Source organism: Bacillus cereus group sp. MYBK222-1 (assembly GCF_051916425.1).
Lineage (GTDB): Bacteria > Bacillota > Bacilli > Bacillales > Bacillaceae_G > Bacillus_A > Bacillus_A paranthracis.
This window is the reverse complement of record NZ_JBQAGP010000010.1, coordinates 1-57,671: the sequence shown is the minus strand read 5'-3', so window position 1 is coordinate 57,671 and position 57,671 is coordinate 1. Positions and strand designations below refer to the sequence as shown.

The following is a 57,671-nucleotide window of genomic DNA, read 5'->3' as shown; positions in this document are numbered from 1 at the left end:
AATAAAAATGAGTATTAATTGTTAAATTTCAATTCTTACAAAAGTGTAATTTTCTTGTAAGCTAATTCGATAGTTACTTCTTGCGATATTTCATACAATTAAGTCAGAAACAGGGCAACCATTATTCGAAAAGGAGCGGATCAATATGATGAACAAGCTGAAAACGAACAATATTTTAAATACAATGGGCATGGTATTTTCCGCTCTTATCGATGCAAAAGCTGTTGCTTCTACATTAAATAAGTAAGGAGAATGCATCATGAATAACATTACTTTTAACAAATTAGATTTTTTAGGATTAGCTAGCGGCTCTCTTCTTCTTACTGCTTTTATTTACGCTGCTACGCTTGTATAACTTTGTGTCCCCTTTCCCCTTTATATAGAAAAAGACGACCGTCTATGCCCGGTCGTCTTTTTAAATGTTTCTTTCTTTTAACTCTTTTAAAAGCTCTATCATTTCAGCTTGTTGTTTTATCTTCTTACGACCATTTCGATTAATTGCTGCAAGCTCACAAGCAACTCCGACGGCAAAGAAAAACAATAAACTTTCTAACATGTAAAATCCTCCAATTGCCTATTAAACAGCTTGACGTAATTGCTCTTCTTCTAAAATTCTCTTGTTGATATTTTCTTCTTTCCTCTGACAAACATTATTACGAATAAGTGCAGCAATAACAAGTAAAGTCCCTACAATATCAAACATTGTTATTTGATATCCTTGCATCATCATAATAACTAAGGTTGTAATTGGTACAAAATTAATAAATAAAATCCCATTAATGGACGATAAAATTTTCACACCGTAATTCCAAGCTAGTAACGCTACTATCCCTGGTAATGTCATCATAAATAATAAATCGTATTTCACAATAAAAATCGTTCCCATACTCGGAACTGAAACATATCCAAACGCCGTTATAATTATCGTTATAATTCCTGTAACAGTCGTACCGAATACACACGTCAACGTAGAATAACGTAATGTTGACCAATCGCTACACGTTTGACCACCCATCGTATAAATAACCCAGCCCACAACTCCAACAAATATACATGCTAGCGAAAACATGTTATCTTTCAATGTTAAAAAGAAACTCATATCACCTTTTGTAATAACAAATACAGCCCCTATAAAAGCGATAATCATGCTCGTTATCATATATTTTTTCGGTTTTACATGCTTATATCCCCATAAAATACAAATAGAAATCATCGGCATAAGTGCTTCCATAATGGAAGCTACCATCACACCTGATTTTCCCATTAACATTTGACCTAAAAATACAAGTACATTATATACAGTAAACGCCATCGTTCCAAAAAAGACGAGTAACTTTCCTCTTCCCTCTAAACGAAATGCCCGTTTTCCTTCTTTCATTAACAACAATACAATCAGCATTATCGCCACCGCTCCATAGCGAATAAGCGAAAAATAAAATGGATCTATGTATTCTAACGCATGATCAGCAACTGGAAACATTGCTCCCCATGACATACTTGCAATTAAACACGCTAAAGCGCCTATTATCATTTGACCTTTTCTCACCGCAATCCCCCACTTCTTTCTATTTGCACAAAGAGAATTGTAAAAGAAAAAATATATCACGTAAAATGATTCGAAATGATGTTAACTATCATTTATAATGATAGTTAACATCAAGGAGGATCGTATTATGGAATTAAGAGATTTACAAATCTTCCAAAGCGTTGCTGACCAAGGTAGTGTAAGTAGCGCAGCAAAGGAATTAAATTACGTACAATCAAATGTAACAACGCGTATTAAACAACTGGAGAACGAGCTGAAAACACCGCTCTTTTATCGTCATAAACGAGGCATGACTTTAACAGCTGAAGGAAGAAAAATGCTCGTTTATGTTAATAAAATTTTGCAAGATGTTGAGGAGCTAAAACAAGTATTTTTAGATAGTGAAACACCCTCTGGCATATTAAAAATCGGTACTGTCGAAACAGTAAGTACATTACCTACCATTTTATCTTCTTACTATAAAAGCTATCCGAACGTCGATTTATCATTACAAGCAGGTTTAACAGAAGAATTAATTAGAGAAGTACTCGATCATCAATTAGACGGTGCTTTTATATCAGGGCCAATAAAACATCCCCTTATTGAACAATACGATGTTAGTACAGAGAAATTAATGCTTGTAACACAAAATAAAGCTTTTCATATAGAAGAATTTACAACAACGCCTTTACTCGTTTTTAACCAAGGATGTGGATACCGTTCCAAACTAGAACGATGGCTGAAAGATGAAGGTTTGCTACCAAAAAGAATTATGGAATTCAATATATTAGAGACAATATTAAACAGTGTTGCACTCGGCCTTGGAATTACACTCGTACCACAGTCTGCTGTCCATCATCTTTCTAAAGCAGGTAAAGTGCATTGCCATGCAATCCCTGAAAAATACGGTAGTATTTCAACGGTTTTCATACGCCGTAAAGATAGCTATATGACAAATTCAATGCGTAGCTTTTTAAAAACAATCGAAGAGCACCACCACATTAATATGCTTTGAAAGACATTCTTACACGAATGTCTTTTTTTCTTACAAAAGTGTAAGTCTTCCGTAAGCTAATTCGATAGTTGCCGGCGATCATATTTCCTATAATTAAGACATACAGCAGGGCAACAACAATTCGAAAAGGAGCGGATACGCATGATGAACAAAATGAAATCAAACAAATTTTTAAATATAATGGGCATGGTGCTATCCGCACTTGTCGATGCAAAAGCTGTTGCAACTACATTAAACAAATAAGGAGAGATTATAATGAACAACATTACATTTAACAAATCAGACTTTATCGGACTTGCAAGTGGAGCGACTCTTCTTACAGCTTTCATTTACACACTTGCTAAAGGTCTTGTTTAACACTTTGTTTCCCCAAACCCCTTTATATATAGAAAAAGCTGCTCGTCTTATAGACAAGCAGCTTTTTAGTTTGTTTCATATATAGTTTGACCTGTTTTCGTCATATCATATCCGCCAATCGCTTTTAGTTCATTATGAAATTCTTCCGATTGCAGAATGTCTTTTACAACTTCGATCAGCTTTTCATTTTCTTTATTCTTCAAAATCACTAAATCATACTGCTCTTTCATAATTGGAATAAAGTCTACATTTACAATTTGCGAAAACTTTTCTGATCCTACTCCCACATCAGCTTTCCCATTCGCGACTTGCGTCGCAACACCAAGATGGTTCGATTCTTCCCATTCATATCCACTAATACGTTCTTTATTTAAATTTTGAATGCGCAATTGTTCATCAACTAACACCCTAATACCAGAACCCTTTTCTCGATTTATAAATCGTATAGATGATTGAGATAAATCAGCCCATGTTTTTATATTTTTAGGATTCCCCTTTTGCACATAAAACCCAACGTTCCTTGCTAATAAATTAATCATCGTACATGGTTGTCCTACTAAAATACGTTTTACGTAAGGAACATTATATGTACCCGTTTCGCCATCAAACAAATGCAAGCTAACGATACTTCCTTCTCCTTGATACATTTTTACTAGGCTCGTTAAACTACCTTGATATGCCCTTAATATATTTGAACTTGGCAGGCGATTTTCTATACGTTTTGCCAACATGTCTAACGTTAGTTCTTGTCCACTAATAATACATGTATTCGAGATACTATTACTGTCATTCTTTACAGAAGTAACTTGTACGTTACCTGTTTTCATTTGCTTAATATATTGTTCTAAATCTGCTGCATCAATGCGCATCTGTCTACCAATTCTATAAGAAGGCAGTTCTCCTTTTTTAATTAAATCGTATACAGTTAATTTTGATACTTTTAATCGCTTCGCTACTTCTTCCGTTGTGTAGGAATGATGATCCATAGACGATTCCTCACTTTCTTTCTTCATTGTAACAAAGAAAAGAATATTTCTCCTATATTTTAAAAATAACTACATCGTTCAAATTATATTCAATTATAACTAGTTATATTTAGTTATATTTAGTTATAATTAATTATGTCAAAACGAAAGGGGATTTTTTATGAATAAGTTTACATTACAATCCATCGGGGCACTTATCCTTTCTTTTCTTCTTATATTTAGTGTTGCATGTACAAGCGGAGAGAAGAAAGAGAAATCAACCGCTAAAGAAGGAAAAACAGTTGAACTTACTATATCAGCAGCTGCAAGCTTACAAGATGCGCTAAAAGAAATTGAAACAAAATATAAAGAAAAAGAACCTAATATTAAACTTTCTTTTAACTTCGGCGCTTCTGGTGCACTTCAACAACAAATCGAACAAGGTGCACCTGCTGATTTATTCTTCTCAGCAGCCGAAGATAAATTCCAAACTCTCGTTAAAAAAGGATTCATTAATGAACAAGAGGGGAAAAATCTCCTTGGAAACGAACTCGTTCTAGTCGTCCCAAAAGATAGTTCTCTTACAAAAATTCAAGATTTAAAAGATGAAAAAATAAAAAAAATCGCACTTGGTACACCTGAATCTGTACCTGCGGGAAAATACGCAAAAGCTTCTCTCACACATGAAAATCTTTGGAATGACATTCAAAATAAAGTCGTATTTACAAAAGATGTTCGCCAAGTGTTAACATATGTAGAAACAGGTAATGTTGATGCTGGTATTGTATACAAAACAGATGCTCTTATTTCAAACAAAGTAAAAATTGGTGAGACAGCAGCGGCTACTTCTCATGAGCCAATTCACTATCCTTTAGGTGTTATAAAAGAATCTAAACACAAGAAAGAGGCGACTTCATTTTATGAGTATTTGCAGTCAAAAGATGCACAATCTATCTTTAAAAAATACGGATTTACAGTCCTATCATAATTGCCATGAGCTTTGATACTATTTTATCACCAATCTTTCTATCTTTACGAGTAGCTGCATGTGCCACCATTATCGTTACCATTTTAGGAACGATAATCGGACGAGCGCTAGCACGCTCCTCATGGAGATATAAAGTAATATTAGAAACTATTTTCTTACTACCAATGGTACTTCCGCCAACTGTAATCGGCTTTTTTCTCATTATCATTTTTGGAAATAACAGTCCTATTGGAACGTGGATAGAATCAATATTTCAGCAATCTATTATGTTCACATCTACTGCTGCTATCATTGCTTCTACAGTTGTTGCATTTCCGCTTATGTACCAATCAGCAAAAACAGGATTTTCTATCGCGAATGTACAAATTGAAGAAAGTGCTCGTGACCTTGGTGCAAGTGAATATCAAGTTTTTCTACACGTCACACTTCCGCTTGCATTTCCTGCCTTACTAAGTGGAATGATTTTGAGCTTTGTTCGTGCGCTTGGTGAGTTTGGTGCTACGCTCATGTTTGCCGGAAACATTCCTGGTAAAACACAAACTATCCCAACTGCCATTTACATGGCGATTGATGCAAGTAATATGCAGCTCGCCTGGACACTAGTAGTTATCACTATTAGTATGTCCCTCCTATTTTTGCTATGTATTCAGCTTATTAATAAAAGAATTACTAACTCTTAAGGCAGCTCTTTTTGAAGCTGCTTTTTTATTTCTTAGGAAATAAAAATATACCACCGGGAAATAACTGAATTTTAAATTTTATTTAAATATACATTCTATTTGAATTTACTTTCTAAAATAGGCAATTTCCTGTTATTATATGGAGGTGTTTGAAAAAATGAAGAAATGAAAACGCATTTATATCTTGAATTCTTCATCCTGTTTTAGCGATCGGTAATCTTCTACTCTAGTAGTGGGGCATTACCGATCGTTAGAACGATATGTAATTATATTGGTATAGCAAAACGAAGGGAGTCTTGTAATGGACATTTTATTAGCGCTTCTTCCTGCAATTGCATGGGGAAACATCTTATTAGTAAGCGTAAAAATGGGCGGTGGTGCATATAGCCAAACGGTAGGTATGACAATCGGTGCTCTATTCTTCGCAACAATTATGTATGTATTTACTCAACCAGCTTTAACAATGACAATCTTGATTGTTGGTTTTATTTCAGGTTTATTCTGGGCTTTAGGACAAGTAAACCAATTAAAAACAGTTGAAAAACTAGGCGTTTCAACTACTGTAACAATTTCTACTGGTATGCAACTTGTTGCAACTTCTATCTTTGGGGTTATCGCTTTCCGTGAGTGGACTACTACTACAACGATCATTCTGGGAACGATTGCAATCCTATTAATCGTAGTTGGTGTTGTATTCACATCATTAGATGATAAAGAAAATGCTCAGCCACCAGGACAATTGAAAAAGGGACTTCTTACTTTAATTGTTTCTACTTTTGGCTATCTTGTATATGTAATTATTATTCGTTGGTATAACATCGATGGTTGGTCTGCTATTTTACCACAAGCAGTTGGTATGTTTGTTGGTGCGGTTGTACTGACATCTAAACATAAACCATTTAACAAATATGCAATCCGTAACGCTTTATCTGGTTTACTATGGGGAACTGGAAACTTATTCTTACTTCTTTCATTACCACGTGTCGGAGTAGCAACAAGCTTCCCATTATCTCAAACTGGAATCGTTATCTCAACATTTGGTGCGATTGTCTTCTTAGGCGAAAAGAAAACGAAACGTCAATTGATCTTTATTGCACTAGGTAGTGTTTTAATTATCGGCGGCGCTGTATTACTTGGTATGACAAAAGCATAAACTTATAAATTATTAATCTCTGAAGCAGTTATGCTTCAGAGATTTTTTATTACAACTGTTTTTTAAGTATAATAATTTTTATAACCTTATTTGTATTAAACCTCTTCCCTCCATTTTCATCCTTCTCACAATAAGCCTTTTCTTTTTACAAAATTCTCTTAAAAATGGTATCGTTTTTTATAACATATCTCCACTAGAAAGGAATAGAGGATATGCTAACTAAACATCGAATTCTATTTATTGGTGCTGGTCGTATGGCAGAAGCTATATTTTCCGGATTACTTAAAACAAGCAAAGAATACATCGAAGAGATTATCGTTTCTAACCGAAGTAACGTAGAAAAGCTAGATCAATTACGAGCGCGATATAATGTGTCTACTACAACAGATTGGAAGCAACATGTTACATCTGTTGATACGATTGTTTTAGCAATGCCGCCTTCTGCACATGAAGAATTATTAGCAGAGTTATCTCCGTTACTATCGAATCAACTTGTCGTAACGGTAGCTGCCGGCATCGGCCCATCTTATTTAGAAGAAAGACTTCCTAAAGGAACGCCTGTTGCTTGGATTATGCCAAATACAGCTGCTGAAATTGGTAAGTCTATCTCCTTATACACGATGGGACAATTCGTAAACGAGACTGATCAAGAAACCCTGCAATTGCTTTTAGGGGGCATTGGTACTTCGCAACTTTGTACCGAGGAAGAAGTTCATCAACTTACTGCAGTTACTGGAAGTGCACCAGCCTTCCTTTATTACTTTGCTGAAAGTTTAATTGAAGCAACAAAAAGTTATGGAGTCGATGAAGCAACCGCAAAACACCTTGTCATTCAAATGATTTCTGGCTCTGCTTCTATGCTTGAACAAACACAAGATCCAGCTAACCTCCGTGAACAAGTAACAACGCCAGGTGGTTCCACAGCTGAAGGTCTCAAAGCTTTATATGAATATAATTTTTCAGAGGCAATTCAAAAAGCAGTAGAAGCAACAAACAAAAAAGCTAGGGGGAAATAATATGAATTTAACAAGTTTAAAAGACTATACAACATTACATAACGGTGTAAAAATGCCTTGGTTCGGTTTAGGTGTTTTTAAAGTAGAAGATGGTTCAGAAGTAATTGAATCTGTAAAATCAGCAATTAAAAATGGTTACCGCAGTATTGATACTGCAGCAATCTATCAAAACGAAGAAGGCGTTGGACAAGCAATCCGTGAATCAGGTGTTGCACGTGAAGAATTATTTATTACATCAAAAGTATGGAATAGCGATCAAGGATATGAAACAACACTTCAAGCATTTGAAACTACATTAGAAAAATTAGGTCTAGAATATTTAGATTTATATTTAGTACATTGGCCTGTAAAAGGAAAATATACTGAATCATGGAAAGCGTTAGAAAAGCTTTATAAAGATGGCCGTGTTCGCGCTATCGGTGTGAGTAATTTCCATATTCACCACTTACAAGACGTATTTGAAATTGCTGAAATTAAGCCAATGGTCAATCAAGTGGAATACCACCTACGTTTAGCACAAGAAGAATTACACGATTTCTGTAAAGAACATAATATCCAGCTTGAAGCTTGGTCACCGTTAATGCAAGGACAACTACTAGATAATCCAACGTTGCAAGAAATTGCGAAAAAATATAATAAATCAACTGCGCAAATTATTTTACGCTGGGATTTACAAAACGAAGTTGTAACAATTCCCAAATCAATTAAAGAACATCGTATTATTGAAAATGCAAACATCTTCGACTTTGAATTAAGTGCTGATGATATAAAAGCAATTCAAGCTTTAAATGAAGATCGTCGCGTTGGTCCAGATCCAGATAACTTTAACTTCTAGTAGAAAAACCACTGCCATATGCAGTGGTTTTTCGTTAAAGAAAACTGAAAATTTAAACTATATTTCATTCAGTTGACACTTCATCATCCAAGGTGTAAGATTTTGAATTATCAAAGAAACACAAAAATTAATAAAGTTTATTCGTTTACTCATTGTATCAAGAGAGGTGGAGGGACTGGCCCTTTGAAACCTCGGCAGCAGGTTCATTTTTGAATACTGTGCCACTTCCTGCAAGCTTTATAGCTTGAAAGATAGAATGAGGGACTTCGTTTATATACGGGTGCATAACTTGTACGTAAAAATCCCTCTTTCTCAATATGAAAAGAGGGATTTTTTATTTTTCATTTCCCTCATCATCATCCAAACTTAATTATTTAGGAGGAAAATCAAATGAAAAAGAAGTTTGTACCCGGTATTGCATCAGTTGTAGGAGTAAGTATTTTATTAACTGGTTGCGGTAGTTATAAAAACGAAGCAAGCGGAGCAAATGCAAAAGACGAGGCGCCTAGTAAACAGGTTTTAAACTTATCTTCACCTACTGAAATACGAACAATGGATACAGCTCGTGCTACAGATACTGATTCTGGTCAAGTAATGAGAAACGTATTTGAAGGTTTGTATAACCTTGGTGAAGGTAATAAACCTGTCCCTGGTGTTGCAAAATCTCATGAAGTAAGTGGCGATAAAACGAAATACACATTCCACCTGCGAGATTCAAAATGGTCAAACGGTACTCCTGTTACAGCGAAAGATTTTGTCTTCGCTTGGCAAAGAGCTGTCGATCCAGCAACAGCCTCTGAATATGCATTTCTATTCTTTGATATTAAAAATGCAACAAAAATTAACAACAAAGAACTTCCAGCCGACCAACTTGGTGTAAAAGCAGTTGATGACCATACGTTTGAGGTAGAATTAGAGCGTCCTGTTCCTTATTTTATTAGCTTAACAGCGTTCCCAACATTTCTACCAATTAACGAGGAATTCTTTAAAAAACAAGGTGATAAGTACGCTTTAGAAGACAATACAATCTTGTACAACGGCGCTTTTACACTAAGCGATTGGAAGCATGAACAAAGCTTTAAATTCAAGAAAAACCCTACCTATTGGGATAAAGATACTGTCAAACTAGAGGAAATCAATTTTAACGTCGTAAAAGAAAAATCAACAGAAGTAAACTTATTCGAATCAAAACAATTAGACCGTATAAAATTAACATCTGATTTCGTTGATAAATATAAAAAGGATGCAAACTTTAAAGAACGCCCGAACGTAGGCGTACAATTTTTACGTATGAATCAACAAAACAAAGTACTGCAAAACGTTTCTGCACGCCAAGCAATTGATCAAACAATTGATCGAAAATCCTTTGTAAATACGTTATTAAATGATGGCTCTACACCAACCTTTGGTCTCGTTCCAAAAAACTTTGCAAAAGGGCCTGATGGAAAGGACTTCCGTACTATAAATGGAGATTTAACTAAAGTTGATACAAAATCTGCACAAGAGTTATGGAAAAAGGCAAAACAAGAGCTTGGTTCTGAAAAGATTACATTAGAATTATTAACGAGTGATGCTGACCTTGATAAGAAAACAGGTGAGTTCTTAAAAGGACAACTAGAAAAGAATTTAGATGGATTAACAGTAAATGTGAAACCACAACCACGTAAACAACAAGTTTCACTTTTATTAAAAGGTGACTATGAAATCGGTATTGATGGCTGGAGCCCTGACTTTGCTGACCCAATTACATTCCTTGAATTGTTTACAACGAATAACCCTTACAACTTAGATCATTACTCTAATAAGGAATTCGATGAAACAATTGAAAAAGTGAAAACGACTTTAGCTGGTGATGAAAAAGCTCGCTGGGAAGCATTACTAGCATCTGAAAAAATATTATTTAAAGACTCTGTTATCGCTCCCCTTTACCAAAAAGGCGAATCTTATTTAGAACGTTCTTATGTGAAAGGAATTGTGCAAGTAGACTTTGCAGGTCAATTAAACTTCAAATGGGCACAAATTGAAAAATAAAAGGCAAGCTGAATCGATATTTTTCTATCTACAGTAATTATTTTATTAAAAAAATGTATTAAAAGCGGATTCTCAATAAGAGGAAATCCGCTTTTTTAATATATTATTTTAAAAAATTAATGCTCAACTTTTTATTATTGACATATAGTTCTCTCCAGTGTTAATATTCTAAACAATCAAAGAAACGAAATATTTCACCATCATAATATAACGTCTACTACGTCGAAGCATATAATGATAAATTATAGTTCAACATGTATATACATATAGAACACCTGATTACCTACATGTACATATTTATAATAGGTTTTCTCTTCTTCTATAGATACACTTCAAAACATGGACATTATGACGTTACGAAACAACACATTTAGGGAGGAACGAACAATGAAGAAAAAAGTTGTACCTGTTGTTGCATCTGTTTTAGGGGCAAGTCTATTACTAACTGCTTGCGGGGGAAATAAAGATAACGCAAGCGGAGCGAAAGCAAATGATAAAGCACCTGATAAACAAGCAATTAACTTATCATTTGCTTCAGAAATTCCAACAATGGATGTTGCAAAAGCAACGGATGGGGAATCCATGAACGTAATGCGTAATGTTTTTGAAGGGTTATATGCAATGGGAGAAGATAATAAACCGATTCCTGGTGTCGCTGAGTCGGTTGACGTTAGTCCCGATAAAACGAAATATACATTCCATCTGCGTGATTCAAAATGGTCAAACGGTACTCCTGTTACAGCAAAAGACTTTGTCTTCGCTTGGCAACGTGCCGTAAACCCTGATACAGCAGCTGAATATGCATTCTTATTCTTCGATATAAAGAATGCGAAACAAATAAACCAAAAACAATTGCCGATTGATCAACTAGGGGTCAAAGCTATTGATGACAAAACATTAGAAGTACAACTAGATCGTCCTGTTCCCTACTTCTTAAGTTTAACGACATTCTCAACATTCTTACCAATTAATGAAGAGTATTTAAAGTCTCAAGGCGATAAATACGGTTTAGAAACAAATCATTTAATTTACAACGGTGCCTTCACATTAGATAACTGGAAACACGAGCAAAGCTTCCAACTGAAGAAGAATCCTAACTATTGGGATGCTAAAACGGTGAAATTAGAAGAAATCAACTTCAATGTCGTTAAAGATAAGTCTACAGAAGTTAATTTATATGATTCAGGACAAATTGATCGCGTTGCTTTAACTGCGGAGTTTGTTGATAAATATAAGGGCGATCCAAACTTCAAAGAACGCGCTGAAGTTGGCATTCAATTTTTACGACTCAATCAAAAAAATGAAACATTAAAAAATCAACATGCACGCCTTGCTATTAACGGAGCAATGAATAAGAAAGCATACGTAGAAACAATTTTAAATAACGGCGCTGTTGCAGCTGAAGGAATGGTTCCTGCGAAATTTGCAAAAAGTCCTGATGGCAACGACTTCCGTAAAGAAAATGGAAATCTAGTGAAAGATGATGTGAAAACAGCGAAAGAAAACTGGAAAAAAGCGAAGCAAGAACTGGGTACTGACAAAGTAACAATTGAACTCTTAACAAGTGATAATGCTTTAGCTAAAAAGACTGGTGAATATTTAAAAGGTGAACTAGAAAAGAACTTAGATGGATTAACAGTAAATTTAAAACCACAACCACGTAAACAACAGTTAAAACTACTGTTAAGTGGTGACTATGAAATCGGTATTGATGGCTGGGGCCCTGACTTCGCTGATCCAATTACATTCTTAGATTTATTTACAACAGATAGTGCTTACAACTTCGATAAATACTCTAACAAAGAGTACGATGAGCTAATTCATAAAGTAAAAACAGATTTAGCTGGTGATGAAAAAGCTCGCTGGGAAGCAATGAAGCAAGCTGAAAAAATTCTATTACAAGACGGTGCTGTCGCTCCTTTATACCAACAAGGTCGTTCTTACTTACAACGCTCTTTCATTAAAGGACTTGTAACAACTGACTTCGGTGGTGAGTTTAACTACAAGTGGACAGAAGTTGCAAAATAATAAGTGCTAATAAAAAGGTATCCCACCGAGGATACCTTTTTATTTTATGCTTCTTTAACTACAGAGCTTCTTCTTCCCTTTACCATTCCTTTTATGGCTAAAGTCATCACTGCTACTGATTGTGTAACCAATACAATAACTAATAATGAAATAATATTTCTCTCTAAACTAACTCCTCCAAATATTATTGTATAATAGCCATTCGCTGCATATGTTGCAGGAAATAATCCGCCGATTGTTTGATATGTTTTAGAAAGCATCTCATGTGGGACAATTACACCGGAACTTACAAGTTGTAACGATAGTGAGATAATATTAAAAATCATACCTGCGTTTCCAAACACAGTTAGAAACATTTGTGTTAATGAAAGAAATGCGAAGAAGACTATTGCTTGAAACACCCATATACTCCATACCGTTTCGTGCATCTCAATTTGGAAGCCTTTCATCAAACCAATTGTAATACATGCAAGTAAAATCGATACTGTACCGTTTATAATTTGTCTTGATAAGAAATTACTCCAACTGCCCTTTACTTCTTTTGCAACTTTTGATAATTCCATACTCATTATCATTGCTCCTACAAATGAAGCTAATACGATCATTAGCGGTACCATATTCACTGAAAATCCTTTTGCATCATTTACTTTATGAACTGTAAAACCAATTGAATCTTCAGTTAACCCTTTTATCACTTCTACATTCTCATGTCCTACAGCTTGTAGCTTTCCGACAATCACTTGTTTCTTATAACTTGCTACCTCTTTATTTACATTATCTCGAATTTGTTTTGCAGCTCCTTCCATCATTTGCTTTGCCATCATGGCATTCGCTTGATTAATGTGGAAGTTTAAATTTGATTTTCCTGTTTCATTTATATCTTTTGAAAAAGAAGCAGGAATTTCAATAATCATATTGTACACATGGTCATTCATTTCTTTGTTTGCTTTTTCCACAGAATGTTCTGCCCTCACTTGAAATGGTAAATTTCTCTGTAAGCCTTCTGCTATTTTACTCCCTATATTTGCATCCTCATTCACAATAGCAATACGCATTTGATCTGCTCGTTCATTCACTCCATCATATGCCGTTAACCACACGCAAAAGAAAATAAGTTGGAATGATAGCGCTACGATCATTCCTACATACGTACCTGGTCTTTTCAAAAACTGTTTTAATGTATCCATCTTCCCGCTCTCCCACTCAGCAAGCAAGTACATGCTTGCATTTTATTTTAAATAAATACTAGGGTCTTAATGCCCTAGCATATAAAACAATATTATTTTCAATAAATTTCTCATCATCAACTTCTGTCAGGCGATCGGCAAAACGTAATTTAGATAAGAAATATCCAAAATTAATCCAGATAAAGTTCATTACTTGCGCTTCAATATTTGTATCAATAATGTTTCCTTTTTCCTGCATTTTTGCAAAATAGATACTTAATTCTTCTTTTAGTCCTTGTGGTATTTTAGCAATTTCCCCGTCTAATTCAGGAAATTCTCCAGCCTCACGTATACCAATAGCAATAATATCTTTTACCCCATCTAAAAAATTATGATAATGCCTTGCTAAGTTCTTTAAATCCGTTTCTAATTCCCACACAATTTCTGTTTGTAAAAACTGCTTTAAATGCGGTACATATGAAAATTCAGCAACCGCAGCTTCAATAACACCCTTCTTACTTTTAAAATTGCGGAATATCGTTACTTCATTAACACCAGCACGCATTGCAATTTCTTTCGTTGTCGCTGCTGTATATCCTTTTTCTTTCACTAATTCAATCGCTGCTTGAATAATTTTTTCTGCTGTCTTTGAACGCGCCATAAAACCCTCTCTTCCTCATGCAAGTGATCACTTACATTTAGATTATATAACTTTTCTAATAATTGTCAATAATCCTTTCTCCCTTCTTTTTGCACGGAACCAAAACTCATCATAAATATAAACACAAACATCAAATATGTTCTCCACGTCAAAGAAGGTATATGCCCTGACCAAAGATAGCTAACTAAATAATTAATTCCCATAATACAAGACGATATTACTAAACTAATACTTATTAGTTTTACATATTTGAGCATATCTTTTCTCCTTTTTTTATTTTTCTAATTCTTCAAATTGTAGATTCACTGGTTCTTCTAAGAGTGTTTCATAAAAGTTCTCTGCCAAATCTGTTGTAGGAATTTTTTCATCTACTTCATCAAATCGAATACTATCTAGCCACACATAACCTTCTCCTGATAATAAAACACCAAATGCAATACCAAGCGCTCCTTCTTTTATATCTAATACAACTGAGTACGATTGCCAATTATTCGTATTTTTAATGGGACGATTTTGCATATTATCCATAGCAAGCGGTTCTGTCTCTTTTCCATCTACTCGCATCCACAATCCTGCCCAATCTCTTACATTTTCACTCTTAACAAATGCTGTAAAACGTAATCTCTTCCCTACATATTTATCTGCTCTGAACATTTGCATTAATGTTGAAAATCCTCCGTGCGTAACATTCTCTTTTGCTTTTATGTATGCAGATACTTTCCCTTGATGGACAACTTCATAATCTAAACCCATCTCATATTCAGCAGGATGACTTCCACTTAAGATCCATCCTTTCGGTATACCTTTTTGCATTGAAACACCCTCTCTTTCTATATAAAATGACTGGAAGTACTTTCGATATTTCTTTGGTGGCAATTGAAACATTCTTTTAAAAGCTCTCGTAAATGCCTCTTGTGAGGAAAAACCATATTGCATTGCAATATCAATAACTGCTCTTTCAGTCGATACTAAAGTCTGCGCAGCATGAGTTAACCTTCTCTTTCGAATATAATCCGTTACACTCATCCCAACATATCTTTGAAAGATACGATGAAAATGGTACATCGATACTGCACTGTAAGATGCCACTCTTTCTGTTGTAAGCTCCTCATGTAAGTGATTCTCTATATATTCAATTGATTTTTTTATTATCTCTTTATACTCTTCATGCATTTTAGTCCCTCCCTCACAACTTCAATTTACCATATACATACAAATCGTTTTTGATTTAAATTGCGGATTAGCCCTTATGACTACAGAATAATAATTTATTTTCAACACATACATAATTACATGTTTTTGGGAAAAACTTGTATAGAACGAATTTACATAAGGAGGAATTTATAATGAGAACTCTACTATCAGTTTTATTAGCTCTTATGCTAGTACCTGCATTAACAGGATGTAAAGCTCCTGCAAAAGAAGATACAACTTCTAATAAAAAGACGACTGAAGAAGCAAAAAACGAGGCTCCTGCAGATTTAAAACTAAACTTCAATGAATTCGATTTAAAGGCAGACTACCAAGATACAAAGAAAGACTACGAAGCAGACTATAAAAATGTAGCAGCTGATAAGAAAATGGAAGCAAAAATTGAAGATCATAAAGCAGATGTAAAATTAACAGGAGACGAGGCTATCACAAAATTAAGCCCACTTCTACAAGAATTAAAATTTGATAAAGATACTGCTGACCAAGAAGTAATCGATCAAGTAGTGAACGTGTTCAAACTTGATAAAGACTATCAAAAATTTGATTTAGAAGTTGTCTTCTCTGATGGAACGAAAAAAGAATATAAAAGAGAAATAAAATAAAGAAGTAGGCAGTTGCCTACTTCTTTATTTTATTTTTTAGCATATCGTAAACTTGGTTGAGATCCTACGTAGTATTCTAATCCAGATACAGATGACTTTTGTAAATAAGAGTCTGTTGGGAATACAAGTGGGATTAAAGGATATTCTGTAAACATAATATCTTCTGCTTGATGTAATAAGTCAAAGCGTTTATTTTCATCTTGTTCTAATTTTGCTTGATTAATTAAATTATCAAAGTCTTTATTAAACCATTTCGCATAGTTATTTGGTCCATCACCTGCATAAATTTCTAATTGAGCAGCTGGATCTAATGTAGATCCTCCCCATCCCATATATGCGATTTGGAAGTCACTTTGTTTGTACATATCAATATAACTTTTCCACTCTTTACCTTCTATCTTTACGTCTACACCAAGATTTTTCTTAAACATTTCTTGAAGTGTTTCAGCTATTTTTTTCTTATCTGAATATTTCACCGTTACTTCTGGAAGTGTAGTCCATCCTTCTTCCTTCATTCCTTCTTCTAATAGATTCTTAGCTACCGCAGGATCATATTTAAAATAATCACCCTTCTCTTTACGGAAGTCACGACCACCTTCTGTTTTTGCTCCTTCTGGAACAAATCCATATGCTTCTTTTGCATTATTCTTTAATATTTTCTCTACGATAAACTTACGATCTACAGCTAATGCAAAGGCTTTACGAATTTTAGCATTTGTAAATGGTGGTTTCTCTGAATTAAATGAGTAAATATGAGTTGAGTAGTCTTGCATTTTTTTAAACTCTTTATTGTTTTGTTCTTTTTCAACTAAATCCGTTGGTATGTTAGATAATAAATCTAATTCTCCAGATTTATATAATTGATACGCTGTTTTACCTTCAGGAATAATACGGAATTCGATTTCTTTTGATGCTACTTTTTTATCATGGAATTCTTTATTTTTTTCTAAAATAATCGCTTGATTATGCTTCCATTCTTTCAATGTGAAAGGACCATTTGTAATTAATTCTTTTGGATCTACTTTTAGTTTACCTTTTTCGTCAATAGATTTTTTATTAAGTGGAATATATAACGACTGGGCTAATGTTCGCTTAATAGATGTTACCGGATGTTCAAATTGTAGCTTTAAAGTTACATCATCTACTGCTTGAATTCCTACTGCATCTTCTGCACCTTTCCCTGTATTAAATGCTTCTCCACCTTTAATGAAATAGAGTTCAGTTGCATTCATAGAACCCGTTTTAGGATTTAATATTCTCTTCCAAGCAAATTCAAAATCTTTTGCTGTTAATGGAGAACCATCAGACCATTTCAATCCTTTTTTCAAATAGAATGTATACTCTTTTCCATCTGCCCCAGCTTCCTCTTTCTCTACTAAATCCTTTTCAAACTTCCCATCCGTTGTCTGTCTATACAAAGTTGCAAATAAGTGCTCAATTACATAATTAGAGTTATTATCTGTTGAAATCGCTGAATCTAACGTGTAAGGATCACTACCGAGATTCGTTACAAAACGGTCTCCTTTACTAGCACTTGCTTTTGAAGTATCTTTCTTACCGCAAGCGACAGAAGTAATTGCTAATACGGTCATAATGACAAATAATAAAAACTTCTTCATCTTCCATTCCCCTTTAACCTGAAATTTTTGGTGTAGATGCTAATAATGTTTTTGTATAAGAATGTTGTGGATTACGGAATACTTCATCCGTATTTCCAAATTCAACAAGTTCTCCTTTATATAAGACAGCCACTTTTTCACATAAATAGTGAACCATTGGCAAATCATGCGCGATAAATAAATATGTATAGCCTTGTTCCTTTTGAATTTTTTGCAACAGATGTACAACTTGAATTTGAAGTGAAACATCTAACGCTGAAATTGGTTCATCAAGAATCAATACTTCTGGCTCACATAATAAAGCTCTTGCAATAGCAATACGTTGACGTTGCCCTCCGCTAAATTCGTGCGGATAGCGATCGATATATCGTCTATCTAATCCCACACGTTCTAGCGCATCACCTGCTACTTTATCCTTTAATCCTTTATCACCTAAACCGAATGAAATATAACCTTCCGTTACGCTATCGCGTACTTTCCAGCGCGGATTTAATGCAGCTGTTGAATCTTGAAAAATAAACTGTACTTTCTGTAAGAAATCACGTTTATGAGCTGCCTTCAGCTTGTGAACGACTTGACCGTTATAATCAATTTCACCAGACGTTGGGCTCTCAATCCCAGCTATGAGCTTACCAAGTGTTGTTTTTCCTGAACCACTTTCTCCAATAATGCCAAGCGTTGTGCCTTTCGGGATCGCAAGCGATATGTCTTTTAACGCTGCGATTTCTTTATTTTTACTTCCATACGTTTTCGTTACTTGCTTTACAGTAATTAAATCTGTCGTCATGAGGCATTCACCTTCTCTTTTGATTTCGCTTTATTATGCTCCAGAACATGTTGCCAGCAATGTGAACTATGCTCCCCAGAATATGTTGTTCTCTCTGGGAAACGATGAATACATTCTTTTATCGCTACTGGACAACGATTTACAAAAGGACAACCAAAGCTATTTAACGTCTCAATGGAAGGTGTCGTCCCTTCTATTGCACGTAATACTTTTTCGGAATCATCCATATTGGGAATTGCTTGTAATAAGCTTTTTGTGTATGGATGTTTAGGAGAACCTATCACTTCCTCTATCGTTCCTTTTTCAACAACACGTCCTCCATACATCACAACTACTCGATCCGCTACTTCACGTACAAGTGCCAAGTCATGTGTAATTAATAAAATACTTGTGTTTTGTTTTTCTTTCCGCTCTTTTAATAACCCCATAATTTGTTTCTGAATTGTTACATCTAATGCCGTTGTAGGTTCATCTGCAATAACGAGTTTTGGGTGGCAGGCAAATGCAATTGCTAAACAAATACGTTGTCTCATACCTCCGCTTAATTGATGTGGGTACTGTTCAAAGCGTTTCTCTGCTTCATGTATTCCTAAATCATTTAATAAGTTAATTGCAATTTCTTTTGCCTCTTTTTTCGATTTCTTTTCGTGCTGCAAAATCACTTCTGTAATTTGCCTTCCCACCTTCATCGTTGGATTCAAAGATGAAAGCGGATCTTGAAAGATAAAAGAAATATCTTTCCCACGAATTTGATTCCATTCTGATTCTTGTAACTTAGTTAATGCCTTTGATTCGAAAGATATATTTCCATCATCAATTTGAATTGATTCTTGATTTAAGCCGATAATAGCTTGTGCTGTAACACTTTTCCCTGAACCACTCTCTCCTACAAGTGCAACAATTTCACCTTCGTTAATAGAAAAGGAAACATGTTTCACAATTGCTTGCTTACTATTCTCTTTTTCAACGGCTAACGTTACGTTTTCTAAAGATAAAAGCTGTCCCATGTCGTTTCTCCTTTCGATTCCGTTTTACGATTTTCGGATCAATTGCATCTTGCAAACCATCACCAATTGCATTAAATGCGAACATAATAAGCGCAATCATTAGTGATGGGAAGAAAAGTTGCCACCATTCTCCGCTTAATAATGTCCCAAGCGCATCATTCGTCATTGTCCCCCAGCTTGCTGCTGGTGATTGTACCCCGAGTCCAATGAAGCTTAAAAATGATTCTGAAAAAATAGCTGCTGGAATTGTAAATGATAAATTTACGATAATAATACCTGTTAAGTTCGGAATGATATGTCCGTATATAATTTTCATATGTGATGTACCTAATCGCTCCGCTGCAATAACAAATTCTCTTTGCTTTAAAGATAAGACTTGTGCCCTAACGAGACGTGCCATACCAATCCAACCTGTTAATGCAAGGGCGATAATAATTGTAAAAAGTCCTGGTTTCATAATGATTAGTAATAAAATTACAATTAATAAATATGGAATACCGTATAATATTTCAATCCCTCGTACAATCCACTCATCTATTAACGTTCCAAGGCGATTACGCCCTCTCACATATCCACTAAATCCTCCAATTAGCACACCAAGTCCTATATCAAGAACAGCTGCTACTAATCCAACTACTAACGAAATCTTCCCACCAGCCCAAGTACGCGCCCAAATATCTCTTCCCAAATCATCTGTTCCGAACCAATGCTCACTACTAGGTGGTAAATTTGTCGCCTCTTTTACTTGTTCACTCGCAGTGAAAGTGGTTAAACTTTCACCGATAAGAGAAAAAATAATAATGAGTAACAATGTCACCGTTCCTAGAACTGCGATTGGATTTGATACAAACTTACGGAACACTTCTTTTTTTCTGCTAATTGCTTGCTGATCTTTATTTATCGTTAATTCTTTTTTCTCTTCATTTGTCAATAACTGTTTATTAATTTCATAAGCACCCATTTAAATATCCTCCCTCCTTACGTAATAGAACGAATACGCGGATCAACAATACGATGAATAATGTCTGTAATGAAAATACAAAAAATTAATAATGCACTATAGAAAATCGTTGTCCCCATAATGACTGGATAATCTCGGTTAAAAATACTATCTACAAAATATTTTCCGAGACCAGGAATTGCAAAGATTTTTTCAATAATAAAAGTCCCCGTTAACAACCCAGCCATTAACGGCCCAACAAATGTAAGCACTGGAACAATTGCATTTCGAAGAGCATGTCTTATAATAATTTTCTTAATCGGTATACCTTTCGCTCTCGCTAACTTAATATAATCACTCTGCAGTACTTCGATCATATTAGAGCGAACAAATCTTGTAATCACTGCGATTGGTCCTAACGCTAATGCAAAGGATGGCAATACTGTATGTTCAAATGTACCCCAAGAGGCTACTGGTAAGAGCTCGAATTGAATAGCAAATATTTGTATAAATAGTGGTGCTAAAATAAAACTCGGAATAGAAATACCGAGGATGGCAAGTAAACTTACACCATAATCAATTACCTTCCCATGATAGAGAGCAGCAAATGTACCTGCAGCAATTCCGACTAGCAATGAAATAATAAGTGCTTGTAAACCAATAATTGCTGATGGACCAAAGCCAGTTGTTATGATTTCTGATACACCTTGCCCGGTTGATTGAACAGATTCACCAAAATCAAAATGAACTACGCCGTCTAAATAAGCAACATATTGATTCCATAACGGTTCATCAAGGTGATACTTCGCTCTCATATTTTGCACAACTTCCTCCGGAAAGATCTTTGCATCTGATGAAAATGGATCTCCCGGAATAATATGCATAATTAGAAATGTCACTGTCGTAATAACCCATAGTGTGAACAAAATAACCGATAATTTTTTAATTACATACATTCCAATAACCCCCTAAACACATATATTTACTTAGTTTTATGAACGTGCTTTTTCCATTACTCCCTTTCTCTTTTTAGAATACAAAAAGCCTTGATCTTAAAAAATAAGATCAAGGCTTAATAAACAAAGGCCTATCACTTATCTTTCAAGACTTGCTTGCTGGAATTAGCACGGTGTTCCTATTACAGAACCCGCTGCTGAGGTGTCATAGGGCCAGTCCCTCTACCTCTCTGGATAAGTAAATTGCTATTTTATTATTTGGTTCAAATTGTATATTTCGAATTATAATTCTGAAAAAATGAAAAGTCAATCAAATTGGATATATTTAGAAAAATCAGTTTTTAATAGTGTGTTTATCTAAATTACAGTTTTTCGCCTATAATAAAAAAAAACGATATGAAAGGAGTTATATGATGGATCCCTTACTTCTAGCAACTATAGGATTACCATTAACAATCGTTATACTTGTTATCATTGGATTTTATAAACTTTTCATTAAAAAGAAAAGCATTACCTCTTTTTACACCCCCTTTGATAATATTACCGGGCAAACTATTTCCGAATTTCACGAAGAACAGAAGGTATTAGTATCCGAGGATGAAGACGGCGATCGTAAGAAGAAAAAATAACCTTGCACAGGCAAGGTTATTTTTTCGTTTCTGCTTGAAAACGTTTATAGTATGTCGATGCTGTTGCAAAATTAATTTCTATATCACGAATCAACGATGAATCTTCTTCTTTAGCTAACTTCTGTAATTTTTTCATTGCTTGTTCCGATTCATTCAAGAAACCGACATATACCTCATGTTCTTGCTCTTTCGACTTCGGAACACGAATTTCTTTTCGTATATGATCAATATCTTCTAACATGCTCGTTGTTACCTTTTGCACATCTTTTTTATATGTAACAGTCGTTATTTCCTTACCGCCCTTTTCTTTTGCCACTTCAAATAACTGCAGTGCGTTATTAATTTCTTTATTCATTTTCAAATCGTATTTTTCATGTACTGCACGGTATTCTTTCATTTCTTCTGTTTGTTCTGTAGATTGCTCTACCTTTTCTTTCGGTTCTTTCGTATCCTTATTTCCATTACATCCTGCTAGAAGGATCATACCTCCCATTACAGCAATACCCAAAACCTTCTTCATCTCTTCTTCTCCTTTTATCTACAGCTACTACTCATTATAGTTTCTTTTATCTCCACTTGTTATTATACCGAGAACATCCTACTTTTTACACTTAAGACGACATCGTAATATATATACCAACATGTTTGTCACAGTATCGTCACTTTATACAAATAACTTTTGCACTGCTTTACTACAGCACCTTACAAAACTGTAAGCACACATAAAGAACAAACCATGCTAGACTTACATATGCATAACGCAAACATATGTAAGTTTTTAAGGAGAATCATCTATGTACAATACAATGCCTTTTATGGGAGAAGATATTCGTGTACTTATTCGCGAAAAATCACTTCATATCGAAAATACAGAGAGCCTTCGCCGCGTATTAAAAAAGAAGCATGCTCCATTTAAGTTAGTCCAATATTTAAAACAACAACATACAAATCAATTTCATACAGTGCTAAATATATCAGATAAATCATTAACAATCGAAATCATCGGTCATGTCTACATTGGAAACTTCGCAGATATCTTAAAAGAAATCCCACGTATACCGAAAATTGCTCCTATTATCGTTAAAAAAGCGTATAAAATTACCGACCATACCGATATTATCGACTGCGGGGAAAAAGAAGTTGATAGTAATCGCTGGGTGTGGGATAAACTTGCTATTTTATATGATACGATCATGAATAATATGTATGAGGTATTTGAAAGAAATGAAAAAAAGAACTGATTCAAATATTCCCTTTGAATCAGTTCTTTTTTGTTAAGCCTCTAAATTTTGTCTTGCTTGCAGTTCAAACTGCTTTTCACTTCTTCTAGCCATAAATAAATAGCATAGTACCGCACCAATTTCACAAAGAGCTATTACAACACCCATCGGTAATGCGGTATTACTTCCACCAATACCTACTAGCGGTGCAACAAGCGCTCCTGAAATGAACTGTAATAAGCCTAATAAAGCTGATGCTGTTCCTGCAGCTTGTTTTTGATTTCTCATCGCTAATGAGAACCCAGTTGTTGAGACAACCCCAACACTTGATACGACAAGGAATAACGAGCATAAAACACCAATTAACCCTATTCCTAATAAGATTGTTAGTAGTAAAGATAAACCACCAACAGCTGCAATAACAATACCAGAGACAAATAATGTCTTCTCATTCACTTTCCCTGCTAAACGACCCGTAACCTGACTCGCAATAATAATACCGATACCGTTGATTGCAAAGAATAAACTAAATTGCTGTGGTGATGCTCCGTATATGTTCTGCAACACAAATGGTGATCCCGAAATGTATGCAAACATTGCCGCCGTTACTAATCCTTGTGACAATGCATATCCCATAAACAAACGGTCCTTTAACAATTTTCCGTACGTCGCTAACGTCCCTGACAAACCGCCTGTTTCTCTTTCTTCAGGAGGTAATGTTTCACGTAATACGAAAGTAGCTGATATTAACATAAATACACTTATTGCTCCGAGAACGATAAAGACACCGCGCCACGTTGTAAACTGTAATAATTGTCCCCCAATAATCGGTGCCAAAATAGGTGCTGCTCCGTTTACTAACATAAGCAGTGAGAAGAATTTCGTCATTTCAGAACCTGAATACATGTCACGTACCATTGCACGTGATATAACAATACCGGCTGACCCTGAAGCTCCTTGTAGAAAGCGTAATAACACTAAAGTCCAAATAGATGGCGCAACAGCACAAAGTAAAGAAGAAGCAACATAAATAATAAGAGCAATAATAAGAGGTTTGCGTCTTCCGTAAATATCACTAATTGAGCCAACAAATAATTGTCCTACTGAAAGCCCAAGCAAACAAGCTGTTAATGTAAGCTGTGCTAGAGATGCACCTGTTTGCAAGTCATCCGTTAATTTCGGTAACGAAGGCAAATACATATCAATAGATAATGGTCCAATCGCCGTAAGTGTTCCTAATACAAGAATCATCCATAACCTGTTCATCTTTACAGGCTTATATATTTCCTGATTAACTTCATTCACTTTTTTCGTTCACCCTTTCCTATACATACTAAATCGTAACAATTATAGTTACAACATAAACATACGTCAAGTATAGCGCATTTTCCTGTTTAATTTTGTAAAAAAAGCGATAGAATCTCTATCGCTTTACTTGTTCAAATTACTATTTGTAAATTTAGATACGGAAGACATCGCCTCTCCTGTATCTAAATATGTGATTTGAATTGGATCTCCCACTTCTGTAAACATAGCATATGGGAACTTTTTCGCAGGTATCATAAACACTTTTTGTTCGTTCTCCAACAGTACATAAACAATTGTATTTTCACCTGATTTTTCTTTATATACACGTTGTACAACGCCTTCTTTTTGCGCCTCTTTTCCATTTGAAGTCGGTCTAAATGAATCTCCGCTTCCACTCAGCGCATTTTTATAATTCTCAAGCGCTTCTTTTTGCGTCGAACCTGTTGCAAATATTTTCGCATTAGAAGCATAGATAACCGTATGGGCACGCACTAACCCTCCATCATCAATAACAGGTACAATCCAAGAAGGTTTACCGTACACGTTATAAATAACCGGCATCGTTCCATGCCATTTCTCTCTCTTAAAGGAATTATCCACGACTTCCGAAGCAGCCGAACCATCCATAATTCCCTTTACTTCTTTTCCGTTATAGTAATACAACTTACCTGTACGCGCATCGATAAGTGAATAACCTAGTGCAGAATCTACTCCCTCTTTCGGAGAGGTGAAATCAGTAAAGTAATATAACGTTCCATCCTTACCGAAGATTGGTGTAACTCCTTCTTTCGTTCCCCACTCAGTCGGAATCTTCATGTCCGTTTGCGAGAATTTTGTATTCCAAAATCCGTGAATGTACTTACCGAAATACGTATTTAATGTAGATGCGGTCTCGTGATTTAATACGCCATCAACAAATTTAGGTGCCTTTCCTTTATCGTATCTTTTCACTTCACCTGTTTGTGCGTCTACTACTACAACGCCCTCTACCTCAAATCCAGATCTTCCTGAAATAAATTCACCGTACGTCATTGTATAATACGGTTTCCCTTTATCATCCACTTCAAATTTAGGTTTTCCTTTAAAGATTAAATTTGGTTCTGCTTTCCTTACCACACGCTCTAAATTATTTCCGAAAAACATGCTTGGCACGTATTTCATTTTATAACCAAGGTGCAGCTTTGCTTCTGCATCAGGATTCGTACCTGACATCGTGACGTACCCTGGAATTGTCTCAGCTTTACGTGCTTTAAAAAATCCTGAAACTTCAATCGGTGCTACATATAAAGCCTCGCCATTTACCATTTGTGGCGTTAATTCTCCTAGCTCAAAATAAGCTACTTTCGGAATATCCCCAAATACTTTTTTCATCTTATTCTCCGCTGTCTTTGGCGGCACTGTAAATGGCTGATCATTTTCAGTAAATGGCTCTGAAATATCTTTCTCTACCTTTACAACAGAATCATATTTCTTTTGCGAGATTACTATATCGTGCAAATAACCAAAGTAGCCGTAACTTGCAAGTAAAACAAACATTAGAAGTCCTTTTAACGTGCCTTCTAATTTACCTATTTGATCTTGGGAAAATAAAACAAGCCCAATTAAAATCGCTACTGCAACAGAATAATGAGTAAGAATTGAATCTGCTCGATCATCAATTAGCCAAAAATATTCATAGATTGCAATACCTATCCAAAATAAAACTGGAATAACTAAAATAGATGATTTCTTACCCTTTACAACCTTCTCATCCCCTTTCTTATCCACTGCTCGAAGTTTACTACCGCTTCTTCTTGTCCATGGAATCAAAAACAAAGTGAGAATAGCTAAAATTAAAAATTTCATCAAAGGCAATGTCCCCTTTTCTTTTGTCTTCCCCTTTAGTATAACAAATAAAGGTTATTCAGGTAAAAATGGGAATTGTTATATTTTTTTACTACTTAGTACAACTCCGCTCACTACATATAAGATAGATGCAATATAAAAAATCGTGCCGATCGTAAAGAAATCTACTAAATATCCTGTTGCAATAATTGCTACTGCTCCTCCAATCGATGTCCACACATGATATTTTCCAATCTCATAACCAGCATTTTCTTGTACAACTTTTCGTGCTAACGAAGTCTTCTCCGTATTACGCTGCACAGCCCCTAAAATACCCATTAAAATTTGAAGAATGTATACATGCCATACTTCTGTTGCAATAGGAAAACAAAGCATTAATATTGCCATAGACCAGGCGTATATAATTAGTAACTTTCTATCACCTACTCTATCAGATATTCTTCCAACTAACGGATATACTAGAGCTGAAGTTAAGGCAAATAAGCCATATGCCCAGCCAAACTGTGAGAAGCTATTTCCAACATTCCGAAGCAATAGAATGTAAAAAGGAAATACCATACTTCCTGCCATCATAATGATGCTTTGTGAAGCTACAAATCTTCTATATGTCATTTCGTATACTCCCTATAAAATAAATTCACAAATCTCTCTTTTGGATCCGCTTCTTTTTTCTTCTGAAGAAACTCTTCTATACGAGGATATGCTCTCTTTAACTGCTCTTTCGTTGGATAAGAATAATACGGTAAATAATAACTACCGTTATGCTTTAACGTAACATCAATCATCTTCTGAATAACATCCTCTGTTTTCTTTATCTCATTTTCAGAACGCCCTTGATTAATTAAAAGAACCAGTGCAAACATATCACCTTTCGCATAGGATAAAACTGCATTTTCATTCTTTTCCACGTAACGAATCGTAATATTGAGCAAATTAAACTCTTCTTCATTTAATACGTTACGTAAATCATCTATGTATTCCGTGAAAGAATCTATAGGCACAAAATATTCTTGTAACACCTCTGTCCTATTCGGATTTTCATATTCCATAAAGGCACTATCTGACCTCATAACATTATTTCGCGTCTCATACTTTCCATCTGTACGTTCGAAATAACTTCTTTGTATATCCCAAAACGTATTCTTTCCCCAATCACTATAGCGTGATAATCCAAGTAAAAATTTCGGCGCTGCTATAATAGTTTCTTCTTTTAGTTCACTATACTCTTCCCTCATATTTTGATTTTGTGCCAATGTATAATCTGTCACATACATTTCTCTTAAGAATGAATTTGGAGCAACAGAAATACGAGCTAAGTGCATACGAACATTAGCATCTTTTTTCACTTTTTCTTTGAAATAAGACGTGTATTCTTTATAATCTAGCATTTTCGTATGCGTTTCATATAATTCATCATTTGTTAACTTTAAAGTCACATCTAAAATGACACCAAATAACCCATAACCGCCAATGACGTAAGGAAATAAATCCGCATTCTCTTCTCTACTTACATTACGTACAGTGCCATCTGCCATTAGTAATCGAAATGATTCGACTGTATCAATCAATGCCTCATGACGAATATCACGACCATGTACATTTACACTTAATGAACCACCAACCGTAAAAATATTTTGAGATTGCATCACCTGAACAGCAAGACCATATGGATTTATTTTCTTCTGAATATCATTCCACGTGACACCACTTTGAACTGTAATGCGCTTCTTCTCTGGATCAAATTCTAATATTTTATTATACCCTTTCATATCAAGCATCGTACCATGTGGATAATACGTCTGCCCGCCCTGACTATGTTGCATACCAGCAATAGAAATCTTCTCTCCAGAAACATTCGCATCTTGCACTAATTTTATTAACGATTGCTCATCAGTAGCACTTTCAACACGTTTTATTTTTGTCGGAAGCAATTTACCTACATCACTCATAATAGGATGATCGAGTTGTTTTTTATATGTATGTACAGACGTTGCAAGCAACACTGTATATGCTACAATGACCACCGCTATCTTTCCTTTTTTCAAATGACACTCTCCTCTTCTACATCTTTTCCTCTTTATATTGTACCTATTTTCCTATGAAGAAAGAATACAAAAAAGAGGGACCTTATTTTAGGTCCCTCCTTATCAAAACTGTTACTTTGCTGCTGGCAATTGTATTGGGTCAAACTTTTCATACGACGTATATTTTGCGTTCGTAATAATGTGTGCTTTATCCTTGCCATTACTACTCATAATCATGTCTATCTTTGCTGATTCATATTTAAAATCTTTTGTAATGATATATTCTGCATCCACTCCTTCTATCTTCGCATTTTGTGCTTGTAACATTTTCTTCTGCGTTTCATCCATGCTAGTTAACATACTTTCTGTTTCTTGCCCTTTTAATGTAAATTTCAGTTTATATTTATCTCCGCTTTTCTCCAGCTTCATTTTATCTAAAACTACTTCCGGTACTTCTAATTTATCTATAATATCTTGAGTCGCTTTCATTCCACCAGCGTTTAATTGCTCCTCTGGTACGGTTATAACTTCTCCTGTATTAGGGTTTTTTACCTCACCAGCAACTTTACCATCCACAGTATACACTACAACATCTGTACCGGAAATATTCATTTCAGAACGAGAATTCTTTGTCTTTGGCTCTAATTGCATCTTAGCCTTTAATATATCCATCTCTGTTCCCTCAGCTTTTACCCCTACACCATATGTCATCGTTACATGTTCTTCATTTTTAAAAGCTTCATTCGTTTTCTTGAAAACATCTTTCGCCGTTAATTCCTTTTCTTTTTGAACGGATTCTTTTTTCGGCTCATCCGTCTTTGCTGTTTTCTCATTACTACATCCTACCCCTAGACTGATTGCAAGCACTAAACTTGAAATAAAAATAATTTTTTTCATAATTCCGCCCCCCTTTCCCAAAATAATATCATCTCTTTTCCTATGAAATCTATATAAATTTCAATCTATATTCGCTATATAGCGACATGTTTAATGAAGAGTTTAAATATGATGTAAATAACGACAACTCATTTCAGGAGGTCATTATGAAGGCGATCATTTGCACACAGTATGGACCACCTAACGTTCTTCAGCTTCAAAATATAGAGAAACCTATACCTAAAAAGAACGAAGTATTAGTCAAGATTCACGCAACGAGTGTAACGACTGGAGATTGTAGAATACGTGGGTTTAATAGCCCTCTCTTATTTTGGATTCCTATGCGAATCATATTAGGTTTTAGAAAACCGAGAAAGCCTATACTCGGTGTAGAGTTATCCGGCGAAATCGAAGAAATAGGAACAGATGTAACTCAATTTAAAAAAGGAGATCAAATTTTTGCATTAACAGAGCTTAATGTCGGTGGTTATGCAGAATATACATGTGTACATGAAAGTGGATTAGTAGCATTAAAACCTACCAATGTAACGTATGAGGAAGCAGCAGTTATTCCCTTTGGCGCAACTTCGGCACTACACTTCCTAAGAAAGGCCCGTATAAAAAGGGGGCAACAAGTACTAATATATGGCGCATCTGGATCAGTAGGAACAGCTGCCGTACAACTTGCTAAATATTTCGGCGCAACCGTTACAGCTGTTTGTAGTCATTCAAATTTTGAACTCGTGCAATCTTTAGGGGCCGACAAAGTAATCGATTATACGAAAGAAGATTTTACTAAGCAGGGGGAATACTATGATGTTATATTTGATGCAGTTGGAAAATATAAAAAATCCCTTTGTAAACAAGTATTAACACCTAATGGAATATATGTATCTGTTAATGGAATGATGGCAAAGGTAAGTAAAGAAGATATGTTTCTACTAAAAAAACTAACTGAAACAGAAAATTTAAAGCCTGTTATTGATAGAACTTACCGATTAGAAGAAATTGCTGAAGCTCATATATATGTAGAAAAAGGGCATAAAAAGGGGAACGTTTCGATTACCTTAAAATAAAATATATTCAGAAAATAACATTGACAATTCTTTTTGTAAGATTTACTATTAATACCATATTAAAAAAACTACATACACATACTCTTATCAAGAGTGGCGGAGGGACTGGCCCGATGATGCCCGGCAACCGAGCTTATAACGTATAAGCTAAGGTGCTAATTCCTGCAAAACGAGTTCTCGTTTTGGAAGATAAGAGAGGAATCTATTTTGTCTATTCGGCACCTCTCTTATTTTTGAGAGGTGCTTTTTATTTTGGAACGTATATTTAAGGGGGAATTATAGATGAAGAAAGTATTATTAAGCATTGTAAGTGGGGCTGTATTATTATTAAGCGCATGTAGCGGGAGTTCAGATAAAGAAGTAAAAGCGTTAGATGAGAAAAAGATTACTGTCGGTGTAACAGGAGGGCCACATGAACAAATTTTTGAAAAGGTAAAAGAAGTAGCAGCGAAAGACGGTCTCGAAATTGATATAAAAGTATTTAATGATTATGTAGCACCGAACGTATCCCTCGATGAAAAAAGCCTTGATGTAAATAGCTATCAAACAAAATCATATTTAGACGTATTTAAAGCTGAACGTAATATGAAATTAACTGAAGTATTTTCAACAGTAACATTCCCTATGGGCGTATATTCAAAAAGCTTAAAGGATGTAAAAGAATTAAAAGAGGGCGATGCAATTGCTGTACCAAATGATCCAACGAATGAACTTCGAGCTTTAAAACTATTTGAAAAAGCAGGGGTTTTAAAAGTGGATCCAAAAGCGACAGAAAAAGCGACTGCAAAAGATGTAATTGAAAATCCAAAAAATTTAAAGATCGTTGAATTAGAGGCATCTCAATTACCAACACAACTAAGTGAAGTGAAAGCAGCTGCCATTAATACAAACTTTGCATTAGGTGCAAAATTAAGCCCTGCGAAAGATTCTATCTTCCGCGAAGGAAAAGATTCACCATATGTAAACTGGGTCGTTGTTCGTACTGAAAATAAAGATGATGCTGTTGTAAATAAATTAAAGAAAGCTTATCAATCTAAAGAAGTAAAAGAATTTATCGATAAAAAATTTGATGGTTCTGTTTTACCGTCTTGGTAGGAGCTGACAATAATGATTGAATTAAAAAATGTATCCAAAGTATTTACAACAAAAAAGGGGAATGTGGAAGCTCTTAAGTCTACTTCCCTCCAAGTAAAAAAGGGCGAAGTATTTGGAATCATTGGATATAGCGGCGCTGGCAAAAGTACATTAATTCGCTGTGTAAATTTATTAGAAAAACCAACAACAGGAAATATTATTGTAAACGAGCAAGATTTAACAACACTGTCTACAAAAGAACTAGCAAAAGCGAGACAAAAAATCGGGATGATTTTTCAAGGGTTCAATTTACTTAAAACCGTTACCGTCTATGAAAATATCGCACTACCTTTACGCCTTGCTGGCATTCCAAAAGTAGAAATTGAAAAAAGGGTAGAAAAGTATTTACGTATTGTCGATCTCTTTAATCGAAAAGACGCCTATCCAAGTGAACTTTCTGGTGGCCAGAAACAACGTGTAGCCATCGCGCGTGCACTATCACATGAACCGGAAGTGTTATTAAGTGATGAAGCAACGAGCGCTTTAGATCCAGAAACAACTGATTCTATTCTTGACCTATTATTAAAGATTAATGAGGAAATCGGGATTACAATTTTATTAATTACACATGAAATGAATGTCATCCAGCGTATATGCGACCGAGTTGCTGTTATGGAACATGGAGCAGTAGTTGAAAGCGGGACTGTGAAAGATATTTTTACAAACCCACAACATGTAACAACGAAGAAATTTGTAAATAGCGCATTTGCAGCGAAAATTCCAGAAGAGGTACAAAAAGAACTTCAAACTACTGGTGAAATTGTAACTCTTTCTTTTATAGGAAATTCTTCAGGAGAACCAGCATTAGCTGTCGCTACAAAACGATTCCAAGTATATCCGAATATTTTATCCGGTAATATTACTCAATTAAAACATGAAGCATACGGGAAACTTATCATCCATATGCAAGGGGAACAAAATGAAATCAACCGTGCTTTATCATTTTTACAAGAACAGGGAATCATCGTAGAAGGAGGTAGAACAGACCATGGAAAACAAGTCCTTTTTGGATGAATGGGGTAAAGTTATATGGGAGGCGACCATACAAACTTTTCAAATGACATCTATTTCATTACTCATCTCGATCCTTATTGCACTGCCACTTGGTGTCACACTTGTTTTAACGAGACCTGGTGGACAGCGAGAAAACAAAATCATTTATCCAATTCTTAATACAATTATTAATATCATTCGCTCTCTTCCATTTATCATCCTATTATTCTTCATTCTACCTTTTACAAAATTTCTAATGGGAACATCCATTGGTGTACAAGGTGTTATCGTACCGCTTGTCGTCTTCACTGCTCCCTATATCGCAAGATTGATGGAGACCGCATTATTAGAAGTCGATCGTGGTGTGATTGAAGCTTACCAAGCGATGGGCGTTTCTACTATAAAAATTATTTGGCACGTCATGGTGAAAGAAGCTCGTCCCTCCCTTGTACTTGGATTAACAATTGCAACGATTGGCTTAATCGGCGCAACAGCAATGGCTGGTCTTGTAGGCGCTGGTGGGCTAGGGGATTTAGCATATCGATTCGGACATTTACGCTATGAACCTGAAGTAATGTATGCAACTGTCTTTATTTTAATTATCCTCGTTCAAGGATTACAGTCTTTAGGGAATGGTATTGCGCGAAGATTGAAGAAAGATTAAAAAAGAAGGTATCTCACCAGGGTGAGATACCTTCTTTTTACCTTTTGAATCCACCTTCTGAATGAATAACTTGTCCAGTAATCCATTCCGCTTCTTCACTTACTAAAAACTTAATAAGTCTTGCTGCATCCTTTGGTTCACCAATTCTACCAAATGGAAACATCGGTTTTAATCCTTGCTTTATCTCTTCAGTCATCCAGCCTGTATCAGTTGGACCTGGGTTAATTGCATTCACTGTTATTCCTAAATGAGCTACCTCGGCTGACAACGAACTAGTAAGAGCATCAATAGCCCCCTTCGTTGTTGCATACGCTAGTTCTCCAACCATAGGCCCTTGAAATTGTCCCGAAGTCATATTCACAATTCTACCACCAGATTTCTTATCAAACCCTCGGGCAAATTGACTACTTAATAATGTAGTCGCACGAATATTGACCATGTAGTGCTTATCTAATTCTTCAGCAGTCAAATTAGAGAAATCATTATTCGTAGAATACGCTGCATTATTAATTAATATATGAGGGTAGCCTAGTTGTTCAGTAACTTTATTTATAAGCTCTTTCGGTGCATCATTCTGAGTTAAATCTAACTCCATACTCGATACTTTCACACCGTTTTTTAGTAACTCTTCTTGTAATTGTATTTGTTCACTTTGATCAACGCCCCAAGGCATCTCTTTATCATACTCTGTCCAATACGTAAAAAATATATCGTATCCTGCTTCAGCTAATTCTTTACAAATTGCTGCGCCTATACCATCTAAACGACTTACGCCTGTAACAACTGCTACTTTATGTTTTAATTGATTCATCATATACTCCTCCAATTTTAAAGGACGCATATTTTATATAAGAGATATGAATTTCCCCACATAGGTATCTATCCTTATAAAGGGGATGCACAAGCCAAATATGCAGTCCTTGCATGATTTACAGATAGCTAAATAACCCCTCACTTATGAGAGAAAAATTCATCTATCTAATTTCGAATCATTACAAGTTCATCCACATATTGAGTCCTTGTCTCCTTTCCATATACCTCTATTTCTATCTTAACAATATGATGTAATATTTTAAATGATAAAAAATAAAAACCAATATTCCATTCCAAACTTCTATCAAATTTATTATATTATAATATTGAAATAATGGAAATAATCAGAAAAAACACTGGTAAATATTGACTAGCCTTCTTATAATAAAATGTGGGGCTAATGTGAGAGTTTAGTTTTAAACAAATAGGGGGAAGAAACATGTCCAAAAAATTACTTTCTTTATTTTCTGCAGTAATCGTAGCAGCTTTTGTAATAACCGGCTGTGGTCAAAGCGATACGACAAATAAAGAACAAAAAGAAAATGCAACAAAAGAAAGCAAAACGGAAAAAACGGATACGACGAAAGAAAATAAACCTGAAGATAAAAAATCCGAAAACAAGAAAACTGAAGATAAAAAGACGGAAAATACCGCTACTAGCTCCAGCGATTATTCTAAACTTATTTCCTACATGGAAAAAGAAACAGGTGGTAAAACAAAAGTTCTTTTTGAAAATAAGGAACCACAAGTTTATAAAGCTGAAGATGTTTCAGTATCGATGAACAGCTATACATTAGTTGAATTAAATGGATTCCATACGGACTTTAACATTCCATTTAACCGTCAAACAGAGGGCGGAGTTATTCTTGTGAACTATAGCGTAAAAAATAGTTCAGCTAAAGATATTTATTATATGCCAGCATTGGACATGTCATTTACTGGTGCGCAGAAAGTATATAGTAACTATAAAGACTTAATTCCAAAAGAAGATCAGCTGCCAACTAAGCTTGCTCCAACGAATGATTACTTAGTAAAAGCAGGAGAAACCATTTCTGGTTATATCGCGTATCCATTCGGAAAAGATGATCTAGAAAAAATTTCAAGTCTCTCAACAGTCTCAGTCACAGTCCCAACTGCACAAGCTAATAAAGGAAAATTCGATGCTCCAATCGGAAGCCCTGGAAGCTTTTCATTAAGTTTAAATAAACAAGGTGCTGAAAAGGTTGCAACAGATAAAACTTTCTACCAAGATAAAGCTACAGCTAATAACATGGGCGATAAAAAAATGTTAAAAGAGAAATCAAGTATTAATAACAGCCAAGAATTAGGTGCTGTTCATGTTACATTAGACGGATACCAATTTACTCAATTCACACCAAATTCCGTCGAAGCACCACGCTTTGCAAATTTCAAAAATGGTATTGTTCTATTAACAGTGAAATTCAAGCTTGATAACAAAGATACTCAAGACGTTTCATTATCTCCTATAAGCTCTACATTAAGAGTGAATGATGGTACACAATATACAATTAATGAAGGTATGCTACTAAATTACGACTATAACGCTGCAGTCAAAACAGGAACATCTGGAGAGTTACTGCAAGTATTTATTTTAGATCAAGAGCAGTATGAAAAGATTTGGAAAGATAAAAGCTTTGAGATTGAGTTAGGACCTATGAGAAATAAAGAAGCTAAAGATATTTCACAAGGTAAAAAAGCTAAATTTACATTATCTAAATAAATTACTAAATATATAATAGAAAAGGCATATAACATATGATTGTTATATGCCTTTTCTATTTGTATCAAGAACAAAACTTTCATTTAAGTGTATACATTTATGATTACCTATCCGTTGTATAAGTGTAGGGAGGAAAAGTGATGGGAAAAGAAAATATATTAACCTCCTATCTTATTCATTTAGGGGAGGAAGTGTTCAAACTATTACTAGCGAAAGGAGCTATCAAAGAAGATGCAGAAGACATCATCCAAAATACTTTCTATAAAGTATACACATTGCTAGATAGCTTAACCGAGGATAACATACGTCCATGGTTTTTCAGAGTTGCATTAAATGAATACATTGACTTGAAAAGGAAAAAGGAGCAACAGAACATCTATTTAACTGAAGAGATTTATTCAAAATTACAATATACAGACCGGGAATTGGATACTGTTTTAAATAAAGATGAGATTTTCTATCTATTAAAAGATATAAAACTAGAATACAAAGAAGCCTTCTTTTTAAAGTATTATTACGATTTTACATACGAAGAAATCGCACTAATACTAGATATTCGAGTAAACAGCGTCAAACAAAAGTTACATCGCGCACGTAAAACAATTCATTCTACAGTAGGAGGAAAACCTTAATGGATACTTCTTTAAAAGATGCATTAAAAAAAGCTAAAAGGAAACAGTTACTTAAAATCATCATTACTTCTATTATCGTTGTCATCATACTTATCCCTATCATTTATAAGGTGGGCAATTACTTCGCAGCCAAAAGTTCTACGAAACTTCACGAACAACTATTTTTACATAATGCAATTGCAGAACCAAATGTACAAATTGATTCTCAAGTAACGAGTAATTCATCTATGTTTGGCGGCAATATTATATCAAATCGTTCCAAAAATATTAATGGTTATATCGTCCCATGGAACACATTAACAAGCTCCTATGGTTGGATCCGTATCAATATTGATTCCAATGAATTAACGCCTGGTTTTTATTGGTCTAGGTCCAATACAGAGTTTTATGAGTATGATAAACAAACAAAGAATAAATTTGCAACATTTTATAATCCTGCTATTAAGGACTATTTTGATGATGTCCAAAATGAATTAGGAGAAGTTTCACAAATGAACAACTATGTTGCCGAAGTTGCTATCTCTTTCAATCAGCCCTACACACTACAAGAAATTAAAGAAAAAATTCCAGACAACTTAAACATTGTATGGTTATATATGACCTCACCAATTGGAGATGAAAGCAAAGGACCTGCTGGTATGCCCGTTTACGGATTCAATCCAGACAATTCTCCTAAAGAAGCGTACAAAGAGTTCGTTGATTCACTTAAACAATACGATGAAGATGGATATCACGAAGATATCCAAAAGTTTTTAAAATCAAACAAGGGCAAACCATTCGATCAAGTGAAAATTTTAGGTGTTATGCTAACAGGAAAAACGGAAAACTTTAAGGCATTAGAAAACCAAGAATTTATTCGTGGTGCTTCTGTAGGGGTTACTGCACCAATTGTTCCTTATATAAAACCAGAGAAATAATAAGGAACCCCCAGATGAACTTAAAGAACATACATGAACCTGTTTACTACGGGAGCTATCCGCTACAATAGATAGCTCCCATCTCTCATTTATTGCTTAATTTTCAAAAATAAACTTCATAATATTTTAGGTGCAATTTTATAAATAAAAAATCATATATTTGTTCACATTATATCCATTGTGAATTTTTTCACAATGGATATATAATAAACTTGTAAATACAATATTGGAGGGATTTCAATGGTTATCAATTTTTTAAGAACTGATAAACGTGCTACTTTCATATTATTATTTTTACGACTTTACATAGGATATACATGGCTCGCTGCTGGAATCGGCAAAGTCTTTGGACAATCTTTTGACGCAAGTGGTTTTCTAAAGGGCGCTATTGCTCAAGCATCAGGTGACCACCCTGCCGTACAAAGTTGGTGGGCAGATTTCCTTCAATACTTTGTTCTTCCAAACGCAGACCTATTTAGCTTTTTAGTTCAATGGGGAGAAATTTTAGTAGGTCTAGGTTTAATTTTAGGCGGATTAACAAAAACAGCTGCATTTTTCGGAATCATAATGAATCTTTCATTTTTATTAAGCGGAACTGTTAGTGTAAATCCAAACCTACTCATTTTGACTATGTTCATTTTAGTTGCAGGACAGAATGCTGGACGCATTGGATTAGATGGCTATGTTTTCCCAAAACTTTTCCGTAAAAACAACCACGGAACATATAAATTAAGTAAAACTGCGTAGTAACGGTTTACTCTTAAAATATAAATAAGAAAAAGAGCCTACGTATAGGCTCTTTTTTATTTACTCCAAATTTAAACTCTTAACGAGCCACGAAAACCTCTGGCAGCATAATAAGAGTCTGCTCCATTGTGGTACACGAAAACATGTCCGAAGCGATAATCGCAAAATAGCGCACCACCGAGTTCTCTAATATCTGAAGGTGTTTGTACCCAGCTTGATGATTTCATATCAAAATCTCCAAGTTGTTGTAACTCTCGATATTGTTCTTCAGTTAATAGTTCAATACCCATAGCGGCTGCCACATCAATAGCGTTATTTTCTGGTTTATGCTTCTTTCTTGATTCTAACGCTTCAAGATCATAACAAAGGCTTCTACGACCTTTAGGACTCTCCTTTGAACAATCATAGAAAGTATACTCGTCCTTCTCTTTGTCATATCCAACAACATCCGGCTCACCGCCTGTTACTTCCATTTCATTAAGTGACCATAATTTTTCAGCATTAGCTTCTATCTTCGCTTCAACTTTAGCCCATTCAAGACCTTCATGGCGGTTCATGTTTTTCTCAAAACGAGCTTGTAATACTTTTATTAGTTCTTCACGTTGTTCTACAGATAACTCATTTTTATTCGCTGTCATATTCGTCCTCCGAATTACGTTTCTTTATACTCACTTAAATCTCTTCAATAATAGTTTAGTTTACAACAAATTATATAATTTGTTGAATCTCTTTTTCAACAATCTGACCCGATTACCCAACGGAAAATCCCTGCGCGGATATCTATTATATAGTTCTAAAATCTTTCATACTTTCCCCAAGTATATAGTGTGAAAACCACATCAAGTTCTGCTTCATAATAGCTACATGAATTCCTGGCTGATCAGAACTATATGCCATTTCTTTAAATATAATTAGTTCTGTATCAACTTCCATATCTCTTAATCCTTCATATAACTCATATGCATTTGTAACTGGAATTCTTGCATCCTTTTCGCCATGTTGGATTAAGGTAGGTGTACAAGCTAATTTAATATACGTCATTGGTGATGTTTTCGTATATATATCTGGATCATTCCATGGAGTATTTCCTAAATGCATCCTAATGAAGTAAGGGATATCTGTATTTACGTAATGAGTACTCCAGTTCGTAATTCCGCCCCCAACTGAAATTGCCTTAAATCTGCTACTAAATGTAGCACAGAAAGCTGATATATATCCTCCGTTACTCCATCCCATAACTCCTACTCTATCTTTATCTACAATCCCTTTTTCAACTAGTTCATCCACTCCAGATATAACATCATCGCAATCAGCAAGTCCTTGTTTTCTGTAGTTCGCTTTTAAAAATTCATTGCCATAACCAGAACTTCCTCTATAGTTTGGCTCTAAAACGATAAAGCCTTTTTCAACAAACTGTTCAATCGGATATTTCTCATTGAAGCAGTCTGAAAATATCGGAAAAGATGCCCAAGCCGGACCTCCGTGAATTACTACTAATAAAGGATATTTTTTATTTGAGTCAAACTCTACTGGTCTTGATAAAACACCCTCTATTTTAAGACCATCACTACTTTGCCATGAGATGATTTCCCTGTTGCTTTTAAGCTTCCCTTCGAAAAAGCTATTTTCATTCGTTATTTTTTTATCGTCCAAATAGATTTCAAAGGTCTCATTTGTTATAGCTTTACTATAGGTTATATGATTTCCATCCTTTGTTATAGAAGCATCCATTATAAAACCATCTACGTTGTCACTTAATACTTCCATAGTGCCATCTTCAGCTAGTAATCCAATACGATAATTCGTTTTATCCTGCCATCTAATTAAAATCCCTTTAGCTGTCCACTGTAATGGCATAACCGTACTATCAAAGTTTGTTAAGGGCTGAAGTACCTCTCCAGTATTCATATCATATATCTCTAATGTACTCTCTTGTATATGGCTTCTATAATACTCCTTCTCTCTTATGCTTGCTGAGTAACATATTTTGTTGCCCTCAGGAGAAAAGCAAACGCTCCCGCCCAACAACCTATCTACATTCATCTTTTGTAGTTCCTCAGCTTCAACATCTAATATGTATAGATCACCATTCATATAATCGTTTAGGCTTGGTGTAGCCATACATACAACTTTTTTCCCATCATTTGAAATATCAAAGTCATGGATATAAAAATCCTTACCATCAGTTAATTGATAAACACCGTTAATCTCTCGTTCCTCTTTATCATTTTGTATCACTTTTTCTATTTCAACGTAGCATAAACAATTATTTTGATGTTCCTTACCTACATGTTGAAAATCTCCATATAGCTCCTTACGTTTCTTTATTTCCTCACATTCTTTTGACTGTGTAATATAATAAAAACCTTTACCGGTAGGATTCCATTTGAATATACTGATTCCTTCTTCCTCATTAGTAATTTGCACCCCACCATAACCATCTAATGACTTAACAAAGATTTGATTTTTCCCATTACCAACAGGGCTAAGGTATGCAATATCCCTAGAATTTGGAGACCATAACGGGCATGTACTATCTATATCCCCATTTGTTAATGGATAACTCTGCCCTTTACCTTTTTCATATATCCATGCATGATTTCTATATGTATTGTCTTTCCAGTTAGCTGTCCTCTTAACAAATGCTACATTTTTGCCATCATCGCTTATATTGGTACTTGATAAGGTTGGTAATGAAATAATCTCTTCTATACTTAAATATGTTTTTTCACTCACTTTCATCAATATGCCCCCTTGTAATGTCCATAAATCTCTCGTCTTTTTTTGTCGTAATAAAGGAAATTGTTCACGAATACTTAAAATAGTAACGGAAAATTCAGATAAATAAAAGTGAATCCGATAAAGTAAAACTTTAATCTATAGAGTTCTATCCACTCAAATTAAAGATTATGTGGTATTCATCTAAATGGGAAAAATAAACGCATTTTGATTCATACATTCGTTTAAAGTGAACTTCCATCAGTGAGAGTCTTATAGCCTACGAATTGTGGAATAAAAAATGGACTAAGAATTTAATCTTAGTCCATTTTTTATTTTATATCCATTTTGTATGGAATGTACCTTCTTTATCTACTCGTTTATACGTATGCGCTCCAAAATAATCGCGCTGCGCTTGCAACAAGTTTGCAGGTAGTTTGGCAGTACGATAGCTGTCATAATAAGAAATTGCTGCTGAAAATGCAGGTATCGGAATGCCCTGTTGTACCGCCATTGAGATAATTTGGCGTAATCCACCTTGATATGACTCTACAATTTCTTTAAAGTATGGATCAAGTAAAAGGTTCGGTAGGTCAGTGTTAGTCTCATAAGCCTCTTTAATGTTCTGTAAAAAGGCAGCACGGATAATACATCCGCCTCTCCAAAGCATAGAAATGCTGCCAAAATCAAGGTTCCAATCATATTCCTCAGAAGCTGCCTTCAATTGCGTGAATCCTTGTGCATAAGAACAAATTTTACTCATATATAAAGCTTGGCGCACCGCTTCAATTAATTCGGCTTTTTCAACTCCAATTGCCGTTTTATCTTTAGGTCCAGATAAAACTTTGCTTGCGTTCACACGCTCTTCTTTTAAAGCAGAAATGCAACGTGCAAATACAGATTCCGTGATAATAGGCAGAGAGATACCTAAATCAAGTGCGCTTTGACTTGTCCATTTCCCTGTACCCTTTTGTCCTGCAGTATCAAGAATAACATCCACCAATGGCTTACCAGTTTCTTCATCTTTCTTCTTGAAAATATCGGCTGTAATCTCAATTAGATAGCTGTTCAGTTCACCTTTATTCCATTCAGCAAATATTTCATGGAACTCTTCTGCAGTCAAATCTAGTGTTTGTTTCAAGAAGAAATATGCTTCACAAATTAATTGCATATCTCCATACTCAATACCATTATGAACCATCTTTACATAGTGTCCTGCCCCATTAGGTCCGATATAAGAACAGCAAGGCTCGTTATTCACTTTTGCAGAGATGTTTTCAAGCATATCCTTTACTTTTTCGTATGCATCCTTCTGTCCGCCTGGCATAATAGATGGTCCCTTCAATGCACCCTCTTCGCCGCCTGACACACCTGCCCCGATGAAATTGATTCCTTCTTCGGCAAGACGTTTGTTTCGGCGAATTGTATCGACAAAGTATGTATTACCACCGTCAATTAAAATATCGCCTTTATCGAGGTGAGGGACTAGAGAATCAATCGCTTTATCTGTAATTTCCCCCGCATTAACCATTAATAAAATCTTTCTAGGTGATTCGAGTGAGTTAACAAACTCTTCAACTATATGAGTACCAACTAAGTTTTTACCACGGTTTTCCTCAATGGTTTCATCAACTTTTTCCTTTGAAATATCATATAGGGCAACAGAATACCCTTTACTCTCAAAGTTAAGTGCGAGGCTTTTTCCCATAACGCCCACACCAACAACTCCAATTTGTAACTTTTCCATATTCTATCGTTCCTTTCCATGTATGTTACTCTGTATTATAGTATATATACCTAAAATAACATTTTAATCAAATAATCCAACTTTTTCATTTCAATAGGCTCTGCCAGTATTCGTGCAAAAGGTTAAAGGGACACGGCACATCACTATCAAGTTAAAAAATAAAGAGAAATTTTCATCCTTATTAATCAATCATGAAAAATAACTGGTTAATTATGAAAAATCACATTAAACAGCTTCCGTATCCCTTTTACTGTTTAGAAAGATCTATACAAATAAACTTAATAATAAAGTAAACCCTAATCCGGCTACAGAAACGATAGTCTCAAGTAAAGTCCATGTTGCAAATGTTTCTTTCATGCTTAAACCAAAGTACTCTTTGAACATCCAGAAACCAGCATCGTTCACGTGTGAAGCAATTAAACTACCAGCCCCTGTTGCAAGGACAACTAAAGCAAGGTTAACATCAGATTGGCCTAACATCGGAATCACTAAACCGACAGTTGTTAATGCAGCAACCGTAGCAGACCCCAATGAAATACGTAAGATGGCAGCGATAATCCATGCGAGCAAGATCGGTGATAATGAAGTTCCTTTGAATAATTCGGCTACATAGTTACCAACGCCGCCATCAATTAATACTTGTTTGAAAGCACCGCCTCCACCAATAATTAAGAGCATCATCCCAATATTCGAGATCGCTGTTGTACAAGATTCCATCACGTTTTTGATTGGAATATTTCTTGCCAATCCCATTGTATAGATCGCAACTAGTAAGGATATCAACATGGCAGTATCTGCATTCCCAATAAACTCGATCGTTGCTAGTAAACTATTATCTTTGAATCCCATTGTTTTTTGCAACAAAGTAATAATTGTAGCGACTGCCATTAAAAGAACAGGCAGTAAAGCGGTAAAAACACTGATTCCAAAACCAGGAGTTTCTTCAAGTTTAAATACTTTCTGATCACCTAATGATTGGATATTACCGGTTTTTGTGAACGCCTCAGGTACTAGTTTTTTTGCAAGTTTAGTAAATACAGGTCCAGCTAACACAACCGTTGGAACCGCTATCATAAAACCATAAAGTAATACTTCACCGATGTTTGCATGCAATTCACCAGCGATAGCAGTTGGTCCTGGGTGTGGTGGTAAAAATCCGTGTGTTACAGATAAAGCAGCTGCCATCGAAATACCGAGATATAAGATAGAAACTTTTAATTCTCTTGAAATTGCAAATACAATCGGAATTAATAATACTAATCCTACTTCAAAAAATAATGCAATCCCGATAATAAATGAGGCAGTCACAACAGCCCATTGAATGTTCTTTTCACCAAATTTTTTCACAAGGGTCATGGCAATGCGTTGTGCACCCCCAGAATCTGAAAGCAACTTACCTAACATCGCACCAAGTCCAAAAACGAGTGCTAAGTGCCCAAGTGTTCCGCCTAATCCCGCTTCAATGGTTTTAAAAATCTTTTCTGGTGGCATTCCAAGTGCTAAAGCAACCCCGACTGATACAATGATTAATGAAATAAAGGTGTTTAATTTAAAGCGCATAATCAGTAAAAGTAATGCTAAAATCCCAATTGCTACAATGACTAATGGCATCGTAGTTCCCCCCTAATCTTAGCTGTATTTGTATTTATCCCGCTATTCGTGGGCAGTAAGGCCCCCACCACCTCGAGATTTAGATAGAAGCGAGGCGTGGGAGATTACTGATGAAAGTTTTACTTTATTAAATTTCTTTGATAATTTGCAATTCGTGTATAATCATCTTCTAACGCCCTTGATAGGTTAATAAATATAGGCAGTAATTGTCTGTATTCTTTTGTTGCTTCTTCTTTCGGTGTATGTTTGTAGGTACTACCAACCATTTCGGAAACGATTTCAAAAGAATCAATTTTTCCTGTGGCATAGAGACCTAATATACATGCGCCTAGACAAGAGCTTTCGTAGCTCTTTGGAACAACGACTTCAGATGCAAAAATATCGGACATCATCTGTCGCCAAACGTCAGACCTTGCGAAACCGCCTGTTGCTTGAATACGAGTTACAGGACCATCCATACATTCTGTTAATGCTAAAAATACAGTGTATAAATTATATATAACACCTTCTAAAGCTGCACGAATCATATGTTCCTTCTTATGTGACATCGTTAAACCGAAGAAGGAGCCACGTACATCTGGATTCCATAATGGTGCACGTTCCCCTGCGAGGTACGGATGGAATAATAATCCGTCTGCACCAGGTCTCACGCGTTCTGCTATTTTAGTTAATACATCGTATGGATCAATTCCTAGTCTTTTCGCAGTTTCTACTTCTGATGAAGCAAGTTCATCACGAATCCAGCGAAGGACCATCCCTCCATTGTTTACTGGTCCACCAATTACCCAATGCTTTTCTGTTAAGGCATAACAAAATATTCTTCCTTTTTTATCTGTTTGTGGTTTATCAATGATGGTCCGAATAGCACCACTTGTTCCAATTGTGACAGCAATCTCCCCTTTCCGAATTGCATTCACACCTAGATTAGAAAGCACCCCATCACTGGCACCAATGACAAACGATGTTTGGGAATCGATACCAATCTTTTGGGCTAAATCTGGATTGCAGTTGCTGAATATTTTGGTGGTTGGTACGAGTTTAGATAATTGAGCTGAGGTTATACCAGCAATTTTTAAAGCTTCCTCATCCCAATCTAGCGTTTTTAAGTTCATCATACCCATGCACGAGGCGATGGAATGATCAACAACATATTGATCAAAGAATTTTTTGAAGATATATTCTTTGATTCCAATATATTTTTTCGTTCTAATAGCAATTTTCGGATGGTCATTCACAATCCATGTAATTTTACTTAATGGTGACATTGGGTGAATAGGTGTTCCTGTTCGTCTATAAACTGTATGGCCATTCAGTTCATCTTTGATTTTATGTGCCCATGCTTCACTACGATTATCTGCCCAAGTGATACAAGGTGTCAGCGGCTGATCATTTTCATCCATAGCAATGACACTATGCATAGCACTGCTAAATGAAATAAACGATGGTTTTTTATCTGAATGCTGTTTCGTTATATTTGATATCGCTTGTAAAACAGCTTGGAAAATCTCTTCTGGATCTTGTTCCGCTGTGGATATATCCGGTGTGCGAAGTGGATAACCAATATTCTCGGTTTGAATGACTTCGCCTTTTTCAGTAAATAAAACTGCTTTCGTACTTGTTGTACCGATATCTATACCTAACATATAGCTACTCATGTCCTTGCTCAACTCCTTTAGATAACATTTGTTGTGACATCCAGAGGTCTTCGACTTTCCCTTGAACATCATCAAAGTTTTGATGTAAGGCCTTAATCATGAGGGCTCGATCTTTTGATTCGATTGCTTTTATATAAAGCTCATGATTTTTAATAATCCGTTCAAAATCTTCGTACTTTTCCTTGAAACGAGTACGCATTGATAAAAGGATTAAGCTTTCCATAACGGGCTTTAAATTATTCCAAATCATCAGGATGTAGGAATGCTCAATGGTTCGAATAATCGTTTCATGGAATAAGAGATCTTGATAAGAAAATTCATCAGAATCATGATACTTAATGGCGATTTTCATCATTTCCATTATTTTATTTAGTTCTCTTACTAAATCATTTGTGTCCATCTTTCCAAGTCGCTCAAAGATAAACGTTTCTATAAGTAAACGAACATCATATATTTCTTCAATTTCTTTCTCGGTTAAACCAATGACAACTGCGCCCATTCTTTCTAAGCGAATAATATTTTCAGAAGCTAGTAATTTTAATGCTTCACGAACGGGTGACCGACTTACAGAAAAATCGGCAGCTATTTTATTTTCTGACAGGATGGTACCGCTTTCAATCGCACCTGCAATAATGCGCATTCTCAATTCGCTCGCAACACGATCACCTGTAGAAGCTTTTGAAAGCCATTTTTCAGGATAAAGAAATTCCATTGATTTCGTCATAAATCCACCTCGTGTTAATCAAGTATACTTGTATACAAGTATTATAACTCGGATTTTTAATTATGCAAGCGCTTTTATTGTTCGCGTTGGTTCTATTAGAGGAAAGCACATAATTATTAAGCTAACAAATCAAGTCACCCCAAAACTATTATTGTTGATAAAGAAGATTTAGGAAATGGAAAACTAAACAAGTGGTATGAAAGACAAATAATTATAGAATCTATGTAAAAAGAAGCAGCTACCTTTAAATGGAGAGGTAGCTGCTTTTTTAGTTGTTCATATTCTGCTGATGCTTTGAAATTAATTTAGACATATAGACAAAACCCTAAATTACGTATTGTCTTGTAACTCCATGAATATCTATTCGCGCTATTGTGTTTATACACTGCTCATTGATAGTTTCCCGATTAATTCTCAATAACATCATGTAACCTCTCAGCAAACTCTTTATGATGCACTGTGTTATAACCCACATGATGTCCTGGAAACTCTGCGAATTCTGTTCCGAGGTGTTCTGCTAAGTTGAATGCGCAATGATAAGGAAAAGTTTCTCTTGAAATACTTCCACCAGCTGGACGTACCTGTATCGATGCAGGTTTTAATAGGGACTTTAACGCATCGATATTTAAAGTATAGCTGAGAATTCCCGGGATTTCATACTCAGTGAAATACATCGAATTGCCAAGTAGTCGCTCTGTTAGCATATCCTTCGATGGTTCGGAATTACTATCATCAATATTTGACAATAACTTCATGACCTCACTTTGATGATTCCCTTTAAGGTCTTTCATGAAATTTATAGCCTGCTTCAACTCATTTTCAGATAAAAGTTGTAATAAAACCGGTTCGTGTGGAATTAGTAACTGTACCTGCTCAGGATGACGTATGCACAAATCAAGTCCGATAACAGCACCAGAACTACTTCCGAATACATAAGCCGGTTCTTTGGTCAGATTAGCTAGCAACCGATGAGCATCTTCGCTATGCGTGTGCACATGGTAACCCTCATTTTTATTGACGAGATTGCTACGGGAATGACCACGACGATCGTAAGTAACAACGGTATACCATTTAGCAAGATGGTCGGCGACATTATGGAACTTGTCGGCATCACCACCCCCACCATGAATCAAAAGAAGAATTGGACCCGAGCCACGCACCTCATAATAGATGCTTGCTCCAATTACTTGCAATGTTCCGTTTTTTACTATACTCATTTGTACATTCTTCCTTTCTTTTGTCATCTCCCTTAACATTACATGATTGGTGAATGATATAAAATGCAGGAAATAACTAAGAAACAAATTCACCATAAGAAAAAGCAATGTGTAGCTTTAAAATAAAGTTTGATTAAAAATACTGTGTTAAACCGTATTCTATGATGAATAAAAAGAAACCATTTTGAAAGAGTCTAATCAAAATGGTTTCTTATCCAACAGGTTTATGTTTATGTTTTATAAAAAGGTTTGATCATAGCTTATTTACAATTCTTTGATTAAAGAGATAAAGCATCGCACCCTTTTTATAAACGTCTTAACTTTATTTCAAAACTACAATATATTTACTAACCTACTAATCTCCTACTCAACCGTAACAGACTTAGCTAAGTTACGTGGCTTATCAACGTCACACTCGCGGTGAAGTGCTGCGTAGTATGAGATAAGTTGTAATGGAATAACTGCTACTAGCGGTGCTAGTGCTTCGTGTACAGCTGGTAATACGAAGCTGTCACCTTCCATTTCTAAGCCCTTCATTGAGATGATACATGGGTTAGCTCCGCGTGCTACTACTTCTTTCACGTTACCACGAATTCCAAGGTTTACGTGTTCTTGTGTAGCAAGTGCGATAACTGGTGTACCGTTTTCGATTAAAGCGATTGTACCGTGTTTTAATTCTCCTCCAGCAAATCCTTCTGCTTGGATGTAAGAGATTTCTTTTAGCTTTAACGCTCCTTCTAATCCTACGTAGAAGTCTACGCTACGTCCGATGAAGAAACAGTTACGAGTTGTTGCTAAAAATTGTTTTGCTAATGCGTCCATTTCTTCTTTTTGATCACAAAGTTGTACCATTGCATTTGCTACAAGTCCTAGTTCGTGTGTTAAGTCAAAACCAAGAACTTCACCTTTTGCTTTAGCAATATCTGCAGCTAAAATTGAAAGTACTGCAAGCTGTGCTGTGTAAGCTTTCGTTGATGCAACGGCGATTTCTGGTCCCGCGTATAACGGAAGTGTATAATCCGCTTCACGAGAAAGTGTAGAACCAGGTACGTTTGTAATTGTTAATGCTTTATGACCCATTTCATTTGTTTGTACAAGTACTGCACGGCTATCAGCTGTTTCACCACTTTGTGAAATGTAAATGAAGAATGGTCTTTCTGTTAATAATGGCATGTTATAAGAGAATTCACTTGCTACATGCACTTCAACTGGCATTTTTGCAAACTTCTCGATAAATTGTTTTCCAACAAGACCTGCATGATAACTTGTTCCACATGCAATGATGTAAATACGATCGCTATCTAAAATCGCATTGCGGATGTCTTGATCTAATTCAATCTCGCCATTTTCATCTTGGTACTTTTGAATTATATTACGGATAACAAGTGGTTGCTCATCGATTTCTTTAAGCATGAAATGAGGGTATGTTCCTTTTTCAATATCACTTGCGTCTAATTCCGCTGTAAACGGTGCACGTTCAATCGTTTCACCTTGTAAGTTTTTAATTGTAATACTTTCTTTCGTTACAATTACAATTTCTTTATCCATTAATTCAATAAATTGATCTGTAACTTGTAACATCGCCATAGCGTCGCTCGCCACAACATTAAAGTTGTCACCAACACCTACTAATAGCGGGCTTTTGTTTTTAGCAACATAAATCATGTTTGGATTTTCAGCATCAAGTAATCCGATTGCATAAGAGCCATGTAAAAGAGATAGCGTATTACGGAACGCTTCTTCTACACTTAGTCCTGTGCTCACTTGTTGTTCCATAAGCTGTACGATAACCTCTGTATCCGTTTCACTTACGAACGTGACATCTTGTAAATATTCCTTCTTCACTAACTCATAGTTTTCAATTACACCGTTATGAACTAGTGTAAAACGCTTTGATGTACTTTGATGCGGATGCGCGTTTACTTTGCTCGGAACACCATGTGTAGCCCAGCGTGTGTGACCGATCCCCACGCTTGTTGCTACGTTCTCATCTACGATTTCGCGAAGTTTTGCAATACGGCCTTTTTCTTTGTATACAACAACACCGTTCTCTGCTTGTACTGCAATACCTGCTGAATCATATCCACGATATTCTAGCTTTTCTAAACCTTTTAATAAAATTTCCTTTGCATCTTGCTCTCCAATAAATCCTACGATTCCACACATGTTTAGTCGCCGTTACAAATGCTTACACTGCTCTGCGAACATGTAACGACATAGTCCGATACCATTTTTATTTATACTAAAAAACGGATTACATATTGCTAGCCCTGTAAGCTTGTAACGGCTTTCACCTTCCTCTCGATTGGGTTTAAGTCCGTATATACTTATACAGCTAGTTTGTATCCGTTCCTTTTCTCTCATCACACTTTCACCTTTGTCCACTAAGTCACCTTAATGATTTAAGTAAAAGCTTGCGGTTGTGATGAACAACCGGGAGCCATCCGCCGAAATCTCGATAAACCCCACCTCGTCAACTACACTACTTGTAGTTCTGGCGCTTCTATAATTTACAATATTTCCTTTGAGAAAAAGAACAAGACCATCTTATAACAAACATGGATAAACCGTCAATGAAAATTTTTTCACCATCTATAAAACATATGAAAAAGGAGCACTTATTGTGCTCCTTTTCAATAAATTTATTAAATTATTCAGCGCCAACTTCCGCTTTCACAACTTCTACAATGCGATGTACATATGCATCACAAACTTCTTGTGTTGGTGCTTCTGCCATTACACGAATAAGTGGTTCTGTTCCAGATGGACGAACAAGAATGCGGCCATCACCATTCATTTCTTCCTCTACAACACGAATAATTTCTTTAATTTTTTCGTTTTCTAGTGCTAGTTTTTTATCTGTTACACGAACGTTTACTAGTAATTGCGGGAATTTTGTCATTTCTCCTGCAAGCTCAGATAATGGTTTTTTCGTCATTTTCATAATGTTTACAAGTTGAAGTGCACTTAACATTCCATCACCAGTTGTAATGTAATCAAGTAAGATAATATGGCCTGATTGTTCTCCACCTAAGTTGTAACCTCCGCGCTTCATTTCTTCCATTACGTATCGGTCACCAACTGCTGTTTTATCACTTGTAATACCGTTAGCTTCAAGTGCTTTGTAGAAACCTAAGTTACTCATAACTGTTGAAACAACTGTATTATGCTTTAGTTGACCAGTTTCTTTCATGTACTTTGCACAAATAAACATAATTTGATCGCCATCAACAATGTTTCCTTTTTCATCTACAGCGATTAAACGGTCACCATCACCATCGAAAGCAAGACCAATATCAGCACCTTTTTCTTTTACTAATTCAGCTAATACTTCTGGATGCGTAGAACCTACTCCATCGTTAATGTTCATACCGTTTGGTGAAGTTCCCATTGTTGAAATATCAGCTTCTAAATCAGCAAATAAGTACGGAGCTAAAGAAGACGTAGCACCATGCGCACAATCTAAAGCGATATGTAAACCTGAGAAATCTTCCTCTACAGTTTGTTTAATGTATTGTAAATACTTTTGTCCACCTTCAAAATAATCACTCACTTGCCCAAGGTTCGTACCTGTTGGACGTGGTAATTCATCCACTTCTTTGTCTAATAAAGCTTCAATTTCTGCTTCTTGCTCATCTGTTAATTTAAAACCGTCTGAACCGAAGAATTTAATTCCGTTATCTTGTACTGGATTATGAGATGCAGAAATCATAACACCAGCTTGTGCATCTAACGCTTTCGTTAAATAAGCAACACCTGGTGTAGAAATAACACCAAGACGCATTACTTCTGCTCCAGTTGATAATAGACCTGCTACTAAAGCTCCTTCTAACATATGTCCTGATATACGTGTATCACGGCCGATAATTACTTTTGGACGGTCTGTATCTTTTGTTAATACATAACCACCAAAACGTCCAATTTTGAACGCTAATTCAGGTGTTAACTCCTTATTCGCAACCCCGCGTACTCCATCTGTACCAAAATATTTACCCATTATGATTCGCTCCTTTTTCTGGCTCTTTTTGATTATCTACTGTTGGCTCTTGGCTAGTTTCTTTATCTTCATTTTGTTCCGATTCCTTCTCCTTTTCCTTTTCCTTTTCTGGATCAGGCTTAGGTTCAGGTTCAGGATTTTTTGGTTTTTCAGTTTGATTATCTTTATTATTATTTGAATTTGGTTGCTCACCGTTACCCTGTACTTCTTTATCGGGATTTTCTTTCTTCACAATTGTAACTTTAGCACTTTTTTGTTTTGGCTCTATTGAAATATTACCAGGGCCACTCACTTGAATAGCAACATCCTTCGTCCCAGGAGACACATTTTGTAGATTAATCACTGCTGTTATTTGAGCAGCTGTTATTTTATCTACTATACTTGTTTCTCCTGAAATATCAACGCTTATCTTCCCATCTTGCGGCGAAAGTAACTGGGCCGTAACGTCTTTAGAAAGTCCATTTTTTTGAATTGATATACCATCAATCGTTCTTGTTTTCGTTTGTTTTGTTTTTTGTACGCCTACTGAAACCTTTACTTGATTTGGCTTCGCACTTGTTACACCCTTTGGTAATAAAACAGAGGTATCGAATGTTGTAGACTCTGTCAATTGACTAAGATCTACTTCGACCCCCTCTATCGATTGTATATTATCCAATATATCTTTTGGACCTGCTATCGTTACTTCTCTCGGCTCAACGCTAATATTTGTAACGGCCAATCCTTCCGGTAAACTCCCCTTTTTCGCATATGTTATAGGAACAGTTTTTTCAGTATTATTGGCCGTAGCTTGCGTCGCCACATTCAACGTTACACTAATTTTAGATGGACTTGTTCTTACATTTAAACGTTTTCCTTCTTTATTGTATAATGTAACTTCGGCTGTTTTTGTAACAGTTTTATTAACACCTTTTAAATCAACATACGCCTTAGCAGATGAAATACTTTCAATTTCTTCTTTCGTCCCAACTACCTCAACCGTATCAGGTTTAATGTTTGATTTTTCGAGAGTAGCACCAGCTGGCATTTGATCCTCATTTGATAATTTCAAGTCTACATGAACATATTTTCTCGCTTTTTCATGAAGAGTAATTTTAATTGTTGATGGCTGAACTGTTCCTTTCACATCATCTGGAAGTCCATTCGTTTTCAAAGAAACTTCATACGTTCCTTTTTCGCTACCTCTCAAATCAACTGGTATATCAAATTGTTTTTTCGCTTTTGCCGTAGCAACTGCTGCTTTTGGACCCTCTAACTTCACCTTAACGCCCTCTGCCGGAATACCACTTACAATATATTTCTCTTCATCATACTTAACGTTAATAGCATAATTAGTTAATGTTTCTTTCGCATCATTTGCAAAAGGTAGTATCCCCGATGTCGTATTTTTTTCAGTTAAAGTCGCTGACATAAAAAGCATACACGCCAATAGTAATGAGATTCCTTTTAAAAACCAATGATTCTCCATTAACTTATCCATGACGCTTTCTCCTCCAATTCCATAAAGACGAAGAAGTCGTTTTTTCGTTCGCACTAAATTCAGCTAATAACATATCTTTCAGCTGTTCTGTCTTCAAATCACGATGCAACTTACCATTTTTCGTTAAAGAAATTTGGCCCGTTTCTTCCGACACAACTACTGTAATACTATCAGTAACCTCACTAACTCCCATTGCAGCGCGATGCCTAGTTCCTAACTCTTTAGAAATAAATGGACTTTCCGATAACGGAAGATAGCAAGCTGCTGCTTTAATGGTACTTCCTTGCATAATTACTGCTCCATCGTGAAGAGGTGTGTTTGGAATGAAAATATTAATGAGTAATTCCGATGATACGTTTGCATTTAGCGGAATACCCGTTTCTACATAATCACCCATACCGGTCTCTTTTGACAAGGTAATTAATGCACCAATTCTACGTTTCCCCATATATTCCGTTGCTTTCGCTATCGCTGTTGCAACCATTTCAGGCTCATCATCCTCGTGAGTTCCAGTACGCGAAAATAAACTCCCGCGTCCTAGCTGCTCAAGCGCTCTTCGCAATTCTGGCTGGAAAATAATAATAACGGCTAAAAATCCCCACGTTAATACTTGTTCAGTTAGCCAATATAGCGTTCGCAATTCAAGAAAAATACTGATCATCCGAACGACAATAATAACTGTAATCCCTTTTAAAAGTTGAACAGCTTTCGTCCCTCGGATTATGAGAATTAGCTTATATATAATAAACCATACAACGGCAATATCTAATGCCGTACTAAGATATTTCAAAATGGTCGTATCTTCAAAAGGCATGCTAACCCTTCCTCCTACTTACGAGCAATTCTATCCATATATTGAAATATTGTTTTATGCTCTATCTGTATGTATTTCCAACAACTAGTTAATTATACCATACATGAAACAAACGACAATTACAAACAACCCCCTTTAGTCTAAATTGGTAAGATGTCAAACATTCTTATCGTACAGTATAATATAAATCATTATTATACGCCTATTTTCAAATAAAAAAAGCAACTTCTCAGTTGCTTTTCTTACATTTATTTTAGTTTTTCACCGAATAAAGAACCCATTAAAGCAACCGCTGTTGTTGCCGTTCTATTTCGCTCATCTAAAATCGTATTTACCTCAACAAACTCGGCAGATGTAACAATATCAGCTTCCGCTAACATCTCCATTGCTAAATGACTTTCACGATAAGATAAGCCACCAATTACAGGTGTTCCAACTCCTGGTGCATCGTGAGGATCAAGACCATCTAAATCTAATGATAAATGCACACCATCAGTATGAGATAAATACGCGATTGTTTCTTCCATAACAGCCGTCATACCCATACGATCAATCTCGTGCATTGAAAATACTTTAATACCTTCATTTCGAATAAAGTCTTTTTCTCCTTCATCTAATGCACGTGCACCGATAATTACGACATTCTCTTTTTTCACCTTTGGATATGCCCCGTATAAATCTACAAGCGTGGGATGTCCATACCCTAAACTTGCTGCAAGTGACATACCGTGAATATTTCCAGATGGTGAAGTTTCTTCTGTATTTAAATCACCATGTGCATCATACCAAATAACACCTAGGTTTTTATAATGTTTCGCAACACCAGCTAATGTACCAATAGCGATACTATGATCGCCACCTAATACAAGTGGAAAACGCCCTTCTTCTATAATATGATCCACCTTACTTGCTAATTCGTTACATACAGTTGCAACTTGTGTAAGGTTTCTTAAGCTTGTATTTACATCTACTTCTTTTTCTCTCTCTATACATATATCTCCCATATCTTTAACGTCATATCCAATTTCTTCAATTCTTTCAATTACACCTGCATAACGGATTGCGCTCGGTCCCATATCAACGCCACGACGCATCTGGCCTAAATCCATTGGAACTCCAATAACTGAAATTTCTTTTTTCATAGATAGTATCCCCCTTTTGTGCCTTCACTAAATATTTTAAATCTTTTATATACTCTGACTCAACTCGACATTTTTCTGTATGGATATACAAATTATTCACTTATATTCGCTTCAAAATCAAAATGTTAAGACTATTCTATGTATAAAGTTAACTTAATGAAGCAACTACTATCATTATTATTAGATAATAATAAAAAACACTCCCGCATTTAGAAGGGTTTTTCTGATGCTATTTTCCACACTGTTGCAATATTCTTTGCTGTCATTTCAATATTCTCTTCTGCTACTTTATATGCCTCCTCTAATGTCATCGGACTTGTTGTAATACTAAATACTGCATCAACTCCTTTTTCATGAACAGCCGAGTAATTCGGAGATACTGATCCCCCAATCGCAATGACAGGAATATGAAGACGCTTTGCACGCTCCGCAACACCTACTGGTGCCTTTCCATATGCTGTTTGTTCATCTATTCTCCCTTCGCCAGTTATAATTAAATCTGCACCTTCTATATGCTTATCAAAATTTGTATAATCTAATACAATTTCAATTCCTCTCCGCAAGCCTCCCTTTAGCACTGCAATAACAGCTGCACCCATACCTCCTGCAGCTCCTGCACCAGGTATTTTAGATACGTCGCAAAATAGGTATTGTTTAAGGATATGCGCATAATGCTTTAAATTCTCATCCAGCTCTTTCATCATCTCTTCATCCGCACCCTTTTGTCGTCCAAATACGAAAGATGCTCCTTTTATTCCAACTAACGGATTATCGACATCACATGCTGCTTCTATCTTTATATGCTTTAAGCGTGAATCCATTTGTGAAAAATCAATAGAGACAATCGAATGTAACGTTCCACCAGACGGCTCTATTACTTCTCCTTTTCCATTTATGAACTTGACTCCTAAAGCTGACAACATACCCGCTCCTCCATCATTTGTAGCACTTCCCCCAAGTCCTAAAATGATATGCTCAGCTCCTTCGTCTAGCGCATGTAGTATAAGTTCTCCTGTTCCTTTCGTCGTCGTAATAAGTGGGTTTCGCTTTTTAGCCGGAACGTGTTGTAAGCCGGATGCTGCTGCCATTTCAATAAACGCTGTCTTTTTATCTTTAGACATACCGTAAAAGGCTTGTACGCTCTCTCTAAGCGGTCCTGTCACATGAAATGATATAATCCTCCCGCTTGTAGCATCAACAAGGGAATCGACCGTTCCTTCCCCTCCATCTCCAATTGGTATTTTTACGTACTCTGCTTTAGGAAAAATTGCTCCAAAACCTCTTTCAATAGCTTCACATACTTCTATAGCTGTTAAGCTTTCTTTATATGAATCAGATGCAATAACAACTTTCATAATTATCCCCATCCTTTATTTTCACGTTTTCTCTATTTTAAATGACAAGTATGAAAGTTGTCTTTTTAAACACAAAAAAAGCTTACATCATATGATGTAAGCTTTCTCTATTAGATGGAGCCTAGCGGGATCGAACCGCTGACCTCCTGCGTGCAAGGCAGGCGCTCTCCCAGCTGAGCTAAGGCCCCTTAGTAATTAAGCGGAAGACGGGATTCGAACCCGCGACCCCAACCTTGGCAAGGTTGTATTCTACCACTGAACTACTTCCGCGAAAATGGTGAGCCATGAAGGACTCGAACCTTCGACCCTCTGATTAAAAGTCAGATGCTCTACCAACTGAGCTAATGGCTCGTAAATGGCTGGGCTAGCTGGATTCGAACCAGCGCATGACGGAGTCAAAGTCCGTTGCCTTACCGCTTGGCTATAGCCCATTAATATTTACTAGTATGGTTATCTTTTCAAAAAAATAAACCCTCTCAGGTTATTTTAAAGAAAATGGTGGAGGGGGGCAGATTCGAACTGCCGAACCCGAAGGAGCGGATTTACAGTCCGCCGCGTTTAGCCACTTCGCTACCCCTCCGACATTTAAAATATATATGGTGGAGGATGACGGGATCGAACCGCCGACCCCCTGCTTGTAAGGCAGGTGCTCTCCCAGCTGAGCTAATCCTCCAAAAGTGGTGACCCGTACGGGATTCGAACCCGTGTTACCGCCGTGAAAGGGCGGTGTCTTAACCACTTGACCAACGGGCCAAAAAAGTTTTAAACCTATTCCCAAGCTTCCAACCGGGCTTGAACCGGTGACCTCTTCCTTACCATGGAAGTGCTCTACCAGCTGAGCTATGGAAGCATAATGGCTCCGCAGGTAGGACTCGAACCTACGACCGATCGGTTAACAGCCGATAGCTCTACCACTGAGCTACTGCGGAATAATATTAGCCTGGCAACGTCCTACTCTCACAGGGACAAGGTCCCAACTACCATCGGCGCTAGAGAGCTTAACTTCCGTGTTCGGTATGGGAACGGGTGTGACCTCTCTGCCATCATTA

Annotated in this window: 54 protein-coding genes, 9 tRNA genes, 1 rRNA gene and 3 riboswitches; of the genes, 21 read left to right on the top strand and 43 right to left on the bottom strand. The window is 35.8% G+C overall.

All coding sequences use genetic code 11. From position 1 onward, the window contains the following. Positions 1 to 259 precede the first annotated feature (259 nt). Positions 260 to 355, top strand: a complete 96-nt coding sequence (locus tag ACTFR9_RS25860) for a DUF3948 family protein (protein ID WP_001060007.1) — start codon at positions 260 to 262, stop codon at positions 353 to 355. A gap of 60 nt (positions 356 to 415) precedes the next feature. Here ACTFR9_RS25860 and ACTFR9_RS25855 read toward each other — a convergent pair whose 3' ends face one another. Together ACTFR9_RS25855 and ACTFR9_RS25850 are read right to left on the bottom strand one after the other, a co-directional pair. Further along, positions 416 to 556: a YrzO family protein gene (locus ACTFR9_RS25855; RefSeq protein WP_000894066.1), complete on the bottom strand. Its 141-nt coding sequence runs from the start codon at positions 554 to 556 to the stop codon at positions 416 to 418. Between the two features lie 21 nt (positions 557 to 577). Next, on the bottom strand, positions 578 to 1,546 hold the full coding sequence (locus tag ACTFR9_RS25850) for a DMT family transporter (protein ID WP_001225438.1): 969 nt from the start codon (positions 1,544 to 1,546) through the stop codon (positions 578 to 580). A 127-nt stretch (positions 1,547 to 1,673) separates the two neighbouring features. Here ACTFR9_RS25850 and ACTFR9_RS25845 point away from each other — a divergent pair, with 127 nt between their 5' ends. Both ACTFR9_RS25845 and ACTFR9_RS25840 read left to right on the top strand, forming a co-directional pair. Next, on the top strand, positions 1,674 to 2,540 hold the full coding sequence (locus ACTFR9_RS25845) for a LysR family transcriptional regulator (RefSeq protein ID WP_000423059.1): 867 nt from the start codon (positions 1,674 to 1,676) through the stop codon (positions 2,538 to 2,540). 255 nt (positions 2,541 to 2,795) lie between these two features. Next, positions 2,796 to 2,897 (top strand): DUF3948 family protein, encoded by a 102-nt coding sequence (locus tag ACTFR9_RS25840; RefSeq protein ID WP_001060016.1) that lies wholly within the window; start codon positions 2,796 to 2,798, stop codon positions 2,895 to 2,897. 65 nt (positions 2,898 to 2,962) lie between these two features. Here the strand turns inward: ACTFR9_RS25840 and ACTFR9_RS25835 are convergent, their stop codons facing one another. Beyond that, entirely contained in the window at positions 2,963 to 3,910 is a 948-nt protein-coding gene (locus tag ACTFR9_RS25835) for a helix-turn-helix transcriptional regulator (RefSeq protein ID WP_000712212.1), read from the bottom strand. A 133-nt stretch (positions 3,911 to 4,043) separates the two neighbouring features. Here ACTFR9_RS25835 and modA point away from each other — a divergent pair, with 133 nt between their 5' ends. The 7 genes from modA to ACTFR9_RS25800 all read left to right on the top strand — a co-directional run bounded on the left by modA (position 4,044) and on the right by ACTFR9_RS25800 (position 12,593). Further along, a complete protein-coding gene (gene modA / locus ACTFR9_RS25830; RefSeq protein ID WP_001032220.1) occupies positions 4,044 to 4,850 on the top strand; it encodes a molybdate ABC transporter substrate-binding protein in 807 nt (268 codons plus the stop codon). Positions 4,851 to 4,855: 5 nt separating this feature from the next. Further along, positions 4,856 to 5,530 carry a molybdate ABC transporter permease subunit gene (gene modB, locus ACTFR9_RS25825; protein ID WP_001996525.1) on the top strand — a complete coding sequence of 225 codons (675 nt, stop codon included), beginning with the start codon at positions 4,856 to 4,858 and terminating at the stop codon, positions 5,528 to 5,530. Positions 5,531 to 5,831: 301 nt separating this feature from the next. Further along, positions 5,832 to 6,683, top strand: coding sequence for a GRP family sugar transporter (locus tag ACTFR9_RS25820; protein ID WP_000353544.1), 852 nt, complete (start codon positions 5,832 to 5,834; stop codon positions 6,681 to 6,683). 212 nt (positions 6,684 to 6,895) lie between these two features. Next, positions 6,896 to 7,699: a pyrroline-5-carboxylate reductase gene (gene proC, locus ACTFR9_RS25815; protein ID WP_000956262.1), complete on the top strand. Its 804-nt coding sequence runs from the start codon at positions 6,896 to 6,898 to the stop codon at positions 7,697 to 7,699. A 1-nt stretch (position 7,700) separates the two neighbouring features. Further along, on the top strand, positions 7,701 to 8,534 hold the full coding sequence (locus ACTFR9_RS25810; protein WP_440049037.1) for an aldo/keto reductase: 834 nt from the start codon (positions 7,701 to 7,703) through the stop codon (positions 8,532 to 8,534). Positions 8,535 to 8,685: 151 nt separating this feature from the next. Continuing rightward, positions 8,686 to 8,792: riboswitch (SAM riboswitch) on the top strand. A gap of 132 nt (positions 8,793 to 8,924) precedes the next feature. Further along, positions 8,925 to 10,565 carry a peptide ABC transporter substrate-binding protein gene (locus ACTFR9_RS25805; protein ID WP_000726476.1) on the top strand — a complete coding sequence of 547 codons (1,641 nt, stop codon included), beginning with the start codon at positions 8,925 to 8,927 and terminating at the stop codon, positions 10,563 to 10,565. Positions 10,566 to 10,952: 387 nt separating this feature from the next. Continuing rightward, a complete protein-coding gene (locus tag ACTFR9_RS25800; protein ID WP_000731078.1) occupies positions 10,953 to 12,593 on the top strand; it encodes a peptide ABC transporter substrate-binding protein in 1,641 nt (546 codons plus the stop codon). 44 nt (positions 12,594 to 12,637) lie between these two features. Here ACTFR9_RS25800 and ACTFR9_RS25795 read toward each other — a convergent pair whose 3' ends face one another. The 4 genes from ACTFR9_RS25795 to ACTFR9_RS25780 form a co-directional block, all read right to left on the bottom strand. Beyond that, a complete protein-coding gene (locus tag ACTFR9_RS25795) occupies positions 12,638 to 13,780 on the bottom strand; it encodes a YhgE/Pip domain-containing protein (RefSeq protein WP_000380244.1) in 1,143 nt (380 codons plus the stop codon). A 58-nt stretch (positions 13,781 to 13,838) separates the two neighbouring features. Then, on the bottom strand, positions 13,839 to 14,420 hold the full coding sequence (locus ACTFR9_RS25790) for a TetR/AcrR family transcriptional regulator (RefSeq protein WP_000124366.1): 582 nt from the start codon (positions 14,418 to 14,420) through the stop codon (positions 13,839 to 13,841). A 65-nt stretch (positions 14,421 to 14,485) separates the two neighbouring features. Beyond that, positions 14,486 to 14,677, bottom strand: a complete 192-nt coding sequence (locus tag ACTFR9_RS25785; RefSeq protein ID WP_000922549.1) for a hypothetical protein — start codon at positions 14,675 to 14,677, stop codon at positions 14,486 to 14,488. Between the two features lie 16 nt (positions 14,678 to 14,693). Next, positions 14,694 to 15,593 (bottom strand): helix-turn-helix transcriptional regulator, encoded by a 900-nt coding sequence (locus tag ACTFR9_RS25780; protein WP_000544209.1) that lies wholly within the window; start codon positions 15,591 to 15,593, stop codon positions 14,694 to 14,696. A 173-nt stretch (positions 15,594 to 15,766) separates the two neighbouring features. Here ACTFR9_RS25780 and ACTFR9_RS25775 point away from each other — a divergent pair, with 173 nt between their 5' ends. Further along, a complete protein-coding gene (locus ACTFR9_RS25775; protein WP_001259643.1) occupies positions 15,767 to 16,234 on the top strand; it encodes a YusW family protein in 468 nt (155 codons plus the stop codon). Positions 16,235 to 16,263: 29 nt separating this feature from the next. On the opposite strand, the gene ACTFR9_RS25770 is transcribed toward ACTFR9_RS25775, so the two are convergent. Genes ACTFR9_RS25770 through ACTFR9_RS25750 form a run of 5 tightly spaced genes read right to left on the bottom strand, consistent with a single transcriptional unit; the run spans position 16,264 to position 21,543 of the window. Beyond that, positions 16,264 to 17,853: a peptide ABC transporter substrate-binding protein gene (locus ACTFR9_RS25770; RefSeq protein ID WP_000714093.1), complete on the bottom strand. Its 1,590-nt coding sequence runs from the start codon at positions 17,851 to 17,853 to the stop codon at positions 16,264 to 16,266. Between the two features lie 13 nt (positions 17,854 to 17,866). Further along, a complete protein-coding gene (locus ACTFR9_RS25765) occupies positions 17,867 to 18,640 on the bottom strand; it encodes an ABC transporter ATP-binding protein (RefSeq protein WP_000205665.1) in 774 nt (257 codons plus the stop codon). Continuing rightward, a complete protein-coding gene (locus ACTFR9_RS25760) occupies positions 18,637 to 19,647 on the bottom strand; it encodes an ABC transporter ATP-binding protein (protein WP_076856213.1) in 1,011 nt (336 codons plus the stop codon). The genes ACTFR9_RS25765 and ACTFR9_RS25760 overlap by 4 nt, the downstream gene beginning before the upstream one ends. Then, positions 19,604 to 20,608, bottom strand: coding sequence for an ABC transporter permease (locus tag ACTFR9_RS25755; RefSeq protein WP_000501542.1), 1,005 nt, complete (start codon positions 20,606 to 20,608; stop codon positions 19,604 to 19,606). The genes ACTFR9_RS25760 and ACTFR9_RS25755 overlap by 44 nt, the downstream gene beginning before the upstream one ends. A gap of 17 nt (positions 20,609 to 20,625) precedes the next feature. Further along, a complete protein-coding gene (locus ACTFR9_RS25750; RefSeq protein WP_076856214.1) occupies positions 20,626 to 21,543 on the bottom strand; it encodes an ABC transporter permease in 918 nt (305 codons plus the stop codon). 135 nt (positions 21,544 to 21,678) lie between these two features. Continuing rightward, a riboswitch (SAM riboswitch) is annotated at positions 21,679 to 21,784 on the bottom strand. A 172-nt stretch (positions 21,785 to 21,956) separates the two neighbouring features. Here ACTFR9_RS25750 and ACTFR9_RS25745 point away from each other — a divergent pair. Continuing rightward, positions 21,957 to 22,172 (top strand): DUF3951 domain-containing protein, encoded by a 216-nt coding sequence (locus tag ACTFR9_RS25745; protein WP_000371392.1) that lies wholly within the window; start codon positions 21,957 to 21,959, stop codon positions 22,170 to 22,172. A 16-nt stretch (positions 22,173 to 22,188) separates the two neighbouring features. Here the strand turns inward: ACTFR9_RS25745 and ACTFR9_RS25740 are convergent, their stop codons facing one another. Continuing rightward, the gene (locus tag ACTFR9_RS25740; RefSeq protein WP_076856215.1) at positions 22,189 to 22,692 is read right to left on the bottom strand and encodes a hypothetical protein; all 504 of its coding nucleotides are present in this window, start codon (positions 22,690 to 22,692) and stop codon (positions 22,189 to 22,191) included. Between the two features lie 274 nt (positions 22,693 to 22,966). Between ACTFR9_RS25740 and ACTFR9_RS25735 the strand changes: the two genes are divergently transcribed. Further along, complete coding sequence (locus tag ACTFR9_RS25735) at positions 22,967 to 23,413, top strand: hypothetical protein (protein WP_229136830.1); 447 nt, start codon at positions 22,967 to 22,969, stop codon at positions 23,411 to 23,413. A 33-nt stretch (positions 23,414 to 23,446) separates the two neighbouring features. Here ACTFR9_RS25735 and ACTFR9_RS25730 read toward each other — a convergent pair whose 3' ends face one another. The 5 genes from ACTFR9_RS25730 to ACTFR9_RS25710 all read right to left on the bottom strand — a co-directional run bounded on the left by ACTFR9_RS25730 (position 23,447) and on the right by ACTFR9_RS25710 (position 29,466). Continuing rightward, complete coding sequence (locus ACTFR9_RS25730; protein WP_116777230.1) at positions 23,447 to 24,658, bottom strand: multidrug effflux MFS transporter; 1,212 nt, start codon at positions 24,656 to 24,658, stop codon at positions 23,447 to 23,449. A 165-nt stretch (positions 24,659 to 24,823) separates the two neighbouring features. Continuing rightward, on the bottom strand, positions 24,824 to 26,545 hold the full coding sequence (locus ACTFR9_RS25725; protein ID WP_000670259.1) for a DUF3981 domain-containing protein: 1,722 nt from the start codon (positions 26,543 to 26,545) through the stop codon (positions 24,824 to 24,826). Between the two features lie 78 nt (positions 26,546 to 26,623). Next, entirely contained in the window at positions 26,624 to 27,157 is a 534-nt protein-coding gene (locus tag ACTFR9_RS25720; protein WP_000222369.1) for an MFS transporter, read from the bottom strand. Then, the gene (locus ACTFR9_RS25715) at positions 27,154 to 28,590 is read right to left on the bottom strand and encodes an FAD-binding oxidoreductase (protein WP_000715451.1); all 1,437 of its coding nucleotides are present in this window, start codon (positions 28,588 to 28,590) and stop codon (positions 27,154 to 27,156) included. Before ACTFR9_RS25715 ends, ACTFR9_RS25720 begins: the two co-directional genes overlap by 4 nt. A 111-nt stretch (positions 28,591 to 28,701) precedes the next feature. Continuing rightward, complete coding sequence (locus ACTFR9_RS25710; RefSeq protein ID WP_229136831.1) at positions 28,702 to 29,466, bottom strand: DUF6612 family protein; 765 nt, start codon at positions 29,464 to 29,466, stop codon at positions 28,702 to 28,704. Between the two features lie 146 nt (positions 29,467 to 29,612). Here ACTFR9_RS25710 and ACTFR9_RS25705 point away from each other — a divergent pair, with 146 nt between their 5' ends. The 4 genes from ACTFR9_RS25705 to ACTFR9_RS25690 all read left to right on the top strand — a co-directional run bounded on the left by ACTFR9_RS25705 (position 29,613) and on the right by ACTFR9_RS25690 (position 33,312). Then, positions 29,613 to 30,521 carry an NAD(P)-dependent alcohol dehydrogenase gene (locus tag ACTFR9_RS25705; protein ID WP_000643888.1) on the top strand — a complete coding sequence of 303 codons (909 nt, stop codon included), beginning with the start codon at positions 29,613 to 29,615 and terminating at the stop codon, positions 30,519 to 30,521. 81 nt (positions 30,522 to 30,602) lie between these two features. Beyond that, positions 30,603 to 30,717, top strand: a riboswitch (SAM riboswitch). A gap of 86 nt (positions 30,718 to 30,803) precedes the next feature. Next, positions 30,804 to 31,616 (top strand): MetQ/NlpA family ABC transporter substrate-binding protein, encoded by an 813-nt coding sequence (locus tag ACTFR9_RS25700; RefSeq protein WP_000757003.1) that lies wholly within the window; start codon positions 30,804 to 30,806, stop codon positions 31,614 to 31,616. A gap of 12 nt (positions 31,617 to 31,628) precedes the next feature. Then, positions 31,629 to 32,669, top strand: coding sequence for a methionine ABC transporter ATP-binding protein (locus tag ACTFR9_RS25695; RefSeq protein ID WP_000571351.1), 1,041 nt, complete (start codon positions 31,629 to 31,631; stop codon positions 32,667 to 32,669). Then, positions 32,644 to 33,312 carry a methionine ABC transporter permease gene (locus tag ACTFR9_RS25690; protein ID WP_000428874.1) on the top strand — a complete coding sequence of 223 codons (669 nt, stop codon included), beginning with the start codon at positions 32,644 to 32,646 and terminating at the stop codon, positions 33,310 to 33,312. Before ACTFR9_RS25695 ends, ACTFR9_RS25690 begins: the two co-directional genes overlap by 26 nt. A 37-nt stretch (positions 33,313 to 33,349) precedes the next feature. On the opposite strand, the gene ACTFR9_RS25685 is transcribed toward ACTFR9_RS25690, so the two are convergent. Continuing rightward, complete coding sequence (locus ACTFR9_RS25685) at positions 33,350 to 34,126, bottom strand: SDR family oxidoreductase (RefSeq protein WP_142242856.1); 777 nt, start codon at positions 34,124 to 34,126, stop codon at positions 33,350 to 33,352. Between the two features lie 438 nt (positions 34,127 to 34,564). On the opposite strand from ACTFR9_RS25685, the gene ACTFR9_RS25680 reads away from it, so the two are divergent. The 4 genes from ACTFR9_RS25680 (at position 34,565) to ACTFR9_RS25665 (ending at position 38,162) form a co-directional block, all read left to right on the top strand. Then, entirely contained in the window at positions 34,565 to 35,866 is a 1,302-nt protein-coding gene (locus ACTFR9_RS25680; protein ID WP_229136832.1) for a DUF5068 domain-containing protein, read from the top strand. Between the two features lie 140 nt (positions 35,867 to 36,006). Beyond that, positions 36,007 to 36,498: an RNA polymerase sigma factor gene (locus tag ACTFR9_RS25675; protein ID WP_062821963.1), complete on the top strand. Its 492-nt coding sequence runs from the start codon at positions 36,007 to 36,009 to the stop codon at positions 36,496 to 36,498. Beyond that, positions 36,498 to 37,415: a sigma factor regulator N-terminal domain-containing protein gene (locus ACTFR9_RS25670; protein ID WP_048553671.1), complete on the top strand. Its 918-nt coding sequence runs from the start codon at positions 36,498 to 36,500 to the stop codon at positions 37,413 to 37,415. The genes ACTFR9_RS25675 and ACTFR9_RS25670 overlap by 1 nt, the downstream gene beginning before the upstream one ends. 240 nt (positions 37,416 to 37,655) lie before the next feature. Next, complete coding sequence (locus ACTFR9_RS25665) at positions 37,656 to 38,162, top strand: DoxX family membrane protein (protein ID WP_000236351.1); 507 nt, start codon at positions 37,656 to 37,658, stop codon at positions 38,160 to 38,162. A 71-nt stretch (positions 38,163 to 38,233) separates the two neighbouring features. Here the strand turns inward: ACTFR9_RS25665 and ACTFR9_RS25660 are convergent, their stop codons facing one another. The 24 genes from ACTFR9_RS25660 to rrf form a co-directional block, all read right to left on the bottom strand. Further along, complete coding sequence (locus tag ACTFR9_RS25660) at positions 38,234 to 38,800, bottom strand: DUF4256 domain-containing protein (protein WP_000126341.1); 567 nt, start codon at positions 38,798 to 38,800, stop codon at positions 38,234 to 38,236. A gap of 145 nt (positions 38,801 to 38,945) precedes the next feature. Continuing rightward, entirely contained in the window at positions 38,946 to 40,904 is a 1,959-nt protein-coding gene (locus ACTFR9_RS25655; RefSeq protein ID WP_229136833.1) for a S9 family peptidase, read from the bottom strand. A gap of 313 nt (positions 40,905 to 41,217) precedes the next feature. Then, complete coding sequence (gene gndA, locus ACTFR9_RS25650; RefSeq protein ID WP_000413557.1) at positions 41,218 to 42,627, bottom strand: NADP-dependent phosphogluconate dehydrogenase; 1,410 nt, start codon at positions 42,625 to 42,627, stop codon at positions 41,218 to 41,220. 264 nt (positions 42,628 to 42,891) lie between these two features. Then, entirely contained in the window at positions 42,892 to 44,238 is a 1,347-nt protein-coding gene (gntP, locus tag ACTFR9_RS25645) for a gluconate permease GntP (protein WP_001131721.1), read from the bottom strand. Positions 44,239 to 44,357: 119 nt separating this feature from the next. Then, on the bottom strand, positions 44,358 to 45,893 hold the full coding sequence (gene gntK / locus ACTFR9_RS25640; RefSeq protein ID WP_229136834.1) for a gluconokinase: 1,536 nt from the start codon (positions 45,891 to 45,893) through the stop codon (positions 44,358 to 44,360). Next, positions 45,886 to 46,617, bottom strand: a complete 732-nt coding sequence (gene gntR, locus ACTFR9_RS25635; protein WP_000167471.1) for a gluconate operon transcriptional repressor GntR — start codon at positions 46,615 to 46,617, stop codon at positions 45,886 to 45,888. The genes gntK and gntR overlap by 8 nt, the downstream gene beginning before the upstream one ends. Before the next feature lie 407 nt (positions 46,618 to 47,024). Continuing rightward, on the bottom strand, positions 47,025 to 47,834 hold the full coding sequence (locus ACTFR9_RS25630; RefSeq protein ID WP_229136835.1) for an alpha/beta fold hydrolase: 810 nt from the start codon (positions 47,832 to 47,834) through the stop codon (positions 47,025 to 47,027). Between the two features lie 363 nt (positions 47,835 to 48,197). Next, a complete protein-coding gene (gene glmS / locus ACTFR9_RS25625; protein WP_000334168.1) occupies positions 48,198 to 50,000 on the bottom strand; it encodes a glutamine--fructose-6-phosphate transaminase (isomerizing) in 1,803 nt (600 codons plus the stop codon). 12 nt (positions 50,001 to 50,012) lie between these two features. Further along, complete coding sequence (locus tag ACTFR9_RS25620; protein WP_001208183.1) at positions 50,013 to 50,198, bottom strand: hypothetical protein; 186 nt, start codon at positions 50,196 to 50,198, stop codon at positions 50,013 to 50,015. Between the two features lie 286 nt (positions 50,199 to 50,484). After that, complete coding sequence (gene glmM / locus ACTFR9_RS25615) at positions 50,485 to 51,831, bottom strand: phosphoglucosamine mutase (RefSeq protein WP_000521474.1); 1,347 nt, start codon at positions 51,829 to 51,831, stop codon at positions 50,485 to 50,487. Continuing rightward, the gene (locus ACTFR9_RS25610; protein ID WP_000359577.1) at positions 51,824 to 53,311 is read right to left on the bottom strand and encodes a CdaR family protein; all 1,488 of its coding nucleotides are present in this window, start codon (positions 53,309 to 53,311) and stop codon (positions 51,824 to 51,826) included. The genes glmM and ACTFR9_RS25610 overlap by 8 nt, the downstream gene beginning before the upstream one ends. Beyond that, positions 53,304 to 54,125 (bottom strand): diadenylate cyclase CdaA, encoded by an 822-nt coding sequence (gene cdaA / locus ACTFR9_RS25605; protein WP_001115700.1) that lies wholly within the window; start codon positions 54,123 to 54,125, stop codon positions 53,304 to 53,306. Before cdaA ends, ACTFR9_RS25610 begins: the two co-directional genes overlap by 8 nt. A gap of 248 nt (positions 54,126 to 54,373) precedes the next feature. Continuing rightward, a complete protein-coding gene (gene rocF / locus ACTFR9_RS25600; protein ID WP_000711569.1) occupies positions 54,374 to 55,267 on the bottom strand; it encodes an arginase in 894 nt (297 codons plus the stop codon). 209 nt (positions 55,268 to 55,476) lie between these two features. Beyond that, the gene (locus ACTFR9_RS25595) at positions 55,477 to 56,622 is read right to left on the bottom strand and encodes a glycerate kinase (protein WP_000869602.1); all 1,146 of its coding nucleotides are present in this window, start codon (positions 56,620 to 56,622) and stop codon (positions 55,477 to 55,479) included. Positions 56,623 to 56,737: 115 nt separating this feature from the next. Further along, a tRNA-Ala gene (locus ACTFR9_RS25590) sits at positions 56,738 to 56,810 on the bottom strand. A gap of 10 nt (positions 56,811 to 56,820) precedes the next feature. Next, positions 56,821 to 56,892 (bottom strand) — tRNA-Gly (locus tag ACTFR9_RS25585). A gap of 5 nt (positions 56,893 to 56,897) precedes the next feature. Further along, a tRNA-Lys gene (locus ACTFR9_RS25580) sits at positions 56,898 to 56,973 on the bottom strand. A 5-nt stretch (positions 56,974 to 56,978) separates the two neighbouring features. Then, a tRNA-Gln gene (locus tag ACTFR9_RS25575) sits at positions 56,979 to 57,053 on the bottom strand. Positions 57,054 to 57,118: 65 nt separating this feature from the next. Continuing rightward, positions 57,119 to 57,202 (bottom strand) — tRNA-Tyr (locus ACTFR9_RS25570). Positions 57,203 to 57,219: 17 nt separating this feature from the next. Next, positions 57,220 to 57,295, bottom strand: a tRNA-Val gene (locus tag ACTFR9_RS25565). A 5-nt stretch (positions 57,296 to 57,300) separates the two neighbouring features. Next, positions 57,301 to 57,375, bottom strand: a tRNA-Glu gene (locus ACTFR9_RS25560). Positions 57,376 to 57,399: 24 nt separating this feature from the next. After that, positions 57,400 to 57,472 (bottom strand) — tRNA-Thr (locus ACTFR9_RS25555). 4 nt (positions 57,473 to 57,476) lie between these two features. Next, a tRNA-Asn gene (locus ACTFR9_RS25550) sits at positions 57,477 to 57,551 on the bottom strand. Between the two features lie 9 nt (positions 57,552 to 57,560). Further along, positions 57,561 to 57,671 (bottom strand): 5S ribosomal RNA (gene rrf / locus ACTFR9_RS25545); the annotation flags it as partial.

Bases quoted from the DNA above. Each gene is read 5' to 3' on its own strand.
- ACTFR9_RS25795 (WP_000380244.1), bottom strand. From the start codon at position 13,780: ATGGATACATTAAAACAGTTTTTGAAAAGACCAGGTACGTATGTAGGA.
- gntK (WP_229136834.1), bottom strand. From the start codon at position 45,893: ATGAGTAGCTATATGTTAGGTATAGATATCGGTACAACAAGTACGAAA.
- ACTFR9_RS25775 (WP_001259643.1), top strand. From the start codon at position 15,767: ATGAGAACTCTACTATCAGTTTTATTAGCTCTTATGCTAGTACCTGCA.
- ACTFR9_RS25740 (WP_076856215.1), bottom strand. From the start codon at position 22,692: ATGAAGAAGGTTTTGGGTATTGCTGTAATGGGAGGTATGATCCTTCTA.
- ACTFR9_RS25665 (WP_000236351.1), top strand. From the start codon at position 37,656: ATGGTTATCAATTTTTTAAGAACTGATAAACGTGCTACTTTCATATTA.
- ACTFR9_RS25700 (WP_000757003.1), top strand. From the start codon at position 30,804: ATGAAGAAAGTATTATTAAGCATTGTAAGTGGGGCTGTATTATTATTA.
- ACTFR9_RS25710 (WP_229136831.1), bottom strand. From the start codon at position 29,466: ATGAAAAAAATTATTTTTATTTCAAGTTTAGTGCTTGCAATCAGTCTA.
- ACTFR9_RS25630 (WP_229136835.1), bottom strand. From the start codon at position 47,834: ATGAGTATAGTAAAAAACGGAACATTGCAAGTAATTGGAGCAAGCATC.
- ACTFR9_RS25770 (WP_000714093.1), bottom strand. From the start codon at position 17,853: ATGAAGAAGTTTTTATTATTTGTCATTATGACCGTATTAGCAATTACT.
- ACTFR9_RS25840 (WP_001060016.1), top strand. From the start codon at position 2,796: ATGAACAACATTACATTTAACAAATCAGACTTTATCGGACTTGCAAGT.
- gndA (WP_000413557.1), bottom strand. From the start codon at position 42,627: ATGGAAAAGTTACAAATTGGAGTTGTTGGTGTGGGCGTTATGGGAAAA.
- ACTFR9_RS25820 (WP_000353544.1), top strand. From the start codon at position 5,832: ATGGACATTTTATTAGCGCTTCTTCCTGCAATTGCATGGGGAAACATC.
- ACTFR9_RS25780 (WP_000544209.1), bottom strand. From the start codon at position 15,593: ATGCATGAAGAGTATAAAGAGATAATAAAAAAATCAATTGAATATATA.
- ACTFR9_RS25755 (WP_000501542.1), bottom strand. From the start codon at position 20,608: ATGGGTGCTTATGAAATTAATAAACAGTTATTGACAAATGAAGAGAAA.
- ACTFR9_RS25790 (WP_000124366.1), bottom strand. From the start codon at position 14,420: ATGGCGCGTTCAAAGACAGCAGAAAAAATTATTCAAGCAGCGATTGAA.
- ACTFR9_RS25670 (WP_048553671.1), top strand. From the start codon at position 36,498: ATGGATACTTCTTTAAAAGATGCATTAAAAAAAGCTAAAAGGAAACAG.
- gntP (WP_001131721.1), bottom strand. From the start codon at position 44,238: ATGCCATTAGTCATTGTAGCAATTGGGATTTTAGCATTACTTTTACTG.
- glmS (WP_000334168.1), bottom strand. From the start codon at position 50,000: ATGTGTGGAATCGTAGGATTTATTGGAGAGCAAGATGCAAAGGAAATT.
- ACTFR9_RS25785 (WP_000922549.1), bottom strand. From the start codon at position 14,677: ATGCTCAAATATGTAAAACTAATAAGTATTAGTTTAGTAATATCGTCT.
- ACTFR9_RS25720 (WP_000222369.1), bottom strand. From the start codon at position 27,157: ATGACATATAGAAGATTTGTAGCTTCACAAAGCATCATTATGATGGCA.
- ACTFR9_RS25800 (WP_000731078.1), top strand. From the start codon at position 10,953: ATGAAGAAAAAAGTTGTACCTGTTGTTGCATCTGTTTTAGGGGCAAGT.
- modA (WP_001032220.1), top strand. From the start codon at position 4,044: ATGAATAAGTTTACATTACAATCCATCGGGGCACTTATCCTTTCTTTT.
- rocF (WP_000711569.1), bottom strand. From the start codon at position 55,267: ATGAAAAAAGAAATTTCAGTTATTGGAGTTCCAATGGATTTAGGCCAG.
- ACTFR9_RS25695 (WP_000571351.1), top strand. From the start codon at position 31,629: ATGATTGAATTAAAAAATGTATCCAAAGTATTTACAACAAAAAAGGGG.
- ACTFR9_RS25765 (WP_000205665.1), bottom strand. From the start codon at position 18,640: ATGACGACAGATTTAATTACTGTAAAGCAAGTAACGAAAACGTATGGA.
- ACTFR9_RS25810 (WP_440049037.1), top strand. From the start codon at position 7,701: ATGAATTTAACAAGTTTAAAAGACTATACAACATTACATAACGGTGTA.
- ACTFR9_RS25620 (WP_001208183.1), bottom strand. From the start codon at position 50,198: ATGAGAGAAAAGGAACGGATACAAACTAGCTGTATAAGTATATACGGA.
- ACTFR9_RS25735 (WP_229136830.1), top strand. From the start codon at position 22,967: ATGTACAATACAATGCCTTTTATGGGAGAAGATATTCGTGTACTTATT.
- ACTFR9_RS25760 (WP_076856213.1), bottom strand. From the start codon at position 19,647: ATGGGACAGCTTTTATCTTTAGAAAACGTAACGTTAGCCGTTGAAAAA.
- ACTFR9_RS25835 (WP_000712212.1), bottom strand. From the start codon at position 3,910: ATGAAGAAAGAAAGTGAGGAATCGTCTATGGATCATCATTCCTACACA.
- ACTFR9_RS25730 (WP_116777230.1), bottom strand. From the start codon at position 24,658: ATGAACAGGTTATGGATGATTCTTGTATTAGGAACACTTACGGCGATT.
- ACTFR9_RS25845 (WP_000423059.1), top strand. From the start codon at position 1,674: ATGGAATTAAGAGATTTACAAATCTTCCAAAGCGTTGCTGACCAAGGT.
- ACTFR9_RS25680 (WP_229136832.1), top strand. From the start codon at position 34,565: ATGTCCAAAAAATTACTTTCTTTATTTTCTGCAGTAATCGTAGCAGCT.
- proC (WP_000956262.1), top strand. From the start codon at position 6,896: ATGCTAACTAAACATCGAATTCTATTTATTGGTGCTGGTCGTATGGCA.
- gntR (WP_000167471.1), bottom strand. From the start codon at position 46,617: ATGACGAAATCAATGGAATTTCTTTATCCTGAAAAATGGCTTTCAAAA.
- ACTFR9_RS25675 (WP_062821963.1), top strand. From the start codon at position 36,007: ATGGGAAAAGAAAATATATTAACCTCCTATCTTATTCATTTAGGGGAG.
- ACTFR9_RS25690 (WP_000428874.1), top strand. From the start codon at position 32,644: ATGGAAAACAAGTCCTTTTTGGATGAATGGGGTAAAGTTATATGGGAG.
- cdaA (WP_001115700.1), bottom strand. From the start codon at position 54,125: ATGCCTTTTGAAGATACGACCATTTTGAAATATCTTAGTACGGCATTA.
- ACTFR9_RS25855 (WP_000894066.1), bottom strand. From the start codon at position 556: ATGTTAGAAAGTTTATTGTTTTTCTTTGCCGTCGGAGTTGCTTGTGAG.
- ACTFR9_RS25745 (WP_000371392.1), top strand. From the start codon at position 21,957: ATGGATCCCTTACTTCTAGCAACTATAGGATTACCATTAACAATCGTT.
- glmM (WP_000521474.1), bottom strand. From the start codon at position 51,831: ATGGGTAAATATTTTGGTACAGATGGAGTACGCGGGGTTGCGAATAAG.
- modB (WP_001996525.1), top strand. From the start codon at position 4,856: ATGAGCTTTGATACTATTTTATCACCAATCTTTCTATCTTTACGAGTA.
- ACTFR9_RS25660 (WP_000126341.1), bottom strand. From the start codon at position 38,800: ATGACAGCGAATAAAAATGAGTTATCTGTAGAACAACGTGAAGAACTA.
- ACTFR9_RS25750 (WP_076856214.1), bottom strand. From the start codon at position 21,543: ATGTATGTAATTAAAAAATTATCGGTTATTTTGTTCACACTATGGGTT.
- ACTFR9_RS25805 (WP_000726476.1), top strand. From the start codon at position 8,925: ATGAAAAAGAAGTTTGTACCCGGTATTGCATCAGTTGTAGGAGTAAGT.
- ACTFR9_RS25610 (WP_000359577.1), bottom strand. From the start codon at position 53,311: ATGGATAAGTTAATGGAGAATCATTGGTTTTTAAAAGGAATCTCATTA.
- ACTFR9_RS25685 (WP_142242856.1), bottom strand. From the start codon at position 34,126: ATGATGAATCAATTAAAACATAAAGTAGCAGTTGTTACAGGCGTAAGT.
- ACTFR9_RS25705 (WP_000643888.1), top strand. From the start codon at position 29,613: ATGAAGGCGATCATTTGCACACAGTATGGACCACCTAACGTTCTTCAG.
- ACTFR9_RS25725 (WP_000670259.1), bottom strand. From the start codon at position 26,545: ATGAAATTTTTAATTTTAGCTATTCTCACTTTGTTTTTGATTCCATGG.
- ACTFR9_RS25860 (WP_001060007.1), top strand. From the start codon at position 260: ATGAATAACATTACTTTTAACAAATTAGATTTTTTAGGATTAGCTAGC.
- ACTFR9_RS25655 (WP_229136833.1), bottom strand. From the start codon at position 40,904: ATGAAAGTGAGTGAAAAAACATATTTAAGTATAGAAGAGATTATTTCA.
- ACTFR9_RS25595 (WP_000869602.1), bottom strand. From the start codon at position 56,622: ATGAAAGTTGTTATTGCATCTGATTCATATAAAGAAAGCTTAACAGCT.